We start from the raw sequence: 57671 nt of genomic DNA on the forward strand, positions 1-57671 counted from the left end.
GGCGCCCGCCGCCACGGCGATCAGGCCGTCGGCACCCTTGTCGATGGCCTTGCGTGCGAACGTGTTGTTGATGACATCGTGCAGCACGATGCCGCCGTACGAATGCACGGCTTCATTGACTTCCGCGCGCGCGCCCAGCGAGGTGATGACGATGGGCACCTTGTAGCGCACGCACATTTCCAGGTCATGTTCGAGCCGGTCGTTGGAGCGGTGCACGATCTGGTTCACCGCGAACGGTGCGGCCGGCCGCTCAGGATGCTTGTCGTTGTGCTCGCCCAGTTCGGTCGTGATGCGGTCCAGCCATTCCGCGAGCTTTTCCACGGGCCGCGCATTGAGCGCCGGGAACGAACCCACCACGCCCGCCTTGCATTGCGCAATGACCAGGTCCGGGTTGGAAATGATGAACAGCGGCGAACAGACAGCAGGCAGCGCCAGTTTTTGCAGCAATGCGGGAATGGCCATGACGGTTCTCTCGGGTCAGTGGAGGTTCGGTGTTGCCGAGGGCGGCAAGCCGGGACTCGATCTATGCAACCAGTTGCATGATGAGGTGCAAGGTACCATGCCTGCCGTCTCGTGTGCAACGGGTTGCAAAACCATTTTTGTCGAGATCCGCGTCTGTGCCAGTGGCGCATTGTCTACAATGAGCGCATTGCCCTACATGCCAAGCGGGAGAGTTAGTGGCTACTCACACCATGTCAGACGGCAGCCTCGTTGACGGGGCGAAGCCGGAGTCCGATGAGCTGTTCGATGCCGATCTGGCCGCCTGGTACCGTACGCCCGAGCGCGCCTTTGATGGATGGCTGGCGCAGCACGGCTTTCGGCCCGGCACGGCCGGGGTGTATCGCGCCATGTGGGGCAAGCTGTTGCGGTGGTCCGGCGAGCAGGGTTTGCCGCCTTTGAAATGGTCGGCCGCGCAGATCGGCGCATTCCTCGATGCCCAGAACCTGCACAAGCGTCATCGCTACCGGTATGCGCGCCTGATCGAGCGCATCTTCCATCATTTGTCCACCTTGCAGCAGAACCTGCACAATCCAGCCAGCCAGGCCGTCAAGGCCCATCTTGCAGAAGGTGAGAACGACCCGACGGCATTCCTGTTGCCGGGCGAGCGCGATTTGCTGGTGGCGCGGATCCTGGCGCCGGCGCTGGACATCATTCCGGAGCATGGCAACAAGGCGACGGCGCCAGCCATTTCGCCGACGCAATGGAAACGCGCGCGCGACGTGGCAATGCTGGCCGTGCTGCTCGGTGGTGGCCTGAAAGTGGCGGAAGTGCGCACACTGCGCATCGATGCCCTGGAAGGTATCGACGATGGTGCGCTGGCGCTCCGTATGACGCGTCAGGACAATGGCCGCACTCATATGGTGCCGCTGTTTGGCTTTGCCCACGCGCCTTTGCGGCATTGGCTGGCCGTGCGGCATGCGGCGGATTCGCTCGGCGACCTGGTATTCCCGGCCATGGCGAATGGCCGGCCCATGCACGCCGCGTCGATCTACCGCCGCATCGAGATCCTGCTCGATGAGGCGGGCGTGCTTGCCGGTCGCAGTGAGCGGGCTTCCCCACAGACGTTGCGCAATACGTGTGGTGCCATGCATTTCGATGCGGGTACGACGCCTGCGGCCGTAGCGCAATTGCTAGGCATGCGTGACCTGGAATCAGGTTGGCGTTTGCACGCGGCCTATGAGGCATGGCAAGCGCGTGCCGGGCTTCCGGTGATGGCCAGGCCGGCAGCGCGCGTGGCCGTGGACCGCTGAATTACGCATGACAATTGAGCGCGCAGACGTAATGCGGGCCGGTTATGATGGCAACCCGATCGGCGATCGGCCCTTTGAAACGAATTTTGTACCTGAAATATCTCCATGGCTGAAACCTTACTGCTGACAGGCGCCACCGGCTATATCGCATCGCACACGTGGGTAGCATTGCACGAGGCGGGCTACCAGGTGATCGGACTCGATAATCTGTGCAATAGTAACCGCGAGGTCGTGAGCCGCCTTGCCAGGATTACTGGGTCCACACCGCAATTCGTGGAAGGCGACGTGCGTGATCGCGCGTTGCTGGACCGCCTGTTTGCCGAACACAAGATTACGGGAGCAATCCATTTTGCCGCCCTGAAGGCAGTTGGCGAATCCGTGAGCAAGCCGCTCGAGTATTACGGAAACAACCTCCAGGGCATGATCACGCTGTGCAGCGCAATGCAGTCCGCGGGCGTCAAACAACTGGTCTTCAGTTCGTCGGCAACGGTATATGGCAATCCACATACGGTGCCGATTCTTGAAGATTTTCCGTTGTCGGCCACCAATCCGTATGGCCAGACCAAGCTGATGGGTGAGCAAATCCTGCGTGATCTCGAAATCTCGGATCCCGAGTGGCGCATCGCATTTCTACGTTATTTCAATCCTGTGGGTGCCCACGAAAGCGGTCTGATTGGCGAGGATCCCGGTGGTATTCCCAACAACCTGATGCCGTATGTGGCACAGGTGGCCGGCGGCCGGCGCGAAAAGCTCAGTGTCTATGGCGGCGACTATCCGACCGTCGATGGTACCGGCGTGCGCGACTACATCCATGTCTGTGACCTGGCCGATGGGCATGTCGCGGCACTGAATTACCTGCGTAATCATCCGCGCGGCATGACGGTCAACCTCGGTACTGGCCGTGGATACAGCGTTCTGGAGGTAGTAAAGGCATACGAACGTGCCAGCGGGCGTCCGGTGCCATATCAGATCGTTGCGCGCCGCCCGGGCGACATTGCATCTTGCTATGCCGATCCGGCGCTTGCGCAAGAGCTTCTTGGCTGGCGTGCCCGCCACGATATCGACCGGATGTGCGAGGACTCCTGGCGCTGGCAGTCGATGAATCCTTTAGGGTTCGCGGACTGACGACCAGTGACTGGTGGCCAGGGGCCATCGGCCAAATAAAAAACCGGGCTTGTTGCCCGGTTTTTTATTGTGGGTACATGAATCAAGCACCCGTACTACTGGATCGCCGCTTAGCGAATCAGGAAGTCTTCCATTGCCTTGCCATTGGCCAGCGCCTGCGTCAGCCAGCCGGGACGCTTGCCGCGACCGGTCCAGGTATTACCAGCGCTATCGCGATAGCGGACCGGCACCTTGCGTGCGGCGGTGGCCTTCTTGCTGGCAACAGCCTTGCCGCCAAATCCGAGATCTTCTGCGGTCAGGCCAAACTGTTCGATTTTCTCGCGAATCTCGGCGATCACGGTGGCCTGTTCGCGCGCTTTGATCTCTTCGGCCTGCTTCTGGAGTTCGTTGATTTTCTGAACGATTTCCTGATATGTCGCCATTTGTATCCCTCTATTTACTGGTGGGTCCGTGAATTGACGAAAAGCATTATAACCACTGTCCGCATCGCTGCAAATCCCTTTGCGGATAAATGATCAAAATTGCGAAGATTCTCAATTAGGAAATATTACTGAACTTACAACGATAGCAATGGTCGATGCCCGTCGCGATTCACCGTTGCCGGCAAACGCCAGAAAGCGCGGGGCGGCGCGGATCTCGGGGACAGCTGACGTGCGGGGAAATTCAATTCCGCGAATCCTTACTTAATCGTGGGCGGGTGCGCTGCCGGGCCATTCAGCAAACGCTGAAATCAAGCGCACGGCGGAAGATTTTCATTTGCCGCGCCTGTTGCAGCATATTTCGCAGGCCGCTTCATGTGCCTCAGTCGCCATACTCGAAATGCATTTGATGCGCAACTCAAGGATGGTTGGCTGGCGACCGTTATGCAGTCCTGAGCAGGCCGTACGGGGTGTCGGTCTGCCGGACCGAAGCAAGGGAGTGGCTTCGGGTTATCTCCTAATGATCAGCACATCATGTCCTTTCACCAGAATATTCAGATCAAGACCCTATTACGGGGCGCCATGGCATTGCTTGCCGCGATCTTGCTGCTTGTCGGGGGCGCTGGCCTGCGCGGCATCTCGCAGACCAATGATGCGCTGAAGGAGACGTATTCGAACCAGCTGGCATCGTCGCAGGCGCTGGCCGAGGCGATGGTCGGCACCACGCGCATGCGCCTGGCCCTGGACCGTGGCGTGATGCCCGGCAGCGAAGGCGATGACCTGAAGAAACACGTGGACCGTTCGATGGTATTCGTGGAGTCGTCGGAGCGCGGCTGGAAGCGCTATATGGCGCTGCCGCAGAATGACGAGGAGAAGGCGCTGGCCACTGCGCTGGCTGCCAAGCGCCAGGAGTTCTTCGACAAGGGCGTGATGCCCTGGCAAAAGGCACTGAGCAGCGGCAATCGCGAAGAAGCCTTGCGGATCGGGCGTGACGTGATGCCCGAGCTGCAACGCGGCATGTCCAGCGCGCACGAAAAGCTCGAGAGCTTCCAGATGGAAACCGGCAAGGCGAATTTTGAAAGCGCGCAGGCGCGCTTTGAAACGATTCGTACGATGTCGATCCTGCTGATCCTGTTCGGCATTGCGATCGCGATTGTCGCCACCGTCATGCTGCATCGCGCGATCGTGCGTCCGGTGGAAGAGGCGTTGTCGGTGTTCGAGCGCATGGCGGGCGGCGACCTGACATCGCGCATCACGAGCATGTCGAAGAACGAAGTCGGTCGCATGATGCAGGCGCTGGCGAAGATGCAGGACAGCCTGTCGGGCATCGTGCATGAAGTGCGCGGTGGCACCGATTCGATTGCCTCGGCCACCCAGCAGATTTCGGCGGGCAACACCGATCTGTCGCAACGTACCGAAGAGCAGGCCGCATCGCTGGAACAGACCGCGGCCAGCATGGAAGAACTGACCACCGTGGTGCGTCAGAACGCCGACAATGCGCGCCAGGCCGGCGTGCTGGCTGGCGAGGCCTCGCAGATCGCGCTCAAGGGCGGCGATGTGGTGGGGCGTGTGGTGGACACCATGAACGAGATCAACGGCGCCTCGCGCAAGGTGGTCGAGATCATCGGCGTGATTGAAGGGATCGCTTTCCAGACCAACATCCTGGCGCTGAATGCCGCGGTGGAAGCGGCCCGTGCCGGCGAGCAGGGCCGCGGCTTTGCCGTGGTGGCTGGCGAGGTGCGCAGCCTGGCGCAGCGCAGCGCCAATGCTGCCAAGGAAATCGAATCGTTGATCAGTGAGTCGGGCCAGCGCGTGGAAAGCGGCACGAAGCTCGTGGCCGAAGCCGGACACACCATGGGCGAAATCGTCCAGGCCGTGCGTCGCGTGACTGACATCATGAACGAGATCAGTGCCGCGTCGCAGGAACAGACCACCGGCATCGAACAGGTCAACCAGGCCGTGGCACAGATGGACCAGGTTACCCAGCAGAACGCGGCGCTGGTGGAAGAGGCTGCCGCCGCGGCCGGTGCGCTGGAGGAACAGGCCCAGAAGCTGAAGAGCGTGGTCTCGGTGTTTTCATTGGCCGATGATGGTGGCGTGCAGCAGCACGCCGTCGCGCCTGCGCTGCCACTGGTGACGCCGCACGCCACGCCGGCAAAGGCAGCACCCGCGCTGGCACGTACGACCGAGCGGGCTCCGGCACGACCGGCTTCCCGACGTCCGCCGATCGTGCGCACGGGACGCGAACCGAAGCTGTTGCGTCCAGCGCTGAACCAGCCGGCCGCGAGTGCCCCAGGTGCGGCGGCAGACGACAACTGGGCCGCATTCTGAGTTTTCAAGACTGATACATACAAGGAAACATTCAACAACACGCCCAACCAGGCGTCCAACGAGGTTCACACGACGCGCGCGAGATGCCATGATGCGGGCTTTTGTTTGCCCCATATCCTGGTGTTTCCCGCGCACTCGCTGTTCTTCTTCGCGCAGCCCCAATGATTGCCACGATTTCCATCCTATCGCTGCTTGCAGCCCTGCTCGGCGTTCTGGCCGCGCGGAGCTTTCGCGCGGCCAAAACGGAAGGCGAGCAGGGGCGCAAGGTTGTCCGGTCACTGGCGTGGTCGGCAGCCCTGATGTCACAAGTCACGCTGGGCATGCCGCTCTGGGTGACGCTGGCCTCCGGTACCCTGACCGCTGCCAACGATGGCACCAAGCTGGCCGCCACCCTTGCCGCGACGCTTGCCGCCAGCGTGGTCGTATCCCATGTGTCGACGCCGGTCCTGCAATGGTTGCGGCATGGCGGGCGCGGCTGGCACCTGGCCATCGTTGCGGCCATGCTTGCCGGCGGCGGCCTGGTTGCGGTAGCTGGCGCGCGCCTGGGCCGGGCATGCGGTAGCGCATCGCTGACGGCGCGCGCCTGCATCGACGGCGCCGGCCATGGTCCCGTGTGGCTTGCGGGTGGGCTCGCGCTGCTGTGTTCGGCGTTGTACGCCATGCATTGGATGCAGTCGCGCAAATGGGCTGCCTCGCTTGCCGACTCGAACGTTGCCGACGAAGCGGACGATTTCCCGTCCGGCGTACGGCCTGGCGAGTCACGCCTGGTCCGCCGTGGCTCGGGTCGTCTGGCGAAACTGACCGTACGGCCGTCGGGACGCGACCAGCCACCGGTTGGCGAGTACAGCGTGAGCACCGACCTGCCCGACCGCACCGCCTTTGCGCGGTGGCTTGACCAGACCATTGCGCACGCGAGGCTGTCCGAAACCAGCTGCGCGGTGTTGCTGATTCACATAGCCGATTTCCGCGAGGTGGACGAGGTCTTCGAAGTACGTGCCGACGACATTCTCGCGCAGGACGCCGGCGCGCTGGCGCAGGCGGCCCTGGAGCCCCATCATTTCCTGGCGCGACTGGCGCGCGACGAGTTCGCGGTTGGCGTCCCCGAGCTGGTGCAGCATAGCCGTGCCCATGACCTTGGTGCGCGTGTGCTGGGATCATTGTCCGAATTCGTGGCCGCGCGAGGCCTGCAGATGCAGATCGGCGTGAACATCGGCATCGCCATCTATCCGCGCGATGCGGCAACGTCGGAATCGCTGATGCAGGCGGCGCGTGTCAGCCTGTCGGAGGCGCGTGAAAGCGGGTCGAACCAGATGCGGGTGTTCAACTCCGCCGCGGGCGAACGCGCGCGCCGCATGCGCGTGATCCGGCGCGATCTGTGGCCGGCCATCCAGGACGATGCGCTGTCGCTGGTGTACCAGCCCAAGTACGACGTGAAGACGCGCGGCGTGGTGGGTGCCGAAGCACTATGCCGGTGGCGCCATCCTACGCTTGGCGCGATCAATCCGGCCGAGTTCATCATGGTGGCCGAGCAGTCCGGACAGATCGACAAGCTCGACGACTGGGTGATCTCGCAGGTTTGCGCGCAGGTACGTGCGTGGCAGGACTCGGGGCTGCCGGTGGTGCCGGTGGCGATCAACGTGTCCGGCCTGCGTTTTGCCAGCCGCAACTTTGCCCAGTACCTGCTTGAACAGATCCATCAGCATGACATTCCGCCGTCGGCCATCACGCTCGAAATTACCGAGACCGCGGCGATGAAGGACATCGGCAAGTCGATGGAAACGCTGGCCGACCTGCAGTCGCTCGGTATCCACGTGGCGTTGGACGATTTCGGCAGCGGCTATTCGAGCCTGGGTTACCTGAAGCGGTTGCGCGTGGGCACGCTCAAGATCGACCGCACGCTGATCGGCGGGCTCGATGCCGACCTTCAGGGCCGGGCCATCGTTGGATCGATGGTGGCGCTGGCGCACGAATTGCGCATGAAGGTGGTGGCGGAGGGCGTGGAATCGGCCTCGCAGCTCGATATCCTGCATTCCATGGGCTGTGACGAAGTGCAGGGCTACCTGATGGCGATGCCGCTCGACGTCCCGGCCTTTGTCGATCTGCTGCACAGCGCGCGGCCGCTGCGCGCGTAGGTCCCGGACGTTCGTCGGAAAAAATTTGTGGGCGGCAACTCTAAAGCGTGCGCGCCAGGTGTCGATATGACAGAGGCAGGGCACCGGCACATGCGGGCAATCGCACGGGCCAGCCGCTGGCCCGTCCGTCGCCGGCCGCTATGCCTTGCCACTGGCGGACCAACCTTCCACGAAAGTCCCCGATGTCCCTTCCGCACATCCTTGTTGTCGACGATTCGCCATCGTTGCGCCGCATGACCGGCGCCTGCCTGCGGGCGGGCGGATTCACGGTGACCGAAGCCTCCGACGGCAAGGAGGCGCATGAGGTGGCCCTGGAAGGCCAGTTCGGCATGCTGGTCACGGACCAGGTCATGCCTGGCATGGATGGGCTGTCGCTGATTCGCGCGTTGCGCGCCACACCCGCCTACGCGGCGATCCCGATCCTTATGCTGTCGACCGAGCACGACGACCGCATCCTGAGCCAGGCGCGCGAAGCCGGCGCATCGGGCTTCCTGGCCAAGCCGTTCGATCCCGACGAGCTGATGGCGTCGGTTCACGCGTTGCTGACCCCTCCCACGGAGGGGTAAATCCGCCCCCAAGTCGGTCTTAATTCACCCCGCATTACGCCGTTATTGCTGGAGGGCCATAGCAGGAGGTCCGGCCGCGTTCCGGGCCGGTCACTGCCTCGGGTCGCCAGCAGCCAGGGGCAGAGCTACCCCGGCCACGACCAACCATGCCAGCGGGGGCAACCATGAACACGAGTAACAACCGTGCTGACGGCGCGGGAGAAGAATTCCTGGCCTTCCGGCTCGGTCGCGAAGAGTACGGCATCGACATCCTCAAGGTCCAGGAGATCCGTGGCTACGAAACGGTCACGCAGATCGCCAATGCGCCCGCCTATCTGAAGGGCGTGGTCAATCTGCGCGGCATCATCGTCCCGATCATCGACCTGCGCATCAAGTTCCAGCAGGCCGAGATCAGCTATGACCAGTACACCGTGGTGATCATCGTTGACATCAATCAACGTACCACGGGCATCGTGGTTGACGGCGTTTCCGATGTGCTCACGCTGACCCCTGCGCAGATCAAGCCGGCACCGGCACTGTCGGGCGGTGTGGAAACCGATTACATCCGCGGACTCGGTTCACTCGAAGGTCGCATGCTGATCCTCGCCGATATCGAGAAGCTGATGAATGTCGACGACCTCGCGGCGCTGGACGCTGCCGCCGGCGCCATCTGAAGTCCATTTCCTGTAAGCCGTCCGTCGCGCCCGCGCGAGATGCGTTACGCACGGACCGGAAGCATTCAACGCAAGTCCATCATTCATGCGTAACAACCAGCCCGTCACCCAGCGCGAGCATGCGCTTTCGCCGAACGACTACCTGATCTCGCGAACCGATCTCAAGGGGCGGATCACGTTCGCGAACCGGGCGTTCGTCGAGATCAGCGGCTTCTCCGCCGACGAGTTGCTGGGGGCGCCACACAACCTCGTGCGTCATCCGGACATGCCGCCGGAAGCGTTTGCCGACCTCTGGGCGTCGATCGAGGCTGGCAGGTCGTGGGTGGGCATCGTCAAGAACCGTCGCAAGGATGGCGACCACTACTGGGTGCAGGCCACGGTGACGCCGACACGCGTCGACGGCCGCACCATTGGCTATACGTCGGTGCGCTCGATGGCCACACGGGACCAGATCGACGCTGCCGAAGCCGCGTACCGGCGTTTCCGGGAAAACCGTGCCGCGGGTCTGGCGATCCGCGACGGCGCCGTGGTGCGAACCGGCGTGGCGGGTTTCATCGGACGTCTTGCCCGCATCAATCTCAGGCGCCGCATTCTCTGGGCGCAACTGGCCGGGCTGGTGTGGTTCCTGGTGGCACTGGCCGGCGTGCACTGGATGTCGCCGGAAGCCGCCGTGCAACTGTGGCCGTGGTTGTGGGGCGCGTTTGCGCTGGCCGTGATTTCTTCGTTTGCCGCGGGGGCGCTGCTGGTGTCGCGTGTGGAGCGCCCGGTTGGCGAGATGCTGGATTTTGCGCTGCGCATGGGTGCCGGCGACCTGACCACGACGTTCGAACACAAGTCTGCCGACGAGGTGGGCGCACTCGCGCGTGCCATGCGCACGATGCAGCGTAGCCTGCTTTCGGTGGTGCATGACATCCAGGAAGGCATGGCCAGCATTTCCACGGCCACGCATCAGGTGGCGGCGGGCAACAACGACCTCTCGCAACGCACCGGTCAGCAGGCAGCTTCGCTCGAGGAAACCGCGTCGAGCATGGAGCAGCTGACCGGCACCGTGCGCCAGAACGCCGACAACGCACGCCAGGCCAGTGGCCTGGCGGTCAATGCATCGGATACCGCCGTGCGTGGTGGCGAGGCCGTGGGCCGTGTGGTGCAGACGATGGACGAGATCAACGAAGCATCGCGCAAGATCGTCGACATCGTGGGCGTGATCGAGGGCATCGCGTTCCAGACCAACATCCTGGCGCTCAATGCCGCCGTGGAAGCCGCGCGCGCCGGGGAACAAGGCCGTGGCTTTGCGGTAGTGGCGGGCGAAGTGCGCAGCCTGGCGCAACGCAGCGCCAACGCGGCCAAGGAAATCAAGAACCTGATCGGTAATACCGTATCGCGCGTGGAAAACGGCTCCGCCCTGGTCAGCGAGGCCGGCGCGACGATGGACGAGATCGTGCAGGCCGTAAAGCGCGTCACCGACATCATGGGCGATATCAGCTCCGCTTCGGTGGAGCAGAGCGCGGGTATCGAGCAGGTGAACGAGGCCGTGGCGCAGATGGATGAAGTCACGCAGCAGAACGCAGCATTGGTGGAGCAGGCCGCAGCCGCGGCCGGCTCGCTGGAGGAACAGGCCGACCGCTTGCGCGAGTCGATCTCCACGTTCCGCGTGAGCACGCAGGCCGAAGCCAGGCCCGCACGCAAGCGCCAGATGGAGACGGCAGTGGAAGCAGTCGGCTGAAGTGGGGAGCGGGCCCGCGTCCACATGGACAAGGGCCGCACAGCGCCGCGCCAGAAGCGTGGCATCAGGAACGGGGCAAAGCGGCCGCCCAAGCAGGCGGCAGCGACAACAACTCGGGACGGTGCATCGCAGGCCATCCCGGTCTTTTCTGACAGAAGAAGGGGGTAGTTCTATGCAGTGGTTCAATCAACTACGCGTTACAACCAGGCTGATTGCCGGCTTCCTGGTTGTATCCGTGATCGGTGCCATCATCGGCCTGCTGGGCGTGGTCAACATGGGGCGAATGGCGGAATGGACCGGCAAGATCTACAACACCGACCTGCAGGCTCTGAAGGCCGTGCAGGACGGCAATATCAACCTGGTCTACGCCAGCCGCGCACAGATTGCGCTGCTGTCGGCGTCGACCATGGGCGAGCGCGCGACCGAGAAGGAAGAGATCCAGAAATCGCTGACCGCGATGGAGGCACGTGTAAAAACTGCCAAGGAATCCTTCACCCAGCCTGAGGGCCAGGCGCTGTTCAAGCAGTACGAGACGCTGGTGCCGCCGTTCCGTGACCGCATGCTCAAGTATGTGGAACTGGTCAGCAAGCAGCCGCTCGATACCTCGCAGTTCGAAAGCACCGTGTTCACGGAGAGCGCGGATCTGCTCAAGGAAAGCCGCGCGCTGGAAGAAGTGTTGTTCAAGATGGTCAAGCGCCGCGATGAGCGCGCGAAGTCCAACATGGAAGAATCGACCAGCGTCTACAACAGCTCGCGTGTGCTGATGCTGCTGCTGGTGCTGGGCGGCGGGGTGGTGTCGGTACTGCTGGGCTGGTTCCTGGCTCGGCAGTTGTCGCGCCAGCTTGGCGGCGAGCCGGGCTATGCGGCGTCGATCGCGGCGCGTATCGCCGACGGCGATTTCTCGGACAAGGTCGACCTGCGCGCCAATGACCAGAACAGCCTGCTGCACGCAATGAGCCAGATGCAGCAGCAGTTGTCGGGTATGGTGCGCGATTTCAAGGAGTCGGCCGAATCGATCGGTACGGCTTCGCGTGAGATCGCGGCCGGCAACAACGACCTGTCGCAGCGTACCGAGCAACAGGCCGCCTCGCTCGAGGAAACCGCGTCGAGCATGGAGCAACTGACCAGCACCGTGCGCCAGAATGCCGACAACGCGCGTCAGGCCAGCGGCCTGGCAGCCAACGCATCGGAAACGGCCGTGCGTGGTGGCGAGGTGGTGGGCCAGGTGGTGCAGACCATGGGCGAGATCAACGGCGCATCGCGCAAGATCGTCGACATCATCGGCGTGATCGAAGGCATTGCGTTCCAGACCAACATCCTGGCGCTGAACGCCGCCGTGGAAGCGGCGCGTGCCGGCGAACAGGGCCGTGGCTTTGCGGTGGTGGCCGGCGAGGTGCGCAGCCTGGCGCAACGCAGCGCCAATGCGGCCAAGGAAATCAAGACGCTGATCGACAACTCGGTGGCGCAGGTCGATACCGGCGCCGCACTGGTCAGCCAGGCCGGCACCACGATGGACGAGATCGTGCAGGCCGTGAAGCGCGTGACCGACATCATGGGCGAGATCAGCGCCGCTTCGGCCGAGCAGAGCTCGGGCATCGAGCAGGTCAACCAGGCCGTGGCGCAGATGGATGAAGTGACGCAGCAGAACGCGGCACTGGTGGAACAGGCCGCGGCGGCTGCAGGATCGCTGCAGGACCAGGCGGGCCGCCTGATGGAGTCGGTGTCTGGCTTCCGCCTGTCGCACGACGATGCCGTGACGTCGACGCCGATGCTCGCCGCACCAGTCGCACCGGCTGCTCGTCCAAACGTGCGTTCGACGGTCCGCCCGGGTACGAAGCCCGTCGTGGCACGCACCACGAAGGGTCGCAAGCCGGGCAAGCCGGCTGGTACCGCACTGGTGGCCGCTGCCGCGGCGTCGGCCATGACTGAAGTTGCCGACGAAGATGCCGATAGCCAGAAGAAGCGCCCCGCGCTCACGGCAGCATCGACGGGCAGCAGCGCGTCCGACAACGGTGACTGGAGCGCCTTCTGAACGTCATGTAAAGCTCGCATGAGCAGAGCATGAACGCCATCGGATAGTGATGGCGCGCGCCCCGGCACCAGCTTTGTAAAAGTTGCGCCGGGGCGCTTACTCGTCTGAACAACATCATGAATACCGACATCAGCCTGTCCCTGTCGGCCGAAGCTACGGCAAGGCTGCGCGCGGACTTCGATGCATTTGTAAAAGTTTCCACCGGACTCGACGCGCAATTCATTCCGCCTGCGTTTGACGACTTCCTGCGCGCGCGCCTGATGCAGCAGGATGGCCCGCTGACCGAGCGCGCCGTGATGCGGCTATTGGCCAGCGGCGAGTACGGTTGGGCCAGGAAGGTCTTCGACAAGCAACTGCCAAACGCGCTGGCTGCATTGATGCGCGATGCCGAGCGCTTTGGCTTTGGCCTGGCCGTGCAGCCCGAGTGGACAACGCAGCAGCGCGTGGAACACGCGCGCGAATGGGCCACGAACATCCTGTCCGAGGCGGGCGCCGATGCGGCCTTCACGGAAGCGCTGGCGGCGCAGATCGCGTCGTCGGCCATCGATATCCGCACGCTTGAAGAGCGGATGCGCACGCCGGCATGGCGCATTGCCGACAGCCTGCGCCAACGCGCGTACGACGTCATGTACGCGTTGCAGACCGAGCCAAGCGAGGCGCTGGGGCGCAGCAAGGTAGGCGAACTGCGTGCGTTGCTGGGGCTTGCGCTGGAATACGGCTCGGTCAGCGCTGACGAGGCCTCGCGCGTGCTCGAGCAAGTGGAACGTGCACGTCCTCATCTGTTTCGCGAGGCGCCCGACGATGTGTTTGCACGGCTTGCCGCGTGGTTGCGGCGCGTGTTTAACCAAGGCGCGCTCGTTCGTCAATAGTGGATTCCGGCAACCCCGTTTTCTGCTGTGACGTGTGCACCGCAACGAAGGCGTGTCCGTTCAGTACGCTAACTGTTACGCCTTTGATGTAAATCAGAAGACAGTCGTGGGGTCTGTTACAAAATTCGCGACCTATGTCTTTTCTGTACGACATTTGCCAATGCCCAACGTAAGTAGGGATTGGCATTTCAGGCGAATTGCCGATATAAACGTAACAGTTTCACTTACACTCTGTAACATCTGTAACGTTTAAGAGTTAAGGTGTAACCGGGCGCAGTTCCTTTCGTAGTACGTTGTACCCACTCGAACACGCACCAAACGATCTGGTCGCCGGCCTAGCCGGTAAGCGCTGGACAAGCGGTCGAGGGGTTTTTTGGTAGCGGGGAAAAATTGGAAAGCAGTGAAGTTCTCCAGGAGATCAGGGAGGTCAATCTTGCCTATCTCCTGCTCGCGCAACGACTCGTGCGCGAAAATCAGGTGGAAGCCATGTTCAGGCTTGGTGTCAGCAAGGAAATTGCTGAGATCCTTGCCAAGCTGACCTCGGCGCAACTCGTCAAGCTGGCCGCATCGAATATGGTGCTGTGCCGTTTCCGCTTCGACGATCACGCGCTGCTGTCCACGCTCACCCACACGGCCAAGAACCATGATATGCAGCAGATCCACGCTGCTATCCTGCTGGCCCGGCAACCTGTGGAGTCGCTCAATTGACAGCGCTCCTCCAGGCCCAGCCGGCCCGCAGCTTCACGGCCACTCCCGTCCCCAACCGCAAGAGCGTCCTGCAGGACGCCAACCAGACCCAGCTCGCCATCGAGCTGATCGGCCTGGGTGCACGCCTGCAGGTGCTTGAAGCCGAGACCACGCTCTCGCGCGACCGGTTGATCCGCCTCTACAAGGAGCTGCGGGGCGCGTCGCCGCCCAAGGGCATGCTCCCGTTCTCGACAGACTGGTTCACGACCTGGCTGCCGAATATCCATTCGTCGCTGTTCTTCTCGGCGTACCAGTTCATGGTGCAGGAAGGCGAGACGTCGGGCATTCGCGCGGTAGTGGCCGCTTATCGTCTGTACCTCGAACACGTTTCGCTGCTTGGCGGCGAAATCGTCTTAAGTTTCACCCGTGCCTGGACGTTAGTACGGTTTTTCGAGAGCAACATGCTGCAGCTTTCCACGTGCACCTGTTGCGGCGGCCAGTTCGTGACGCATGCCTATGAGCCGCACGCGAACTTTGTCTGCAGCCTGTGCCGTCCGCCTTCGCGCGCCGGAAAGGTAAAGAAGCTCTCGAAAGACGCCGCAGCCGCGCAGACCCAAGCCTGATTCCATCCGGCCTGACGTCCGCGTAGCAGGTGGGCCCCGGTACCGGTGGGTGGTGACCCCGCTCGTCCGTACCGGACGCCCTGATGCGTGCCTGACGCGTGTTTTTCAGACGGGGATCCGATCGTGCTAGTAGTTATTGGCTATGTCGTCGTAGTCGTGGCGGTGCTGGGTGGTTACGCCCTCACCGGCGGCCATATGGGCGCGCTGTATCAACCGGCGGAGCTCATCATCATCGGCGGTGCAGCCGTTGGCGCATTCATCAGCTCCAACAGCGGCAAGGCCATCAAGGCCACGATGAAGGCCATGCCCTCGCTGTTCAAGGGCTCCAAGTACAAGAAGGACCTGTACCTGGACGTGATGGCCTTGCTGTACGTGCTGCTGTCCAAGGCCCGCCGCGAGGGCATCCTGTTCCTCGAAAAGGAAATTGCCGATCCCGCATCCAGCAGTGTCTTCAGTCAGTACCCGCGTATCCTGGCCGACGCCAAGATGATGGAGTTCCTGACCGACTACCTGCGCATGATGGTCAACGGCAACATGAACGCGTTCGAGATCGAGGCGCTCATGGACCACGAAATCGAAACGTTCCGCCACGAGGCCGAGATTCCCGCCCATGCGCTGTCACGCGTCGGCGACGGCCTGCCCGCGTTCGGTATCGTGGCCGCCGTGATGGGCGTGGTGCATGCGCTGGCCTCGGCCGACCTGCCGCCGGCCGAACTGGGCGCCCTGATCGCCCACGCCATGGTGGGAACGTTCCTGGGCATTCTGCTGGCTTACGGTTTCGTGTCGCCGCTGGCGTCGCGAATTGAACACCAGGTGTCCGAGAGCATCAAGATGTACGAGTGCATCAAGGTCACCCTGCTGGCTTCGCTCAATGGGTATGCACCGCTGGTGGCGGTGGAATTCGGCCGCAAGGTGCTGTACTCCACGGTACGTCCGTCGTTCCTCGAGCTCGACGACCACGTCCGTGAAGTCAAGAGCCTGACCTGACGGGAGAGCAGCCATGAGCAGCGCCCAGGACCTGCGTCCGATCATTATCAAGAAGGCGAAGTCGCACGCCAAACCGCACGGCAACCATAGCTGGAAGATCGCCTACGCCGACTTCATGACGGCCATGATGGCGCTTTTCCTGGTGCTGTGGCTGTTGAGCTCGGCTTCCCCGAAGACGCTGGTCGGCGTGGCCGATTATTTCAAGACGCCGCTCAAGGTGGCCATGGCCGGTGGCGACAAGAGCAGCTTGTCGAAGAGCGTGATTCCGGGCGGCGGCAAGGACCCGATGGCCAAGGACGGCGAAGTCATGAAGGCCATGACCAATGACCCGTCCGACGCCCAACGCCGCCGCGATCAGCTCGACAGCGAGCGCCTGCGCGCGCTGAAGGGCCGCCTCGAGCAGATCATCGAGAACAACCCGACGCTGCGCCAGTTCCGTCCGCAGTTGCTGCTGGACATCACCAGCGAGGGGCTGCGCATCCAGATCCTGGATACGCAGAATCGCCCGATGTTCCGTACCGGAAGCGCGGCGGTGGAGCCCTACATGCGCACGATCCTGCGTGAGATCGGGCCGGTACTCAACGAGATGCCGAACAAGGTCAGCCTCTCGGGCCATACCGATTCGGCCACGTACATGATGGGCGAACGCGCCTACAGCAACTGGGAACTGTCCGCCGATCGTGCCAATGCCTCGCGCCAGGAACTGATCGCGGGCGGCATGCAGGAAGGCAAGGTGCTGCGTGTGCTGGGCCTGGCGGACACCATGCCGCTGGAGAAGAACGATCCGCTGGCGGCCGTCAACCGGCGCATCAGCATCGTGGTGCTCAACAAGCGCGCGCAAGCCCAGTTCGAAACGGAGAATGCCAGCGCCGCCGAAGTTTCGGTGCAGGTCCAGAAGGGCCGTGCCGCGGAAGAAATGCAGGCGCAGCTGGAGGCAGCGTCTGCGGCCGGGGCAAAGCCGGCCACGCAGCCCAAGGGCAAGTAGGAATGAGATGCGCCGTCGCGGTGAACGGCGCGTCTTCCAGAGCAATCTAGCGAGCCAGGACGATCATGTCTGTCGATATCGATATCACGCAGTTCTACCAGACCTTCTTCGAAGAGGCAGAGGAACTGCTCGTAGAAATGGAGCAGCTGCTGCTCGAGGTGGACCTGGAGTCCCCCGACGCCGAGGCGCTCAACGCGATTTTCCGTGCCGCGCACTCGATCAAGGGCGGTGCCGCCACGTTCGGCTTTACGGCCCTGACCGAGACCACGCACATCTTTGAGAACCTGCTCGACCGTACGCGTCGGCGGGAACTGGCCCTGACACGGGTCATCATCGATACCTTTCTGGAAACCAAGGACGTGTTGCAAGACCAGCTCAACGCCTATCGCAACGGCACCGAACCCGATCCGGAAACGTTCGCGCGCATCTGCGCCGTCCTGCAGCAGCTGGCCCAGGAAGCCGGCGGCGATGCGGCGCATGCCCCGGCACCGGCTCCCGCTCCCGTTGCGGCCCCTGTCGTCGCCGCCGCTGCAGCCGCACCGGCCGGTGGCAATCTCAAGGTCCGCCTGATCAAGGTTTCGGCAGCCGACCAGGCGCTGCTGCGCGAGGAACTGGCCAACCTTGGCGAGATTACCGGGCAGGAAGAGGCCGATGGCGACCTGACCATCTGGCTGAACAGCCAGTGCGGTACCGATGACATCATCGCGGTCTGCTGCTTCGTGATCGACGAGAAGCAGATCACGGTGGAAGCTGTGGCGGCCGGCGAGGCACCCGCCGCGGCCGCCGCACCGGCACCCGTGGCCGCGCCGGCTCCGGTAGCCGCCGCACCCGCAACTGCACCCGCAGCTGCACCGGCCGCGAAGGAGAAGGAAAAGGAAAAAGCCAAGCCAGCCGCAGCGGCTGCGCATGCACCCGATTCCGGCTCGATCCGCGTGCCGACCGAAAAGGTCGACCAGATCATCAACCTGGTGGGCGAGCTCGTGATCACGCAGTCGATGCTGGCCCAGACCGCATCGTCGCTGGACCCGGTACTGTTCGACCGCCTGTTCTCCGGCATGGGGCAGCTCGAGCGCAATGCGCGCGATCTGCAGGAAGCGGTGATGTCGATCCGCATGATGCCGATGGACTATGTGTTCTCGCGCTTCCCGCGCCTGGTGCGCGACCTGGCCAGCAAGCTCGGCAAGCAGATCGACCTGGTCACGTTCGGCAAGGCGACCGAACTCGACAAGAGCCTGATCGAACGCATCATCGATCCGCTGACGCACCTGGTGCGCAACAGTTTGGATCATGGCATCGAGACCGCCGAGAAGCGCGTGGCCGCGGGCAAGGAGCCTACCGGCCAGCTGATCCTGTCCGCACAGCACGCGGGCGGCAACATCGTTATCGAAGTGAGCGACGACGGTGGCGGCCTGAACCGCGAACGCATCTTGTCCAAGGCGATCCAGAACGGTTTGCCCGGGGCATCGGAAAGCATGACCGACGACGAAGTCTGGCAGTTGATCTTCGCGCCGGGCTTCTCCACGGCTGAAGTCGTGACCGACGTGTCGGGCCGTGGCGTGGGCATGGACGTGGTGAAGCGGAACATCCAGGAGATGGGCGGTCACGTCGAAATCAGCTCGCGACCGGGGCTGGGTACCACCACGCGCATCGTGCTGCCGCTGACGCTGGCGATCCTGGATGGCATGTCGGTGCGTACTGGTGAAGAAACGTTCATCCTGCCGCTGAACTGCGTGATGGAGTCGCTGCAGCCGAAGGCCGAGGATGTGCACACCGCCGCCAACGGCGAGCGCGTGATGAATGTCCGCGGCGAGTACCTGCCGCTGCTGGAACTGCACAAGGTCTTCAACGTGGCCAATGCGGTGCAGGAGCCCACGCAGGGCATCGCCGTGATCCTGGCCGCCGAAGGCAAGCGCTTCGCGCTGCTGGTGGACCAGCTGATTGGTCAGCACCAGGTGGTCCTGAAGAACCTCGAAACCAACTATCGCAAGGTGCCGTGCATCTCTGCGGCGACGATCCTGGGCGACGGCAGCGTCGCGCTGATCGTGGACGTCGGCGCGCTGCAGCGTACCGGCGTGCGCCGCCAGGACCCGGTGTCCGTACAGTAATCGACAGCAAGGAGAACAGACATGGCCGGCATCGGACACATCGATACCCAGGGCAGTGAAGCCTCTGGCCAGGAATACCTGGTCTTCACGCTGGGCACCGAGGAATATGGCATCGACATCCTCAAGGTGCAGGAGATCCGTAGCTACGAGACGGTGACCCGCATTGCCAATGCACCCGATTTCATCAAGGGCGTGACGAACCTGCGCGGCGTAATCGTGCCGATCGTCGACCTGCGCCTCAAGTTCGACCTTGGCAACGTCCGTTATGACCACCAGACCGTGGTGATCATCCTGAACGTGGCGGGTCGCGTGGTGGGCATCGTCGTCGATGGCGTGTCGGACGTGCTTACGCTGACCGGCGACGACATCAAGCCGGCACCGGAGTTCGGCGTCTCGGTATCCAACGAACACCTGACTGGTCTCGGTTCGGTGGAAGGCCGGATGCTGATCCTGATCGACATCGAACGCATGATGACCAGCTCCGAGATGGAACTGATCGAAGCCGAGCTTGCCTGAACCGGCAAGCCGCGTCGTCCCCAAATCCGTATCGCCGTTGATCGGCAACCCTGACGAAATACACACATGACGCCGCTCCGTTCTTCCTCCAGCGCTACCGGGAAGCCAGGCGCGGCCGCCAATCCGGCTGCGCCGGTGCTGGCGCCGCTGCGCGACGACATGCGTGACTTCCTGCTGACCGAGCGTGACTTCGAGAAGGTCCGCGCGCTGATTCACAAGCGTGCGGGCATCTCGCTGGGCAGCCACAAGCGCGAGATGGTCTACAGCCGCCTGGCGCGGCGCCTGCGGTCGCTGCAGTTGAGCGACTTCGGCTCGTACCTGGAACTGCTCGAAGCCGATGACCGGTCGGACGAGTGGGAATACTTCACCAACGCGCTGACCACGAACCTGACGTCGTTCTTCCGGGAGGCGCACCATTTCCCGTTGCTGGCCGAGCACGCCAGGAAGGTTGGCCGCCCATACAGCGTATGGTGTGCCGCTGCGTCGACCGGCGAAGAACCGTACTCGATCGCCATCACATTGGCCGAGGCGCTTGGTGACCGTGCCGGTACCGTACTGGCCACCGATATCGATACCCAGGTCCTGGCCAAGGCACGGGCCGGGGTCTATACCTCCGAGCAGGTGGCACGCCTGTCGCAGGAACGGCTCAAGCGCTTCTTTCTCAAAGGCACCGGTGCGCGTGCCGGTGCGGTGAAGGTAAAGCCGGACCTGGCGTCGACCATCAGTTTCGAACCACTGAACCTGTTGGCGCCTGACTGGGGCATTCGCGAGAAATTCGACGCGATCTTCTGCCGCAACGTGATGATCTATTTCGACAAGCCGACCCAGGGCCGCATCCTGGAACGGTTTGCCCCGTTGCTGAAGCCGAACGGCCTGCTATTTGCCGGACATTCGGAGAATTTTTCGTATGTCACGCGTGCGTTCCAGTTGCGCGGACAGACCGTGTATGAACTGGCAGGCAAGGGCGGAGGTGCATGATGCGCGGCACCCCACAGATGCCCGAGGCCATCGCCACGCGCAAGTACTTCGACCGTGAATTTGGCAAGCAGGCCATCAAGCTTCTGCCTAACGAGTACTACGTGACCGGCGACGACGTGGTGCTGACCACGGTACTGGGCTCGTGCGTGGCCGCCTGCATTCGCGACGAAGTGGCCGGTGTCGGCGGCATGAACCACTTCATGCTGCCCGACGACGAGAACGCCGGCGCGGATCGCATGCTGTCCGCATCGATGCGCTACGGATGCTATGCGCTGGAAGTGCTGATCAATGAACTGCTGAAGATGGGTGCACGGCGCGAACGCCTGGAAGCCAAGGTTTTCGGTGGTGGCGCGGTACTGGCGAACATGACGACCCTCAATATTGGGGACCGGAATGCCGATTTCGTATTGAAGTACCTGCGCACCGAAGAGATTCGCGTGGCCGCGCAGGACCTGCGTGGCCCGCATGCGCGACGCGTCAGCTACTTCCCGCATACGGGCCTGGCGCTGGTGCGCCGGCTGACACGCCAGGACGATACGGTAGGCGTGGAACGCGAAGAGCGCGCGCTGGCACGCGTGCTGTCCACCTCCACGAAGGCACCCGCGCGTGGTGCCGTGGAATTGTTTACGCGGCAGGTATCGGCCAGGACGCCGACCTGAAACCTTAAGACGTAGAGACGAACATGACTGCCGCGAAGATCAAGGTGTTGTGCGTGGATGATTCCGCGCTGATCCGCAGCCTGATGACCGAGATCATCAACAGCCAGCCGGACATGGAAGTGGTGGGTACCGCGCCGGACCCACTGGTGGCGCGTGACATGATCAAGCGCCTGAACCCGGACGTGCTGACGCTGGACGTGGAAATGCCACGCATGGACGGGCTCGATTTCCTCGAGCGCCTGATGCGCTTGCGGCCGATGCCGGTGCTGATGGTGTCGTCGCTGACCGAGCGCGGGTCGGAAATCACGATGCGTGCGCTGGAACTTGGTGCGGTGGATTTCGTGACCAAGCCCAAGCTCGGCATTCGTGACGGGCTGATCGAGTACACCGACACGATCGCCGACAAGCTGCGCGCCGCCTCGCGCGCCCGCGTGAAGGCGCGGCCCGAAGCAGCGGCCGGTGCGGTGCCGGCTGCGCCGATCCTGCGTGCGCCGCTGCTGTCGACCGAAAAGCTGATCATCGTCGGCGCGTCGACCGGTGGTACCGAGGCTATCAAGGAGTTCCTGATGCCGCTGCCGCCCGATTCGCCGGCGGTCATGATCGTGCAGCATATGCCGGCCGGCTTCACCAAGTCGTTTGCGCAGCGTCTGAACGGCCTGTGCCGCATTACCGTCAAGGAAGCCGAGCACGGCGAACGCGTGCTGCCCGGCTACGCATACATTGCTCCGGGCGATTCGCACCTGTTGCTGGCGCGTAGCGGTGCCAACTACGTGGCGCACCTGTCGCAGGAAGCGCCCGTGAACCGCCATCGCCCGTCGGTGGATGTGCTGTTCGATTCCGCCGCCATCCACGGCGGCAAGAACGTGACCGGTGTGATCCTGACCGGCATGGGCAAGGACGGCGCGCGCGGCATGCTGCGCATGCGCGAGGCCGGATCGTACAACCTGGCGCAGGACGAACAGTCCTGCATCGTGTTTGGCATGCCGAAGGAGGCGATCGCCACTGGCGGCGTGCATGAAGTGGTGCCTTTGCACCAGATGAGCCAGCGCGTCATGGCGCACCTGGCGACGTTTGGTGCGCGGGCGCAGCGCGTGTAGTGCGGAACGACGCGCGAAGGTCAGATCAGAAACATCAACCGGATGACACCGTCATCCGCAACCGTATTGGAGCCGTATAGTGGACAAGAACATCAAGATCCTCGTGGTCGACGACTTCCCGACCATGCGTCGGATCATTCGTAACCTGCTCAAGGAGCTCGGGTTCACCAACGTCGAGGAAGCCGAAGACGGCGCCGCCGGCCTGGAGAAGGCCAAGGACGGCAGCTTCCAGTTCGTGGTGTCGGACTGGAACATGCCGAACATGGACGGCCTGACCATGCTGCAGTCGATCCGCGCGATTCCCGCGATCGCCAAGATTCCGGTGCTGATGGTGACCGCCGAAGCCAAGAAGGAAAACATCATTGCCGCCGCACAGGCCGGTGCCAACGGCTATGTGGTCAAGCCGTTTACCGCCGCCACGCTGGACGAGAAGATCACCAAGATCTTCGAGAAGATGGGTCAATAACAAGAGGTACGCGACATGTCGACGACTCCGACTTTCAGCCAAGAATCGGCCGAGCAGATCATCCATCGCATAGGCAACCTGACGCGGATGCTGCGCGACAACATGCGGGAGCTGGGGCTCGACAAGGAAATCGAGAAGGCCGCCCTGGCGATTCCCGATGCGCGGGACCGCCTGAACTACATCGCCGCCATGACCGAGCAGGCCGCCGAGCGCACGCTCACGGCCGTGGAACTGGCGCAGCCGCTGCAGGAAGACCTGGAAAGCAAGGCCACGGCGCTGGACAAGCGCTGGGACGAGTGGTTCGCACAACCGGTGGAGCTCGGCGACGCGCGCTCGCTGGTGCTCGATACCCGTGAGTTCCTGGCCGAAGTCCCGCAGAAGGCCAAGACTACCGGCAGTCATCTGCTGGAGATCATGATGGCCCAGGACTTCCAGGACCTGACCGGGCAGGTGATCAAGAAGATGATGGACATGATCCGTACCCTGGAGCAGGAACTGCTGCAGGTGCTGATCGACAACGTGCCGGCCGAGCGTCGCGTGGAAGCACCTGCCACGCTGATGAACGGTCCGCAGATCAGCCCGGAGGGGAAGGCCGACGTGGTGGCCGACCAGTCGCAGGTGGACGACCTGCTGGCCAGCCTGGGCTTCTGACGCCTACGGTCGCGTTCCTTGCGAACCTGCCTGCCTCTCTTGCCGTGCAACTTGCCGTAACTTGCCGTGTGAGAGAGGCAACCGCCTTTTTCTACTGCCTCTCGTCTTTCTCTTCCTTTTCCTCCTCCGCTTCCGCGCGGGACCAGCGCTCGACCAGTTCGGCCGGGATAGCCTGGAATACCTCTGAGAATGGCTTGCCGAGCAGATACTCTGCTTGCCGCAGCAGCAGGGCAACCGGACTGCTGGGCTCGTGGGTTTCGAGCCATTGCCGCACGCCATGGATCTGGCATCGCGCGGCATGACGATCTGACGCTCCAGCCAGCGAACTCGCGGGTAGCACGGTGGGTGCACTCGCTACCGCCCGGGCTCCGGGCTCGTCGAGCGACGCAACCGCGGCGTGGCCAGGATGGCTGACCAGGCGCAGCAGGCGCACCAGCGGGTCCAGGTCTGGCGCGTGGCCTGGCATGGTGTCCACGCACCAGCGCTGTATCGCCATTACCTGCGCGCAAGCGTCGTCGATTGCAGCCAATGATGCGGCATGCCGGTCGCGCAGCGCATCGAGCCGCAACTGCACCGTTGCTGGGGCCATGGTGTCCACTGGCAGTGGTACGGACCATGCGCGCTCGATTTCCCGCATCGACACGCGCAACGCTCTATCGCCAAACGTCAACGCGCGGATCTCCGACATCAGGCCGGCTGGATCCGCGAGCGCGGCCAGTGCGTTGGCACGGACCGCGGGATCGTACTCGCCATCCACCTGGAGTTGTGGATGCACCTCAGTCGGGAAGGTGGCAAGCAGCGCATACAGCGAGTGCAGTCCGTTGCGCAGGCCACGAGCGCCCGCCGACCGGCAGTGGCATCGAATCAGCAATACAACCAGGCGGATATCGCGTGACCGTGCCAGCAGGCCCATGCAATCGCGTTCCACCTCCGTCCAGTTCGTGGGCTCGGGCGATGCATGAAAGCCACCGTACTGCGCATCACTCCGCGGCGATACCCTGGCCTGCAGTAGCATGAATGCAGGGTCGTATTCGAGATCCGTGCCGCATGGAAGCTCGGCCGATAGCGACGAGAGCAATCCTGGCCACGACGTTTCGGACATCGACACGTTTTCGATCCTGTCTACGTGACAGCAGCCGTCTGTACCCATTCAATGCCTCGCGTATCGTTCCGGCTCGAACACCATGCCTGTGATGGCCTGCCTGCCCGGCGACCCACCAAGCCATGTCGACCAGCCCAGCCGTCCAGGCCCGCCCAGGACGGGAGCGGCGGTGCTTGCGGCGTCGACCAGCAGGGCCAACTCCCATGCCAGCCCGTAACCAACAAATGCCCGGATCCATTCGATCAGTGTCGGCAGGTCGCGGCCACCCGGTGTGAAGTTCAGATACTGTCCCAGCGATAACGGCCCAAGTACCAGCCGGAACTTGTGCTGGCGGTCCGGGACCATGGTGCCCAGCAGCGCGCCATGCCCCATGACGCTTGCGGGTCCCGGCTGACCCAGCCGGCATGCCTCGGCGGGTTCCAGCGGAATCCAGTGCACGACAAACTCTTGCAGGCGTACCTGCACGCCGAAGTAGTGGGACAGCGTTGCGGAAATGCCATCGGGATTGCGCGCCTGGCACACGAAATGAGCACTGGCGGCCAGCCGCGCATGCGCCGGCAGCGGCCCCTGCGCGATTTCTTCAGGATCATTGCCCGACAACCAGCAGACGTAGCGCGAGAATACCTCGTCGCTGGCCCGATCGAGCCCGGCAGTCGCCTGCGCACGCCCCCATGCCTGGTAAAACTGCGTGAGCGCGCGGTGGTGGAACATGTTCAGGAAATCGGCCGTGGTCGTGTCCTGATTACCCTCGCTGCGAGTGCGCACGATTTCCGTGATATGGAGCGGCAGCGGGCCATTGGGCCCGAGCATGCCAAGGCCATACACCTCGATGTGCAGGGCCTTTTTCGCAAGCTCGACCTGTGCGATTTCCCTGGGCGCAAAGGCTAGCGATGCACGCTGGCCGATCCGGAAGGCCTCGTTTTGCGGACGGGTGGCATAGCCGATGCCGGGAAGCTCCGGATGCTGTGCGCCGAGCTGACGCAGGAGTCCTAGGAAGCTCATTTTCCACGGTGGCTGGCTGAAGGCAGGTTTCATCCGCTACACGACGCTTCGCGCGCCCATCCGTGCGTCCCACCGATGCACGAGCCCGCGCTGAATAGAGGTTAGTTCGGTCTCGGTGAACGTGTTCACCGAGACATGGAACGCCAGGAAATGCTCGAGCACCACACCGAACAGATAGGGACTGACGCCGGAAAAGCCCGATTCGTCGATCGTCAGTCGACACTGGACGCCACGGCCATGAATGATCGGTCCCTTGCCAGGCAGGCGCCGCGTGATGGGACTCACGTGTGTACCTGCCAGGCTCTGGATCTGGCGCTGCTGTGCGGCGTCGTCGCCGGCCACGAACAGGCTCAGCATTTCGCGCAATCCCTGACCGCCCTGCCGCTGGTCAAGATCCGCGAGAGACAGGTAATTGAAACCGAGCTGCCGGATCAGTCGCCATGCCAGTTCACCTTCGGCAAATGGTGGACGTGGTGTGGACGGTGCGCGTATCAGGCCGATCCGGGCCACGGGTATCGAGTCGGAAGCCCGCAGGTCGTCGCGCCCATTGCGGGGTACCAAAGTGGGCAAGTCACGATTGGTGACCAATGCCTCCACTGAAAGATGCCGCAATGCATCGGGGTAAGGGGCCTCGTGCTGATCCACCAGTGACAGAAAGACTTCGCTACCAATGTAGTCGGTCCGGCTACCGTACTTGCGCAGGTTCGCCGAGGCCAGCCGACGCTCGCGGCGCACGGAGAAATAGCGGCCGTGGTTGCCCGTGTCGCTGTTCAGGGTTGAGAACAGCGGACGGAATTCCAGAGGATCACCATGCCCTGCACGCTGCGCGACGAGCTTGCTCACGGTGTGGATCTCGTAGTCCAGCGGATGTGCGCGATCCGCGACCATATGGAACTCGGTACATCGCGGATGAATCTCCAGGCGATCGGTCCGTCTCGGAAACAGATTGATCGCGGGGGTACAGAAGAGTGCGAACTGCCCGGCGTCGACGTGCGGGGCCAGGTGGGCGGTTGGCTTGGACAGCAGCAGGACGATCTCGGCTTCGCGACCACGAATGGCCGACAGGCCCGGCCCCAGTCCATTCAGGCGGAAAAAATAGAAGCGTTGCGGACACGCGAAGTACTCATGCACAAGGTTGTGCCCATGAAACTGGTTCCACGCGAGCGGTAGCGCTGTGTTGGCCGGGTCGAAACCTACCAGCGAGACGGCATTGCGGCCCGCCGTCGGGACACTGTGCTCCATGGCGCCAGGCTGGCCGACCAGCGATGCGATGCCCGCACTGTGAACCAGTTCGAACAGATGACTCGCAATCTGGTCATCCCCAGCGAGATAGAGGGTCAGGTCGTCAACGTTTGCCAACTGGGCGAAGGTGACCTGGCGTGAGAGGCGCAGTCGGATGCGCAGCGCGCCTTGCACGGACACGTGTGCCGGGGCGTAGCGTTCCAGTCCGGGAATATCCGGTGGTGCCGGGGTGAGCCGTGCTTCGGCGATGTCGAATGGCCAGAGCGTGACCGGCTGCGTGGTACGGAACTCACATGCGGTGGCTTCGCCATTGGCAAGGGCGGCCTTCAACGCGGTATCGCGCGGAACTGGCAAGCCGCGCGTGAAGTCGCCTTGCAGGTCGCTGGGATGCAGGCGTGCGATGGCTATCGAAGGCGTTGGCGCGACGTAGTTCGGATAGATGACCTCCAGCAGGCGTTGCGCGAAGCGCGGGAACTCGGCGTCCAGCTTGATCTGCGTGCGCGCGGCAAGAAAGCAGAAGCCTTCCATCAGGCGCTCTACATAGGGATCTGCCACCTCGATGCCGTGCATGCCGAGCCGGCGGGCAACTTTCGGGTGCCGGTGGGCAAACTCCCCACCCATTTCGCGCAGATACGTCAACTCCCGGTTGTAGTAGTCGAGAAGCTTCGGATCCACGCTTCAATCAGCTCGCATGAGAAGTCTTGACGCTGAAGGTGCAGCTTTCCAGGTCCAGCGAGCTCTGCGAGGTAAAGGCCAACGGATAGGGAACCATGTGAACCATGCCACTGATTTCGAAATGCAGCAGGTTGTGGGTCTGATGTGCCGCGCCTTCAGGCAGTGGCGCAACCAGAAGACTGCCGGGAATCAGTCGCGGCTCGAAGTCTTCTATCGCGCGTTTGATGATGCCGACGATTTCGTCCCATCTGCGATCGGACGCATGCCCTCCCGCGATGGGCGGTACACCATAGTTCAGCGTGGAACTGGCTACCTCCGGATACCGCTCCCGTGCAATCTCGTGCTCGCGGTTCGTGGTGTTGAGCAGATAGCCAAGATCGCGCTCGATGATTTCACGCATCCGCGTGCGGTTCACCGCATACACATCGGCGGATTCAACCTGCTGGCCAGGGGCATCGTCACGCAAGCGGTCGAATAGCGTCGGCATGAGCTGGTGCTCCGGGCGCAGTGGCGGACGGCGGCGAGCGAGTTGAGCGAGTTGAGCGAGTTGAGCGAGTTGAAATGGAGCGCGATCCCGGTTCACGGACTTTACCTCGACATACTTGAATTGTCGCGGATGATATCCACCGATCCGCACGGCTTGAATCATATAAATTCCAATCGTTGGATATAAATAAATATGGATGAATTGTGAATCGTTTGCATGGACAGCAAGATAACTATTTGTCCAGGTTTATGGTTTAAATGGAGATCGATAATTTGTAGCAAAAGATCCAATGACGCTTACAGGTGAGGCGCTGGCGTGGGAAAGAACGTCGAAATGATCGACATCAATGTTTTCGGGTTCGTTCATCAAGTACTGTGAAAAAACTCGCCAGCGCCCGGATGTCGACATCGCCCGCTCGTTTGCCATTGCCGAAGCGGCGTGAAGCGCGGCGTAAATTTTCCATTTGCCCGGAATCGTCACCTCTTTCTTCCGTCATGAATAGTTCGCAGAAGTTCATCGCCAGAAGCCGGCCTCCGCGCGTACAGATCGAATATGACGTCGAGATCTATGGTGCGGAAAAACGTATCGAATTGCCGTTTGTCATGGGCGTCATGTCCGACTTGTCCGGCATGCCGGCAGAGCCGCTTCCTCCCGTGGCGGAACGCAAGTTTCTTGAGGTGGATATCGACAACTTCGACGAACGCATGAAAGCGATGAAACCTCGCGTAGCCATGCCGGTTGCCAATACGCTGGCTGGTGAGGGACAGCTCATGGTGGATATGACGTTCGAGAGCATCGAGGATTTTTCTCCGGCAGCCGTGGCCGCGAAGGTCGATGCCTTGCGAAGGCTACTTGAAGCGCGAACGCAGTTGGCCAACCTGCAAACCTATATGGATGGCAAGTCTGGAGCGGAGTCGCTGATCAACCGGTTGTTGCAGGATCCGGCGCTCATGAGCGCGCTGGTCGGGTCGCCGAAGCCGTTGGCCGTGGCGGCGCCGGTCAACGAATCACCTGATGAAAGAGTCTGAAAGCATCGCCCTTCCGATGTGCATTCTTACGCGAGAACCCTATGTCCTTTGAACAACTGGAGCAGCCATCCGCTACCGCGACGATGGAAGGGGCTGATTTCGCCATTCTGCTCAGCCGGGAGTTCTCTCCAAAGACGACCCAGGCGCGCGAGGCCGTGGATCTCGCGGTCAGGACGCTGGCGGAACAGGCGCTGATGCATTCGACCACCCTGAGTGACGATGCATACCGAAGCATCGAAGCCATCATTGGTGCGATCGATCACAAGCTGTCCGAGCAGATCAACCTGATCCTGCACCATCCGGAGTTCCAGCGACTGGAAGCTGCCTGGCGCGGGCTGCATCACCTGGTGTCCAACACGGAGACCGACAAGAAGCTGCGCATTCGCGTCATGGACCTTTCCAAGGATGAATTGCGCCGTACATTGCGTCGGCACAAGGGCATCGGATGGGATCAGAGTCCAATGTTCAAGCGCATCTACGAGGAAGAGTACGGCCAACTGGGCGGCGAGCCCTATGGCTGCCTGGTGGCGGACTACCATTTCGACCACACACCGCCCGATGTGGAGTTGCTCGGCGCCATGGCCAAGGTCGCGGCAGCAGCGCATGCGCCTTTCATTGCGGGAGCCTCGCCGGCCGTACTGCAGATGGATTCCTGGCAAGAACTTGCCAACCCGCGTGATATCACGAAGATCTTCCAGAACGTCGAGTACGCACCGTGGAACAGCCTGCGCAATTCGGAGGACGCCCGCTACGTCGCGCTGGTGATGCCACGCTTTCTTGCACGACTTCCATACGGCATTCGCACCAATCCGGTCGACGCCTTCAACTTCGAAGAGGACACCGATGGTGCGGATCATCGCAACTACGTGTGGAGTAACGCGGCCTACGCAATGGCCGTCAATATCAACCGGTCATTCAAGGACCATGGCTGGTGTTCGATGATTCGCGGAGTCGAAAGCGGAGGCGTGGTGGAAAGCCTGCCGTGCCACACGTTCCCGACGGATGATGGTGGCGTCGACATGAAGTGTCCCACCGAGATAGCCATATCCGATCGCCGCGAGGCGGAGTTGTCCAGGAATGGCTTTATCCCGCTCATTCATCGGAAGAACACTGACCATGCGGCATTCATCGGTGCCCAGTCCTTGCAGAAGCCCGCGGAGTATGCGGACTCGACCGCCACGGCCAACGCCAGTCTCTCGGCACGCCTGCCCTACATGTTTGCCTGTTCGCGCTTTGCGCACTACCTGAAATGCATCGTCCGGGACAAGGTCGGATCGTTTCAGGGTCGCACGGACATGCAGCGCTGGTTGAATGAGTGGGTGATGAACTACGTGGATGGCGATCCCGTCAACTCGTCGCAGGCAACCAAGGCGCGTCGTCCGCTGTCTGCCGCGGAGGTGTACGTGGATGAAGTCGAAGGCAATCCCGGCTACTACAACGCGAGATTCTTTCTACGCCCTCATTTCCAGCTGGAAGGCCTCACGGTTTCGTTGAGACTGGTGGTACGGCTTCCGTCCGTCAAGGACGCCGGCTGAGTTGCTGCAACCATAAGTCTGCAGGTGGCCGGATCACGGACGGACCAGGACTACCTGTCAATTTTCAAACCGGGGCTAACTGAACTGAAGCAGGAAAGGAATTTCTGGAGCGGCCATGGACATTTTTCTGAAGCTCACCAATATCAAGGGCGAGTCGCGAGACGAGAAGCACAAGGACGAGATCTCGGTGCTGGGTTGGGGCTGGTCAATGAACCAGCCGACGAACATGCATATGGATGGTGGTGGGGGCGCGGGCAAAGCCTGGGTGGGGGACTTGACGTTTCAACACTATGTGGACCGTGCCTCACCGACCTTGATGCTGAAATGCCTGACGGGGGAGCACATCAAGGAAGGTGTGCTGGTGATACGCAAGGCGGGTGGTGCGGAGGCGCTCGAGTACCTGAAGATAAAAATGACGGATGTGATGGTTTCCAGCGTGAGTCCGTATGGTGAAGGTGCCGAGTCCATGGCAATGGAGACAGTGGCGCTCTCGTTCTCGGAAGTCGATGTCGAGTACACGGAGCAGACCGAGACAGGTGGCGCGGGTGCCAGGGTAGCGACTGGCTACAGCATGAAGACCAACAAGCCGAAGTAAGCGGGCATCCCGGGATCGACCTCATGAGCAATCCAATTCATGCTGGCGCCGCCACGTCACGCACCGTCAGCGTGAAGGGAGCCGGCCTTGCCGAACTGATGGGGGATACCGGATACAGTGTCGCGCGCATTCACGGCACCGATGCCTTCTGCGATCTCTTCGAGTACGAAGTCACGCTACGGACGCCCGATGCGCACAACCCCGTGCCCGGTCCCCTCGGCAATCTCGACAAGCAGGCGCTGGAAGGGCGCGAACTGACGATCGAGATCGAACTCGATGGCGGAAACGGTGTGCGCAAGCGCGAGATCACTGGTGTGGTGACACGCGTTTCCGGGCCAGTACTGGACGGGCGGCACTACACCTATGGCCTGGTATTGCGGCCGTGGCTCTGGCTTGCTACCTGTACCTCCGACTACAGGATCTTCCAGGACAAGAACGTCATCGAGGTTCTGGACGAACTGCTTGCGGACTACAACTTCCCGATGGACAAGCGGTTGAATCCAGCCGGCTATCCGCCCAGGGCATTTCAGGTTCAATACGGTGAAACCGACTTTGCCTTCTTCCAGCGCCTGACGCAGGAATGGGGCATTACATGGTACTTCGAGCACGCCAACGGCCATCATCGTCTGGTCCTGGCAGACGGCAACGGTGCATACAAGCGCTTTCCCAACAGCATGTACCAGTCCCTCGACTGGCGCGAGCCCAGTGATTCCCAGAGTTCCGGTGGGGAATCGCTTCACGCATTCAACATTGTCGATCAACTGGTGCCGGGAAGATGGCGGGGCAATGACCATGATTTCTCCAGGCCCGGGGCGGATCTGACCGTCCGCGCCGAAGCGCCGCGCGAAACCAGCCATCGCAACCACGAGATCCATGAATGGCCGGCCGGCCATGCGCAACCGGGAACGGACAACGATCCGTTGGGGGAAGGTGCATTGATTGCCCGGATTCGCATGGAAGAGCTGCGGCAGTATGGACGACGTGCGCAGGGCAGCGGCAATCTGCGTGGCATGGTGCCGGGCTGCACCTTTGCACTGACACGGCATCCCGATACCGCCGCCAATGCCGACTACGTGATATGTACGACAACGCTGAAGCTGGAAGCGGTGGCCGAAGTGTCCGGCCAGCCTGGTGGCTGGCATTGCGCCGTGAACTTCGAGGCTCAGCCGGTGGCGGAAACATACCGCCCAGCGCGTACCCAACGTGGGCCGCGCACAATGGGCCCGCAGACCGCCACGGTTGCGGGACCGGCCGGCCACGATGTGTGGACCGATCAGTTCGGCCGGGTGCGCATCCAGTTTCACTGGAACATGGCGGGCAAGCGCGACGAACATGGTTCGTGCTGGGTACGCGTTGCTTCGCCCTGGCATGGTGAGGAGTATGGGGCCGTTCATACGCCCCGCATCGGCCAGGAGGTGATCGTCGATTTCCTGCACGGTAATCCAGATCTGCCAATCATCGTTGGCTGTGTGCCAAACCGTTCGAACATGCCACCGTGGAGCTTGCCCGGGCAGCAGGCGCTGTCAGGCTTCCGCTCAAGGGAGATCGGCGGAGAGCGTCACAACCAGCTCGTCATGGACGATACGCAAGGCGAGATCCAGGCCCAGCTGTCGTGCGGACATCTGCTGTCACAGCTGAACCTCGGGCGGATTACCCGCATTCCCGATACCGGTGGAAGACAGGACCAGCGCGGCGAAGGCGCGGAGCTGCGCACCGATGGACACATGCTGCTGCGTTCCGGACGCGGCACGCTGCTGAGTTCCGAGGCGCGCAGCGACGCAGACGGTCACGCCGTGGACATGCGTGAAGCCATCGCGCGGCTCCAGCAAGCGCTTGAACTTGCCAACGCGCTTCAGGAAGTCTCGGTGAGTGCCCAGGCCCAGACTGATGAGCAGCGCAGCGTGGCCGAGTCGATCGCGCGGCAGAATGACGAGATACGAGGAAACGGGTCGGAACGGGGTGGCCTGATCGCCCCGCATGTCGTCTTGTCGAGTGCCGCGGGTATTGCGGCTAGCAGCGAGGAAAGCACGCATTTGCATAGCGGTCGCCATACTTCACTGACAACCGGTGGACATTTGTCATTCAATGTCGGCAGGCGCTGGGTGGCCAGCGTCACGGAGCTGGTTTCAATCTGTGCGCACAAGCTTGGCATGCGTCTGATCGCGAGCCGTGGTCCAGTGGAGATCCAGGCGCAGAACGATGCATTGAGCCTGCTGTCCAGGCTTGGCCTCAGCATCGTCAGCACCGAGGCCAGCATTCGCATTCAGGCGAACAAGGAACTGCTGATTGGTGCGGCGGGAAGTTTCACCCGCTACGACGCTTCGGGGATCACGCACCTCACCGACGGGACATACACCGCACACGCCAGCATGCATGCGTGGCCTGGCAAGAAGTCATTGAGCCTGCCGTTGCCGAAGACACTCCAGGACGCATGAGACCGTGGCTTTTTCGGATCTCGTTGCGCTGGCCGCTCAACGTCATGGACGGGTGAAGACCATGCCGCGCAAGCTGATCACGCTCGGCGATATCACCACGCATGGAGGTGCCGTGATTTCCGGGTCGGCGAAGCACCTTCTCAATGGCCGGCCAATTGCGCGAAAGGGAGATCGGGTGGCGTGCCCGATGCTGTATCCCGATGGACGGCCGCATGGCGTCAACACCATTGTCGAAGGCGACAGCGGCTTTCTGGTTGACGGCACGCCCGCCGCACTTGAAGGGCATCGGACCGAATGCGGATGCCAGCTGATCGGCAGCTTGCCGGCCATGGTGGGAGACTAAGCCGTGAAGGCATTGTCAATAGGTGCGGTGTGCGTGATGCGTGTACTAACGCTGTCCGGTTGTCACGCATTGTGGGTCTTGGCAGGTTGTGCGGGTACGCAGGCCGAACCGGAGCGCATGGCGCTGGAAATGACGATCGAGGCCAAGGGCGCGCTCAACCCCGACGGCAAGGGCCGCGCCGCGCCGGTGATGGTGCGCATCTACGAGTTAGGGACCGAGGCGCTCTTCGTCAGCGCGGACTACTTCCTGCTGGAGAAATCGGATAAAGCCGCGTTGGGGCAAGATCTTCTGGCGCGCGACGAGTTCATCTTGCGGCCAGGAGAAAAACGCGTGATGACGCGCAAGCTCCACGCGGAAAGTCGCGCGCTGGGAATTCTGGTCGGCTACCGCGATCTGGGCAAGGCCCGTTGGCGCGAAGTGTACCGGCTGCCGCCCGCGCCCGAGCGCGCGTGGTATCGCGCCGTGCTGCCCGCGCGCAAGATCAACCTGCATGTGCTGCTGGACCAGCAGGACATCACCGTTTCGAACCCCGATTGATGTCATGAGCTGGTACAACAAGGTTGTCTGGAGTGAAGGGCTGTTCCTGCGCCCGCAGCTATTTCAGCAGCAGGAACGCTACCTGGAGCACTACGCCCATAAACGTGCGGCGGCGCTGGGCCCTTTCTTCTGGGGCTTTCATCACTACACGATCGATACCGACGCGCTTGCGCTTGGCAAGCTGGTACTGTCCGCTGCCAATGGACTGTTCCAGGATGGCACGCCGTTCGATGTGCCAGGCCACACCACGCCACCAGCGCCGCTTGCCATCGGGCCCGCGCATCTGAACGAGGTGATTTGTCTTGCGGTGCCCATGCGGGCACCACATGCGGAGGAAACAAATTTCGAGGACGCCGATGCGTCGCTGGCCCGCTATCGTGTCTTCGAGGCCGAGCTGCCCGATGCCAACTCGATTGCGCAGGGACCCACGCTTGTGCAGTTGTCGAACCTGCGTATCCGGCTAGTCCCGGAGAGCGAGATGACTTCATCGTGGCTTGGCTTGCCACTGGCCCGGGTGATGGATATCCGTGCGGACGGCAGCGTGCGACTCGACCCTACACATATCCCGCCCGTCAACGTGCTCTGCGCAAGCCATCAGTTGCGCAACTGGCTCATCGAGATCCATGGCTTGCTACATCTGCGCGCGGATGCCGTGGCGCAGGCGCTGCTCCGCGGCGGCGGACGCGACGCGGATACCGCGGAGACTGCCGAGTACCTGATTCTTTTGCTGCTGAATCGGCATGAGCCGGCGCTCAAACACCTGAGCGACACCGGTTCCGCATCGCCGGAAACGTTGTACACCACATTCGCCACGCTGGCTGGCGAACTGTCGACCTTCTTGCGCACGGATACACGCCGTCCGACGACTTATCCTGCGTACCGCCATGGCGAACCGCACGCCTGTATCCGGCCGCTGGTCGATGATTTGCGCTATCTGCTCAACGTGGTACGCGAACGCGGTGCGCAGAGTATCGAACTGCGCGAGGAACGCCATGGTCTGCATATGGCGGTAATCGACCCGGTGGAGATTCTACGGTTCGCAAGATTCGTACTGGCGATTTCCGCTCAGATGCCGCCCGATACGCTGGTGCAACAGTTTTCCGCGCAGACCAAGCTGGGGTCCTCGCCAGGCATCGCCGATCTTATCCGCTCACATCTTCCCGGCCTGCCATTGCGAACGCTGCCTGTTCCACCGCGCCAGATTCCATTCCACGCGGGCCATGTCTACTTCGAGATCTCCCAGGCTCCGCCTTTGTGGGACCAGGTGCTGAAGTCTGGCGGCCTGGTTCTGCATGTCGCCGGCACCTTTCCCGGTCTGCGTATGGAGCTGTGGGGAGTGCGTGAGTGAACCCTGAAACCGGGATCGCGGCATCGCCGGAACATGCTGACCCGGCTCCCAGGTTTCCGGCGCGGAAGGCCGCGCTGCGTTGTGATCCGTGGCAATGGCGTTTGCCTGACACGCGCGAGCAGCAGATCCTGCGAGTATCCACGGCGCGTAATCCGCTGCTGGAAGCCGCTCGAACGCTCTTGCGCGCGCTGGCCGAGATGCCGGTGCAACTACCTGGCACCGCGCCGCCAGAGTGCAAGTGCGACGCTCAGCCGGATGCCGCGCAGGTGGCGAGCATTGCCTTGGCATTGCGCCATCTGTTGATCGACGAGGTCGAGCGCTTCCAGCAACTGTGTGACCGCGCCAATATTCGCCAGTCGCACGCTGCGGCAGCCAGCTACCTGCTTTGCACCGCACTGGACGAAGCTGCGCACGGAAGACCGTGGGGCCAGGATGGCTGGCCTCAGTACGGTTTGCTGGTCAGCCTGCACCAGGACACGGCCGGCGGCGCCAGGTGCTTTCAGTTGCTGGACCGCTTGCTGGCCAGCGCAGTCGAGCATCATGACCTGATCGAGGTGTTCTACCAGGTCCTGTCGTTGGGCTTTGCCGGCAAGTATGCCGGAGTGGCGGATGGCCATCGCGAGCTCGATGCCACCCTGCGCCGTCTGCTTGGATTGCTTGCCGGCCGGCACGGCGATATCCCGCGTGAACTGTCACCTCACTGGCGCGGTGAGGCAACGCGCAAGCCGGCCGTGTTTCGCACCATTCCAATATGGATGATGGCGGCAGTGCTGGGTTTTGTCGCGGCTGCGTTGTTTGGCTGGTTCAAGTATCAGCTGCTGGAAGCTACCGCCGACACGGAACAGCAGGTCCTGTCCATCGGCAACCTGAACCCTCCGGGGCGGCCCATGGCGCCAGGCTTGCGCGAATGGCTCGCGGCCGATATCGACGGTGGTGTTGTCAGTGTTCAGGACGACGAAGTCCGCAGCGTGATCACGTTCCGCGGCGACGACATGTTCGCAAGCGGCCGCAGCGATATTCGCAGCCATGTGCTGCCGCTGCTTGGGAGGGTGGCGGGCGGCCTCTCCAGAGTGCCGGGGCAGGTCACCGTGGTGGGTCACAGTGACAACATTCCCGTTCGCGGCGCCCGCTTTTCCTCTAACCAGACCTTATCTGAAGCGCGAGCATTAACCGTCGGCGAGTATCTCGCCAGCCACGGTGTCACCGCCGGACGACTGCAGGCCATGGGCAAGGGGGATACCGAGCCGCTTGCATCCAACCGCACCATGGCGGACCGGGCGCGAAACCGGCGCGTGGAGATCATCGTGACATATGGCGCGCGGACTGGCTCATGACAGACATTCCGGCACAAAAGAGGGAGGACGATGCGGCTGCCATGCAGATAGTGCGCGATGACGGTGCACAGATAACGCAGGCCGTGCTGGGCGCCTTGGACCGGTTGAAATGCATGCGCAAGAGCCGTGGCATTCGCGGTCTCCTGGACCGCATCAACTACCGATATGCGCTTCCCTGGTATCTGGTAATGGGGGCAACCGGAGCGGGCAAGACCACCGCGTTGTTCAATGCCGGTGTTGCGTTTCCGATCGCGGCACAGATGGCGGACGCCGCGCGCATGCCCGATGCCACAGCCAATGTGCATTGCTGGATGACTGACGACGCGGTACTGGTCGATACAGCGGGTCGCTACACGGAACAGGACACACTACGGGATTCGGAAGAAGAGCAGACCGCAACCGGCAGCCGGGCCGAGTGGAGCACGCTGCTGGCGCAGCTGCGCAAGCATCGGCCACGCGCACCTGTAAATGGCGCAATCCTCGCCATCAGTTGCACGGACCTTCTGGCGCTACCGCCAGAAGCGTTACGCGTCCAGGCTGCGTCGCTGCGCAAGCGGCTGCTGGAATTGCGTCAAGAGTTGGGCGTGCAGTTTCCAGTCTATGTGCTGGTCACCAAGCTCGACCGGATTGCCGGTTTTGTCGAGCACTTCCAGTTCCTCTCCAGTGAAGGCCGTGCACAGCCGTGGGGTTTCACGCTGCCGCTTGGCGAGCAGCGCTGCACGCGGGGATCGGTGCTGCCGGCCCTGGCGCAGCAGTGTCGCGCCGAAATGACATTGCTGTTCGCGCGGTTGCGCGATGGATGGCACGTTCGGCAGCATGAGATGTCTGACCCAATCGGACGCAAGCGGATGCAGGGATTTTGCGATGACCTGCAATGCATGGTGGTGCCGCTGCTCGATATGCTGGAGCAGGTCTTCCTCGATTCACGCTATGACAATACGGAATCGCAGCCGATGTTCCGTGGTGTCTATTTCACCAGTGCGATCCAGAGTGGACCATCGGTGATGGGCGATCCGCATACGGTGATGCAGATCCTGGCACGTACTGCGGCAAGCACCTCGCCACAAGGGGATATGGCCCACGGCGGCGATGACGAGAACCTGGCTGGCACAAGCAAGGCCGCAACGCATCGCGGCTATTTCATGCGCGACGTCTTTCGGCGAATCATTGTTCCTGAAGCGGGGCTGGTCAGGCCAAACCTGTATCGTGCCTTGCAATTCCGGCTGGTGCGGATCATTGCGCATTGCGCGTGCCTGGCACTGTTCGCGTGGGTTGCCTACGGGCTGCGTGTCAGCTTCGATCACAACCGCGCTTACCTCGATGATGTCACGCGGAAGTCGCGCGAAGTGGCGGAGTGCATCACGGCGTTCCATGCCGGGCAGCGGCCCGGCGCCGCGCCAGAGTTGCTTGCGATGGCGGAAAACCTGCCCAAAATACCCGGCAATGGGCTGCAAACGCGCGGGCTCGACTGGCGCTTCGGCCTGTATGTGGTGCCACGGATCGCAGACGCCACCGCCATCACGCATCGATCATTGCAGGACGGCATCCTTGTCCCCTACCTCGTGCAGCGCGTGGAAGCTGCCTTGTCGGCAGCAGTCGAGACGCGGGATAGGCGCCGGACCTACGATGCGTTGCGTGTCTACCTGATGCTGCATGATGCGAAGCGATTCGATGTGGCGGACGTACGCGACTGGATGCGTAATGACTGGGCCACCGGTAATGCCGCCGCGGATTTCGGCGGTCGAATCACAGCGTTTGATACATTCGACAGCCTGCTCGACGGTCGCCGCGTGTTGCGGTCGCTTTCCGCGCGCAACGACACATTGGTGCAGGCGTCGCGAGCGTTTCTGGATGGCAGTTCGTCGGTCGAGCGTCTCTATGACCGTGCCAGGGACGCAATGCTGGACGATGCACCTCCCGACTTCACGCTGGCGCGCGCAGTTGGGCCCCAGGCCGGTGCGGTATTGACTCGCGCCAGCGGCGCGTCGGTGGAGCAAGGGGTGCCAGGGCTGTTCACCCATGACGGCTATCACCGTCTTTTCAACAAGCGACTGGCCGAGTTTGTCGATCACGCGCAAGCCATGGATGCATGGGTGATGGGGCGAGCCCCCGTTGGCACCATCGACCAGAAAACCGGCGATGATCGGTTGCATCGTGAGGTCCGTGGCCTCTACCTGGCCGAGTACGTGCGCCACTGGGAGAGCTTTCTGGCCGATATTCGGGTCGTGAGTGGCGACAGTCTGGCGTTCGATCTCGAGGTCCTGCGCCAGCTGGCCGCAGCCGATTCGCCGCTGCTACGGCTGGGTCGCGCCGTGATGCACGAGACAACGCTGGGCCAGGGCGTCGATGCGCAGGACGCAGGCGGCCAGGAGCGGGAACTGGTCGACAAGCACTTTGCCGCATTGCGCGAGGTCGTTTTGGGGAGGGCCGAGGTCACTTCGGCGAATGCACCGGGTGTTCCAGGCTCGCCGAGGCTCGATGCGATGGCGAGCATGCTCAACGCCTACTACACCACGCTGGTGGTCGCCAACAACGTGCTGAATACACGCAACCTGCCGCCAGCCGCCGATGCAGGGAACCAGTTGCGCATGGAGGCCGCCCGGCTGCCGGCGCCATTCAAGGCAGTGCTTTCCGATCTGGTGGCCCAGGGTACGCGCGGCGTCAACCAGGGCATTGGCCAGGTTCTCGTGGCCAAGCTCGACGCCGCGGTCGGCGAACAGTGCCGCAGCGCAATCGATGGCAAGTACCCGTTCACGCCAACCTCGGCACAGGATGTGGATGCAGCCGATTTCTTGCGCATCTTCGCGGCCGGGGGCCTGCTCGATGAATTTTTCCAGCAGGTGCTGGCTCCGCATGTGGACACCACCATCTCCCCTTGGCGCTACCGCTTGACCGCCCCCGACGTACCACCCGTGACAGGACCCAGCCTGGTACCGTTCCAGCGCGCCCGCGCGATCCGCGAGGCGTTCTTCCGCGAACCGGCCGCGAAGCAGTTGGCCTTGACGTTGGAGTTGAAGGTGGCCGATGTCGATCCCGAGATTGTGTCGTTGCAGATCGATATCGACGGACAGGCCCAGCGCTACGTACATGGCCCCGTGGCGCCGTTGCGAATCGCATGGCCAGGGCCCGATGGTGGTCAGCGGGCGGAGCTCACCGCCTATCCCCGGGTCCGGCCCGAGACTTCGACGATCTCGGTCAACGGACCGTGGGCATTGATGAGATTGTTCGATCGGGCGCGCATTGCGTCCTCGGCAACGGCTGGCAGGTTGCAGGCAGAGTTCGATTTCGACGGGCGCAAGGCCAGCTTCGACGTCCACGTGGGCAGCCTGCCCAATCCATGGACCTCGGATCTGCTGCGAGGGTTTCGATGTCCGGATCGATTGGGCCGGGTTGATCCAGCGAACTGAAACACGCGTGCGAGCCCGTTCGCTGGCACAATCCACGAACGCCCCGATGACCAAGAGGTGTGGCCTCGCATCGGGCCATTCACTACGCTTTCGCAGGATCACGCCCCCATGCTCCACGCGCATTCCCGTTACCTCGCAGCTTGCACCGTTGCCACGTTGGCATTCACCGGCATCGCCCAGGCCCAGACCTTGCCCGTTCCGCAGGTGTCATCGAGCGTCGATGGCGCCTACGCAAGGTTGGAGGCTGCGCCGATGTACAAGAAGCTGATGGCCGACGTGCGTGCCGACGATGCTCGCGCGCTGGCCGAGCTCAAGACGCTGACCGAGATTCCGGCGCCACCATTCAAGGAAAAGGCGCGCGCCGAGTATTTTGTTTCCCGACTCAAGGCACTGGGCCTCGATGACGCCCACATTGATGCCGAAGGCAATGCGATCGGGATTCGCAAAGGTACCGGCAACGGACCAAAGCTGCTGGTTTCGGCCCATCTGGATACCGTATTTCCGGAGGGCACCGACGTTACCGTGAAAGCGCGCGACGGCAAGCTCTATGCCCCCGGGATTGGCGACGATACGCGCGGGCTGACGGTATTGCTCTCGTGGCTCAAGGTGCTCAACGAGAACCAGGTACGTACCGTGGGAGACCTGGTATTCGTCGGCAACGTGGGCGAGGAGGAACTGGGCAATCTGCGCGGCATGAAGGCCGTGTTCCGCGATCATCCGGACATCGATGGCATGGTCGGTATCGAGCCCGGTACGGGCGACCGCGTGTTGACGCAAGGTACCGGCAGCCACCGCTACGAGGTGGTGTTCAAAGGACCGGGGGGCCACAGCTTTGGCGCATTCGGACTGCCGAGCGCAATTCATGCGATGGGTCGCGCGGTCGGTAAGATCAGTGACGTGCGTACGCCCACCGATCCCAAGACCACGTTTACGGTCGGCACCGTCGGTGGTGGTACCTCGGTGAATGCGATTGCGGGCGATGCGCGCATGGCGATCGATATCCGTTCCAACGGCACCCCGTCGCTGCTGGAAACCGAGAAACACATCATGGACGCGATTGCCGCTGGCGTGGCGGAGGAGAATGCCCGCTGGACGCCGGCCAAGGGTCAGGAGATCACGTTCCAGACTCGCCAGATCGGCGACCGCCCTGCCGGCATCACGCCCACCGATTCGGTGATCGTGCAGTCGGCAGTGCGCGTGATCAAGGCCAACAGCAAGGCTGCGCCGTCACTGCGCGGTGGCAGCACCGACGCCAACGTGCCGATGGCATTGGGCATTCCGGCCATCATTATCGGCAGCGGCGGCAAATCGGGTGGATCGCATTCGCGTGACGAGTGGTTCGACCCCACGAACGCCTGGGAAGGCGCGCAATGGGGTCTGACCACGGTGCTGGGGCTGGTTGGCGTGGAAGGCGTTGGGCAGCCGCTGCTTGCGCGTCGGCCGGCCAAGGCCGCTGTCACGCGCTGAGCGGAAAGCTCCTGTCGAACGTGGCGGCCACGTCGAGCCGCTGTTTCAGCAGTCCCGACTTCAGATAGAAGTCGGCGGTCTGCTGTTGCACCGCGATCAACTCTGCATCGATGGGCTGCCACTGTGTACGGCGCCGCTCGAACTGCAACCTTGCGGCTTCGGGCGAGATGCCGATGATGCGCGCCAGCGCAGCCGAGAACTCGGGCGCGTGCTGATATGACCATACCTGTGCCCGCCCGACGCGCTGCAGGAAGTCGGCGAGCACCGCACGCTTGCTGGCCAGCGCCGTGTCGGTGGCGGCCAGGTAGCTCAGCCCTGACCACAAGCCGCGGCCACTTACCAGGACGCGTGCGTGGCCGCTGGTTTCGGCCATGGCCGTGTAGGGTTCCCAGGTGGCCCAGGCATCGACCGAGCCATTGGTCAGCGCCAGCTTTGCATCGGCTGGCGGCAAAAAACGGATGTCGGCATCTTCGGGCTTCAGTCCAGCCGATGCCAGCGCCTTGAGCGTGACGAAGTGACCAATCGAGCCGCGGTTGGTGCCAATGCGCTTGCCTTTCAGGTCGGCGGCCGTCTTGAGCGGGGAATCGGGGCGTACCAGCACTGCCGTGCCATAGGGGTCGGAGCGATTGGCACCAATCAGCTTGATGCGCGTGCCGGCCGCCAGCGCAAAGATGGCAGGGGCATCGCCAATCGGGCCGCTATCCACCGCCCCGGCGTTGAGCGCCTCGGCCAGCGGCGCGGCCGCCGGGAACTCGGTCCACTGGATATCGTAGGCGAGGCCCTTGAGCGCATCGGCCGATTCGAGCAGCGCGCGCAGGCCGCCTTTCTGGTCGCCCGCCTTCAGGACCTGGCGTGATTGCGCATGGACGGGAGAAAGCATGGCGAGCGCGGTGCCGGTGCTGGCGACACGCAGGAAGCGGCGACGGGAGATGGTCATGCGAGGGAACTTTCCGGATCGGTCAAGCCCCGACCGTACGTGGCTCCGGCGCGAAGGCCAACGAATGTTTTCGCAATTCCTTATACCTGTCGCTGTTGCATCGGCGCGGCCCTTGCGCTTCAATGGGCGCGTTGCCAACCTGCCCGAGATCACCGATGGACCAGACTCCCGTTACACCGCCCCGTCCCGCACTGCGCGTGCTTACCCCGCTGGAGGGACGCGTCGTGGCGGTCCTGCTGGAAAAGCAGTACACCGTGCCCGATACCTACCCGCTGTCGCTCAATGCACTCGCATCCGGATGCAACCAGAAGACCGCACGTCTGCCGGTAATGAGCGTGAGCGAGGACGAGATCCTGACCGCCATCGACGGCCTGAAAACGCTGAGCCTGGTGTTCGAAGGCAGCAGCAGCCGCGTGCCGCGCTTCGAGCAGAACCTGGGCAAGGTCCTCGGGGTGCCAAGCCAGTCGGCGGCGTTGTTGTCGACATTGCTGCTGCGTGGACCGCAGACCGCTGCCGAACTGCGGCTGAATACGGCACGGCTGCATGCGTTCGCCGACATCTCCTCGGTGGAAGGCTTCCTTGATGAACTGGCCGAGCGGACTCCAGCCCTGGTCGTGAAGCTGCCACGCTCGCCCGGCGAGCGCGAGCACAGGTGGATGCATCTGCTGTGCGGCGAGGTCAGCGTTGCCGAATTTGCGGGTTCAACACGCAGCGCCACCGACGCGGCCGCCTCGCCGTCGGAGTTCGAAGCGTTGCGCATCAGCCATCGCGCGCTGGAAGACAAGGTGGCGCGACTGCAAGCGCTGGTGGAGGAGATGGCCGGGCAGTTAGGCATAGAAATCGAGCCCGGGCGGCTTGAGTGAGTGGTTGTTTGAGAGAGTTCTGAAAGTAGGCTGCCGAGTGTGCGCATCGGCTCCAAAGTGCAGGACGCGATGCTAATCTGGCCCGCATCTGAACATTGATGGAGGCCGCAATGGAAGTGCGAAACCTTGGATCCGCCAGGATGCGCGTCCCGGAATCCGGCGTCGTGGCGGACGACTTCGAGCACTCTGGCCTGCCACTCAATGAGCGCATCGATCCGGCGCTCCTGCTGCTTGTCGCGAGCGCTCGGGAAACGCTCAAGGCTCGACAGAAAAAGCATCGGACAGATGAGGCCTTTGCCAAGATCCGGCAATGGAAGAGCGAGGGTGTCTACCCGTTTGTCGGGGCCTCCGAAGATGCTATCGAGGAGGCCCGTCGTGAGATGTTCGACATCTGTGCGCTCAGCATCCACGAACACGTCGATGTATTCAGGACCGGCACCCGGCAAGACCGGCGCTTCACGCTGCAAATGCTCAAGGCAACACTGGAGGACAGCCCGGCGACTTTGCGGCGCATTCTGACCGAGGTGCTCAATCTTCCTGAGGAGCGGGCAAATGGGCTTACCAATCTTTTCCAGCTGACTTCGCTTTCGTCAATCATCGAAGCCAGCAAGATGGTAACGGATCGACTCCAGTTTCTCTCTGGCCTGCAGGCGCTGCTATTCGAATCCGGTAGCAAACACAGCTTCAGGGAGCGTGACCAGTTACATCGGATGCTTGCCAACGAGACCTGGATTTTCGGTGAAGAGTTCCAGTTGACCAGTAGCGACGAGAACCTGACCACCGTGTTGCACAAGCATATCGGCAAGCTCGACGGTGGCCATGCGAGCCTTCGGAACGCCGTTCTCAGGGACAACGGACGCGAGGGCGTCGTGGACCTCGTGCTGGGGCGGGAATTGCCAGCGTACGCAAACCTGCGCCGCGAGTTCCTTGTGGTGGAGTTGAAGCGGCCGTCCAGAAAGATTGATCTCGCGGCCAAGGCGCAGCTCGAAAGCTATGCGATGGCGGTTGCCTCGGACGAACGCTTCGATACAGCCAGCACGCATTGGACTTTTTTGGCTGTGTCGAATGACATCACACCCGAAGCTTCCCGCATGCTCGGCTATTCGAACGGGACCTTCGGATGTACGCACCAGGATCGCACCCTGCGGATTGGTCTGTCGACATGGGGAGGCATTCTTAATGCTGCGCGCGTGCGCATGGAAGCGTTCAGGAGCAAGCTCAATTGCACGATCACACGCGATGATGGCATGGCTTGGCTCAGGCAGCGCTACGACGAATACCTGCCGGATTCAGTTCGGTCTACAGTTCCCTGAGTCAAGTTATTGGCAACTTATAGTTGTGAGAAAGGCAAACAAGATCACCATTGTTTGCCAACCAATGCCTACCTACCATGGGTCTCAACGGCGCCGCTGCCAGACCAGACAAAGGCAAACGGACCCGGAATGCAATTCCTACCCGTCAGATCCATGGAGTCAGTCATGTCCCAATCCTCGCAATCGATTCAAACTCAACCCCAGGCCAAGGTCTGGTTTGTCACCGGCGCCTCGCGTGGCTTCGGTACGCTGATCGTCCGCGCCGCATTGCAACGCGGCGACAATGTGATTGCTACCGCACGCAATCCGCAGCAAGTCATTGATGTATTTGGTGAGCAGCCAAACCTGCTGGCTGTAAAGGTCGATGTCACACGGGAAGAAGATGCCGTAGAAGCGGTACGCCAAGGCGTCGAGCGCTTCGGTCGCATCGACGTGCTCGTCAACAATGCCGGTTACGGCGTGCTGGGTGCCGTCGAGGAAACGAGCGTAGCCGAAGCGAAGGCTAACTTCGACACCAATGTCTTTGGCCTGCTGGCCGTGTCGCGTGCGGTCCTGCCGCAGATGCGCAAGCAACGCAGCGGCCATGTCGTCAATATCTCTTCGCTCGGCGGTTACTCCGCGTATCACGGCTGGGGCGTCTACGGGGCTTCGAAGTTCGCGGTGGAAGGCCTGACCGAAGCGATGTCGCAAGAGCTTGCGCCGCTGGGCATCAAGGTGACGGTCGTGGAGCCGGGCTTCTTCCGTACGGACTTCCTCAACGACAACTCGCTGGTCTCGACCAAGGCCATCATTGATGACTATGCCGAGACGGTCGGCAAGATGCGCGTCTTTGCCGAGGGTGCCAACCACGCTCAGCCGGGCGATCCGCGCAAGCTGGTCGTGGCTGTGCTGGGCCTGGTCGATAGCGACAATCCGCCGCTGCGCCTGCCGCTGGGCTCGGACGCCGTGGCCCGGATCGAACAGAAGCACAAGGCCGTGGAGGCGGAGTTGACCGCGTGGCGTGAAGTAGCGATGTCGACCGACCACGACGACGTGGTGCGGTAAATGATGGTGGTCTCCCCTCTCCCGCCTGGCGGGAGAGGGGAGCCAAACACAATTTGACGATCTGGCTATAAAGATCGCGACCCCCGGGGCCGTTATTTCCGCTGCCCCCCTCATTCCTGAAACAGGCACCTGTTTCCCCGCCTTTTCCTCCCAATGCTTTCCAATCCGGGATTTGATAATCCTCGGTGACGAAGTGCCGTCCGTGCGCTTCGCATTGGAGCGTCCATGTCCGAGGAAAGCGATCTCGAGAAAACCGAACCCGCCTCACCCCGGCGCCTTGAAAAGGCGCGCGAGGAGGGGCAGGTGGTGCGTTCGCGCGAGCTCGGCACGTTCGTGATGCTGATGACGGGCGTGCTTGGCCTATGGATCATGGGCGGCACGCTGGGTCGCAAGCTCAATGCGGTCATGCATGCGAGCCTGGCATTTGAACCGGCCACGGCCTTCGATACGAACCGGATGTTGTCGCAGTTCGCCATGGCGGTCTGGGACAGCCTGCTGGCCTTCATGCCGCTACTGCTGATGTTTGGCGTCGCGGCGCTGGTGGCGCCGCTGGCGCTGGGCGGATGGATTTTCTCTACCAAGTCGTTCTCGCCCGATTTCACCCGCTTGTCGCCACTGGCAGGCCTTGGGCGGATGTTCTCGTCGCATGCGCTGGTGGAACTGGTCAAGGCCATCGCCAAGTCATTGCTGGTGGGTGGCGTGGGTGCCTGGATGGTCTGGCGCGAACTGCCGGAAGCCATCGCGCTGATGAACGCGCCGGTCCAGGAAGCACTGCAGCACATGATGGACATGGTGCTCTATGTGTGCGGCATGGTGGCCGGATCGTTGCTGCTGGTAGCGGCACTGGACGTTCCCTGGCAGTTGTGGACGTTCTACAAGAAGCTGCGCATGACCAAGGAAGAGGTCAAGCAGGAAATGAAGGAAAGCGATGGCGACCCGCACATCAAGGCCAAGATCCGCCAGCAGCAGCGGGCCATGGCGCGTCGCCGCATGATGGCCGAAGTGCCCAAGGCGGACGTGGTGGTGACCAACCCCACCCACTTCGCCGTGGCACTGCGCTACGACGAAAGCGCGCGCTGGAATGCGCCGCGCGTGGTGGCCAAGGGTAGCGACGAGGTGGCCGCACGCATTCGCGAGCTGGCCGCCGAGCATCGCGTGCCGGTGTTGTCGGCGCCGCCGCTGGCGCGCGCGCTGCACCGTCACGTGGAACTGGGACACGAGATCCCGGCGGGCCTGTATACCGCCGTGGCCGAAATCCTGGCCTGGGTGTTTCAACTGAAGAACTGGCATTACAGCTACGGCCCGCAGCCTGATGCGCCGTCGGAGCTGCTGGTGCCGGATGAACTTGCCGTACCGGAAAGCCGCGCATGAACGCACTGACCAATCTTTTCAACATGCCCGCACTGCGGGGTGGCGCCCAGATGAAGGCGCTGGCCGGCCCGCTGCTGATCGTCATGATCCTCGGCATGATGATCCTGCCGTTGCCGGCGTTCATCCTGGACCTGCTGTTCACCTTCAATATCGCACTGTCGATCATGGTGCTGCTGGTCGGCATGTACACGCAGCGTCCGCTGGACTTTGCCGCGTTTCCGGCCGTGCTGCTGTTCTCCACGCTGCTGCGCCTGTCCCTGAACGTGGCTTCCACGCGCGTGGTGCTGCTCGAAGGCCATACCGGCCCAGACGCCGCAGGCAAGGTGATCGAGGCCTTCGGTCACTTCCTGGTGGGCGGCAACTTTGCCGTCGGTATCGTGGTGTTCGCGATCCTGGTGGTGATCAACTTCATGGTCATCACCAAGGGTGCCGGCCGTATCGCCGAAGTTGGCGCGCGCTTCATGCTCGATGCCATGCCAGGCAAGCAGATGGCAATCGATGCCGATCTGAACGCCGGGCTGATCAATGAAGACGGTGCCCGCAAGCGCCGCGCCGAAGTGTCGCAGGAGTCGGATTTCTACGGTGCCATGGACGGTGCGTCGAAGTTCGTGCGCGGTGACGCGATTGCCGGCCTGCTGATCATGTTCATCAACGTGGCGGCCGGCATGGTGGTCGGCATGGTGCAGCACGACCTGGACTTCGGTACGGCCGTGCACAACTACACGCTGCTGACCATCGGCGATGGCCTCGTGGCACAGATTCCAGCACTGGTGATCTCCACGGCGGCCGGTGTGATCGTGTCGCGCGTGTCGAACGAGCAGGACGTTGGCCAGCAGCTGACCGGCCAGCTGTTCTCGAATCCGCGCGTGATGTTCATTACCGCCGCCATCATCGGCACGATGGGCCTGATCCCGGGCATGCCGCATTTCGCGTTCCTGCTGCTGGCCGGCGGCCTAGGCTGGTTTGGCCGCTACCTGTTGCAGCGCGAGGCGAAGGCCACCGAGACCAAGACCAAGGAAGAGCGCGCCCCCGCCGTGCCGGCCGAATCGGCGGAAGCCACCTGGGAAGACGTCACGATGGTGGACCCGCTCGGCATGGAAGTGGGTTACCGCCTGATCACGCTCGTGGATCGCGCGCAGAACGGCGAACTGCTGGGCCGCATCAAGAGCATCCGCAAGAAGATTGCCCAGGATATCGGCTTCCTGGTGCCGGTAGTCCATATTCGCGACAACCTCGAGCTGAAGCCCACCGCCTATCGGATCACGCTCAAGGGCGTGGAAGTTGGCAGTGGCGAAGCCAACCCGGGCCAATGGATGGCCATCAACCCGGGACAGGTTACCGGCACGCTGCCTGGTGCGGTCACGCGCGATCCCGCCTTTGGCCTGCCGGCGGTGTGGATCGATGCCAGCCTCAAGGAACAGGCCCAGGCCTACGGCTACACGGTGGTGGATGCCAGCACCGTGGTGGCCACCCACCTGAACCATGTGATCCAGATGCACGCGTCCGAACTGCTGGGTCGCCAGGAAGTGCAGGCGCTGCTGGACCGCATTGCCAAGGAAGCACCGAAGCTGACCGAGGACCTGGTGCCGAAGACCATCTCGCTGACGGGTTTGCAGAAGGTACTGCAGAACCTGCTCGACGAAGGCGTGGCGATCCGCGACATGCGCACGATCCTCGATGTGGTGGCCGAGAATGCGCCCAAGATCAACGACCCTGCCGAACTGACCACGCTGGTCCGCGTGGCACTGGGCCGCGCCATCACCCAGCAACTGTTCCCGAACAATGCCGACATGCAGGTCATCGGCCTCGATGCCGGACTGGAACGGGTGCTGACACAGGCCATGACTAATGGTGGCGGCATCGAGCCGGGCCTGGCCGATGCGCTGCTGCAGCAGGCGCAGAACGCGGTGATGCGCCAGGAACAACTGGGTCTGGATCCGGTGCTGCTGGTGCCGGCGCCAATGCGGCCGCTGATGGCGCGCTTCCTGCGCCGCACGTTGCCCCAGCTGAAAGTGCTGTCGCATGCCGAAGTACCGGACAACCGCAATATCCGCATTACCGCCATGATCGGCGGCGCAGCGTGAGGACTGAACAATGAGCGTGGCAAAGTTTGTGGCGGCCAATGGCCGCGAAGCGATGCGCAAGGTGCGTGAGGCCATGGGCCCCGACGCCGTGGTGCTCTCGAACCGCTCCATCGACGGCGGCGTGGAAATCGTGGCGATGCGCGATACCGATCTTGGCGCCGTGAGTGCCGGCGCGCAGATGTACGAACCACCGGCCGCGGCACTGCCTTCGCCGCTGCCGATGCTGCAGGCGCTGCACGACATGCAGGCACCTGCCGCAGACGCGTTCCCGCCGATGACGGCCATGGCTACTGCCAGTGCCCTCACCGCAACGGCTCCTGTTGCCGCTGCGCAGGACGACGCCGCATTGGGCGATCTGCGCGGTGAGCTGGCTTCGATGCGTTCGATGCTCGAGCGCCAGTTCGCCGGCCTGTCGAGCGGCGCGTCCGGTGTGGCCGTTGGCGACCCGCTGCGTGAATCGCTGTTCGAATGGCTGGTCAACGCAGGTTTCTCGGGGCAGTTGTCGCGCACGCTGCTGTCGCGCCTGCCGGTGGGCACCGATCGCCCGGCTGCCATGGCCTGGATCCGGCAGGAACTTGCCAAGAAGGTACCGGTGCTGTCCGACGAGGATGCCCTGTTCGCCCAAGGCGGCGTGCTGGCACTGATTGGACCGACCGGTGTCGGCAAGACCACCACTACCGCCAAGCTGGCCGCACGCTTTGTACTGCGCCATGGTCCGCAAAGCCTGGCGCTGCTGACCACCGACCGCTTCCGGATCGGTGCGCACGAACAACTGCGCATCTACGGCGACATTCTTGGCGTGCCGGTGCATGCGGTGAAGGATGCCGCCGACCTGCGTTTCGCGCTGTCGGCCATGAAGGACAAGCACCTCGTCATTATCGACACGGTGGGCATGAGCCAGCGTGACCGCAGTCTCTCCGACCAGATCGCCATGCTGGCCGGTGTGCAGACACCGATGCAGCGGGTGCTGCTGCTCAATGGCGCGGCCCACGGCGATACGCTCAACGAAGTCGTGCACGCCTATCGCAACGATGCAGCCGGTGCCGCAGGTGGTATCGACGGCTGCATCATCAGCAAGCTCGATGAAGCCACGCACCTGGGCTCGGTGCTCGACGTGGTGATCCGCCACCGTCTGCCGGTGTTCTACGCCTCGACCGGCCAGCGCGTGCCCGAACATCTGGAACTGGCCCAGGCTGGCGCACTGGTGGAACGTGCGTTCCTGACGCCGCGGCGCGGTTCGCTGTTCAATGACGCCGATGTGGCCCGCCGTCAGGCCGGTGCCGTGGAAGCCGTGGCCTCACGCCAGGCAGAGCGCAGCGGCGCTGACGACATGCTGCGTTCGCTGACCGACAGCGCCAATGCCGTTGGCGTCTGCGTGCAGGAACTGAACGACGCCCGCTACGGATTCGACCTGGCGCGCCAGCTGTGGCAACAGCGCGCGGCCGGTGTGTCCGCGCTGCGTCCGATGGCGCAGCAGGTGCGCCTGACCATGTGCCGGGAAGCTAGCCGTGCTTGCGATCGCTTTGTGCTGGCCGTCACGCAGAACGTGGCGCAGCCGGTGCAAGGCCGTCGCGCGCCGCAGATGATGCAGCACACGCTCTGGCTGGCCGACCGCGACGGCATGCCGCTGGCCAGCACCGTGGTGCCAGCGGGCCGTGCGCGCCAGTCGATGACCGAAGCCGAGGCCGATGCGGAGGCAGCCACGGTGCGCGCCACGCTGGCGGCGGCGCGGACCGTGGTGAACCTGAACACGTCGCTGCCGACCTCGGCCACGCTGGCACGCTGGCAGCAACTGGGTGAACGCTGGGTTGCCGGTACGCGCAAGACCACGCGTGCGATTGCCGATGGCCTGGCCAACAAGCTCGATACGATCGCCGACACGCTGACGTTCCATGCGATTGGCGACGTTAGCTGCCGCGACCGCGATGCCGTGCACTGGCTTGCGCACTGCCTCGTGCGTATTCCGGACAGCCAGGTCCGTACCGCGGCACGCGCGCGCGCCAACAACGGTGCCGAATCCGGCATCGAAGCATGCCTGGTGGTATCGCGCATGGTGGATCAGGAATCCGGCGACACGCTGTCGGTGGAATACGTGCTGTGCGACCCTGCACTGGCCAACGACGCCGCACAGGTTGCGCGCTGGTCGCAGTGGACGCTCTCCGCGGAGGAGCAGTTCCGCACGCTGCGCCACGCCATGGAACACTTTGCGCAGGAAGGCGATGAAGACCAGGCGCTGTGCGCCAATATGGTGTCGCTGCAGCTGGGTCTGACCGCACTGCGTCTGCAACATCTGCCAACGGCGACAGCGCCGGCCTTCCTGTCCCGTCTGGCCGGGCGCGCATCGGCGCGTGTCGATGCGCCGGTAGCGGGAACGGTATTGAACGAGGGCATGGGTCGCCTGCTCGCGCTGCTGGACGTGCTGGAAAACTATCCGGGCCGCAGCGTGACGCCGACTCTGGCGGCCGGCGACGCACCGGAACCGGCCACGGCTGCGCTGCAGGCGATGGCTGCCATGGACGCCATGCCGCAGCTCGCGGCCGCCGGGGAGTAGATCGTGAACCTGATGGGCTCCGATCAGGCTGAAAGCCTGCGCCGCTTGCTGGCACCGCGCGTGACACGGCGGATTGCCGTGGTGGGCGCGGACTCCGGCGCCGGTACGACCACGGTTGCACTGGGTTTGGCCAATGCGCTGTCGATGCAGGGTGAACGCGTGCTGCTGGTCGATGAAGACCAGCATGGCGCCCGTGCCATGCGGCTCGCCGGCGCTACGCCGACTGCCACGCTGGCCGATGTGCTGGGTGGCCGCGTGCCATTCGGCGCGGCGCTCGGCACGCGTCCGGCCAGCGGCATTGCCGTGCTGCCGGCAGGACAAGCGCCTGCCGGTGCCATGCCCGACGAGCGTGCGCTGACCACGCTGCTGCCAGACATGCGCTCGGTGCTGATCGACGCGCGCCGTGACAAGAGCGGCGCGCTGTCGCCGCTCGCGGGCACCGCACACAATTTTGTGATCGTCATGCGCCCAGAGGCCACGTCGATCACCGCAGCCTATGCCTGTATCAAGCGGCTGCACCACGAATACGCATGCCGTCAGTTCCAGCTGGTCGTCAACATGGCGGTCGCGGAGGGCACGGTAACGGCGCTCGCGCGCAACCTGGCCCGCACCGCGAGCCAGTACCTGGGCGTGGAGGCTGGACTGGCAGGTTACCTGCCGATGGATCCGCTGGTGGCGCGTGCGCTCCAGCTGGGGCGCTGCGTGGTGGAGGCGTATCCCGCCGCCGCCGCCACCGGTGCCTTGCGGCATATCGCGAGCCGTATTGGCGCGTGGCCGTTGCGACACGAAGCATCGCCCCTGGGAGCGGCTTCGGCCGTTCCCGCATGACGTAAAGAACAAGAAGTCTCGACAAGACCGGAAACTCAGCCAGCCAGTTGCCGATTTCAGCCTCTCCGGCGCTGGCCCAAACAGATAGCATTCACCGAGAATTCCACCATGTACACGATTCAGGGAAAGCTCGAGCAGGCGGACGTGGTCAAGTCACACGCATCGCTGGTGCGGCGCATCGCGCTGCAACTGGCGGCCAAGTTGCCCGCCAGCGTACAGATCGATGACCTGATCCAGGCCGGCATGATCGGTCTGCTCGACGCCGCCAAGCGCTATGAAGACAATCACGGCGCCCGGTTCGAGACTTACGCAAGCCAGCGCATTCGTGGCGCGATGCTCGACGAGGTGCGCGCCAACGACTGGCAGTCGCGCAGCCTGCGCCAGTTCACGCGCAAGATCGAGCGTACCCAACGCCAGCTGGAACAGAAGCTTGGCCGCACGCCGATCGATTCGGAAGTGGCCAAGGAACTGGACATGGCGCTCGACGAATACCAGGAGCTGCTCAACGAGGTCTATGGGTGCCAGCTGTTGCACTATGAAGACTTCGAGCGCTCTGGCGAAGAGGATTTTCTCGATCGCCACCTGGGCGTGACCGACGACGGCAATCCGTTGACGGTGCTGATGGAATCGGGCATGCGCGACGCGCTGATCCGCGCCATCGACAAGCTGCCCGAGCGCGAGAAACTGGTGCTGTCGCTGTGCTACGACCAGGAACTGAACCTGCGCGAAATCGGCGCGGTACTCGAGGTCACGGAATCACGCGTTTGCCAGATCCGCAGCCAGGCCATTACGCGACTGCGTAACCAGCTGCGCGGAATGCTGTAATGCGGCGCGCCCTGGTCGTTGCCATGTGCTGCGCGATGGGACCCGCCTGGACCGGCGCGCAGACACCCGCGCCGGTGTTCACGCGAGCGACCTACGAGCTCACGGGTTCGCGTTATGCATGGACGGCATCGGCCGCGGCACCGCAGATCGCCAATCGTGGCCAGCGCACGCTATCGTTGCCGGTCATGCCGCTGGCGACGATGCCCCAGGCCATGGGCAGGATCACTTCGGTGCGCTGGCGCTACAGCTTTACGCGCACCCCGCCAATCGACCTGCAGGCGTATCTGTGCAATGCGGATCGCTGCGTGCTGTTGTCGGGTGCCGAGGGCAAGACCGACGCATTCGTCGGCGACGACGCGACCAAGGGCTTTGTGTTCGCCTACCGGCTGCCAGGCCAGGGCGGTATGACCCCACTGCTGCAAGGCCGCAGCAACGAAGTCACTGTCAGCTACCGCTGAACCGGCTCAACCCACTGAGCCGGGCTACCGGTAATGCCAGCGGCCCGCGCCGGTGGCACGCTTCCTGCGCCGCTTCCGCCAAGCAACGTGCGGCAAGCGCGACATTCTCCTCACAGCCAGATTTCTGTTGGCCCGACGCCGGCCTTGTGCGGCATCGCCATGTAATTCCTGCGTGCAAGTCTCGCCACGTTGCCATCCCTCTGACCTTCAGAAAGGATCCAACGACATGGAAGCCAAAGCCTCAAGCGACCTCAAGCTTTCGCGGCGGGAATTCGTCATGGTGAGTGCGGCGTCGGTCACGGCGGCAGCCGCGCCAGCCGGTGCCGCCGCGCCATCTGCCGTTCACCCACCGTCCCAATCTCCGGCCGCGCTCAAGCCGGTGGCGTCGAAGGTGGCATTTATCGTCAATGGCCAGCCGCGCGCGCTGGAGCTCGATACGCGCACCACGCTGCTCGATGCGCTGCGCGAACACCTGCAACTGACCGGTACCAAGAAGGGCTGCGATCACGGGCAGTGTGGTGCCTGCACGGTGATCGTCGACGGCCGCCGTATCAATTCGTGCCTGACGCTGGCGGTCATGCACGAAGGCGCGAAGATCACCACGGTCGAAGGCCTTGGTACGCCCAACCGCATGCACCCGATGCAGGTGGCATTCGTCAGGCATGACGGCTACCAGTGCGGCTATTGCACGCCGGGCCAGATCTGCTCGGCCGTGGCCATGCTCGATGAAATCCGCGCTGGCATTCCAAGTCACGTGAGCCCTGACCTCAATGCGCGTCCGCACCTGTCTCCGGGTGAGATCCGGGAACGGATGAGCGGCAATATCTGTCGCTGCGGCGCCTACTCGAACATCCTTGACGCGATCAGCGAGGTTGCCGGGAGCCAGACATGAACCCATTCACCTATGAGCGGGCAGCGTCGCCCGCCGAGGCAGCCGCGGCCACCTTGCAAACGCCCGGCGCCCGCTTCATCGCGGGCGGTACGAACCTGCTCGATCTGATGAAGCTCGGTATCGAGGCGCCCACCCACCTGGTCGATGTAAACGGGCTCGCGCTCGATCAGATCGAAGCGGCGCCGCAAGGCGGCCTGCGCATTGGCGCCCTGGTGCGCAATACAGACCTGGCAGCGGATCCGCGCGTGCGGCGCGACTATGGCGTGCTGTCGCGCGCGTTGCTGGCCGGTGCGTCCGGTCAGCTGCGCAACCGCGCCACCACGGCGGGTAACCTGCTGCAGCGTACACGTTGTCCCTATTTCTATGACACCGACCAGCCATGCAACAAGCGCGTGCCGGGCAGCGGTTGTGCGGCGATCGGTGGCGTGACGCGACAGCTGGCCGTGATTGGCGGCAGCAATGCTTGCATCGCCACGCATCCGAGCGATATGGCCGTGGCCATGCGTGTGCTCGATGCCAGTGTGGAGACCGTGCGTCCGAATGGGGCCCGCCGTGTGATCCCGATCGCGGATTTCCATCGGCTACCCGGCAATACACCTCACATCGACACGGTGCTGGAGCGCGGGGAACTGATTACGGCGGTCACCCTGCCGGCTCCCATTGGTGGCGTGCAGATCTATCGCAAGGTACGGGACCGGGCATCGTATGCGTTTGCACTGGTTTCAGTAGCGGCCATCATCCAGCGCGACGGCACCGGGCGCGTGGCGCTGGGTGGCGTGGCACCCAGGCCATGGCGTGTTGAGGCGGCCGAAGGCGAGATGCCGCATGGTCCCACCGCGATGACGCAGCGGCTGCTGGACGGCGCCACGCCCACGCAGGACAACGCTTTCAAGATCCAGCTCGTGCGGCGTACGCTGGCTGCGGCAATGCTTCAGGCAAAGGGGTGAAGCCATGAAATTCGACACACCCGCCACCACCAATCCGATCGACCAGGGACGCGTGATTGGCCAGGCAGTGGACCGTATCGACGGTGCCCGAAAAACGACCGGCACCGCACCGTACGCCTACGAACGCCATGATGTGGCACCGAACCAGGCCTATGGCTATGTGGTGGGCGCCGGTATTGCCAAGGGTCGTATCCAGGCGATGCATCTCGACGAAGCGCGCCGTGCGCCAGGCGTGCTGGCAATCGTCACTGCAGCCAATGCGGGAAAGCTTGGCAAGGGGCAGCGCAATACAGCCAAGCTGCTGGGCGGCCCCGAAATCCAGCACTACCATCAGGCGGTTGCGCTGGTGGTGGCGGAAACGTTTGAGCAGGCGCGTGCCGCGGCGTTGCAGATTCGCGTGGACTACGTTCAGGAGAAGGGTCGCTTCGACCTCGAAGATGCATGCTGCTGGGCCGAAAAACCCAAGAAGGATTCGAAACCCGATACCGAAGTCGGTAACTTCGCAGGCGCGTTTGCCGCTGCGCCGGTTCAGCTCGATGCGCGCTACACCACTCCTGACCAGTCTCACGCGATGATGGAGCCGCATGCGTCGATTGCGGCGTGGGACGGCGACAAGCTTACCGTGTGGACCGCGAACCAGATGATTGCGTGGGGTCGCGACGACCTGGCCCGTACGCTCGGACTGCCCAAGGAGAAAGTGCGGATCGTCTCGCCATTTATTGGCGGCGGCTTTGGCGGCAAGCTGTTTATTCGTGCCGAAGCGCTATTGGCCGCGCTTGGCGCCCGAGCTGCGAAGCGTCCGGTCAAGGTGGCACTGACCCGTCCGCTGATGATCAACAACACGACGCATCGGCCTGCCACGATCCAGCGTATCCGCATCGGCGCCACGCAAGACGGCAAAATCACCGCGATCGGTCACGAGAGCTGGTCTGGTGACCTCGAAGGCGGTCAGCCCGAAACGGCTGTGATGCAGACGCGCTTGCTCTATGCGGGCGCCAACCGCATGACCTCGATGCAACTGGCTACGCTCGACCTGCCTGAAGGCAATGCGATGCGGGCCCCCGGGGAAGCGCCCGGACTGATGGCACTGGAAATCGCCATAGATGAGATGGCCGAGAAAGTGGGCATGGACCCGGTGCAGTTCCGCATTCTCAACGATACGCAGGTCGATCCGGAGAAGCCGCAGCGGCCGTTCTCCCAGCGCCGGTTTGTAGAGTGCCTGCGCCTGGGTGCCGAGCGGTTCGGCTGGAATCGACGCAATGCGAAGCCTGCGTCGATGCGCGAAGGGCGCTGGATGATTGGCATGGGCGTGGCTTCGGCATTCCGCAATAACCTGGTCATGAAATCGGGCGCGCGCGTTGCCATCGACGCAAATGGCATGGTGGTCGTGGAAACCGACATGACCGATATCGGCACCGGCAGCTATACGGTCATTGCGCAGACCGCAGCCGAAATGATGGGGGTGCCACTGGATCGCGTCACTGTGCGGCTTGGCGATTCGGCCTATCCGGTATCGGCGGGGTCGGGCGGGCAGTGGGGCGGCAACAGTTCGACGTCGGGTGTCTATGCGGCCTGCGTGAAGCTGCGCAAGACGCTGGTGGAGCGCGCGGGACTGAATGCGGCCGAAGCGGTGTTCGATGGTGGCCAGATCCGCGCGGGCGGCCGC

At 63.0% G+C, this 57671-nt stretch carries 49 protein-coding genes (2 of these 49 only partly in view); 42 read left to right on the forward strand and 7 right to left on the reverse strand.

Features of this window, described 5'->3' with window-relative positions:
• On the reverse strand, positions 1-462 hold the 5' portion of the coding sequence (locus ACO550_RS08810; RefSeq protein ID WP_315595924.1) for a nitronate monooxygenase. It extends 531 nt beyond the left edge of the window; the window shows 462 of its 993 coding nt (coding positions 1-462); its start codon is at positions 460-462; the stop codon falls past the left edge of the window.
• Between the two features lie 230 nt (positions 463-692).
• Here ACO550_RS08810 and ACO550_RS08815 point away from each other — a divergent pair, with 230 nt between their 5' ends.
• Both ACO550_RS08815 and galE read left to right on the forward strand, forming a co-directional pair.
• Entirely contained in the window at positions 693-1751 is a 1059-nt protein-coding gene (locus tag ACO550_RS08815) for a tyrosine-type recombinase/integrase (protein ID WP_315595925.1), read from the forward strand.
• 105 nt (positions 1752-1856) lie between these two features.
• Positions 1857-2876 carry a UDP-glucose 4-epimerase GalE gene (gene galE, locus ACO550_RS08820; protein WP_315595926.1) on the forward strand — a complete coding sequence of 340 codons (1020 nt, stop codon included), beginning with the start codon at positions 1857-1859 and terminating at the stop codon, positions 2874-2876.
• 110 nt (positions 2877-2986) lie between these two features.
• Here galE and ACO550_RS08825 read toward each other — a convergent pair whose 3' ends face one another.
• Positions 2987-3298 carry an H-NS family nucleoid-associated regulatory protein gene (locus tag ACO550_RS08825; protein WP_315595927.1) on the reverse strand — a complete coding sequence of 104 codons (312 nt, stop codon included), beginning with the start codon at positions 3296-3298 and terminating at the stop codon, positions 2987-2989.
• A gap of 531 nt (positions 3299-3829) precedes the next feature.
• On the opposite strand from ACO550_RS08825, the gene ACO550_RS08830 reads away from it, so the two are divergent.
• The 18 genes from ACO550_RS08830 to cheZ all read left to right on the forward strand — a co-directional run bounded on the left by ACO550_RS08830 (position 3830) and on the right by cheZ (position 23355).
• On the forward strand, positions 3830-5626 hold the full coding sequence (locus ACO550_RS08830) for a methyl-accepting chemotaxis protein (RefSeq protein WP_315595928.1): 1797 nt from the start codon (positions 3830-3832) through the stop codon (positions 5624-5626).
• 161 nt (positions 5627-5787) lie between these two features.
• Positions 5788-7758 (forward strand): bifunctional diguanylate cyclase/phosphodiesterase, encoded by a 1971-nt coding sequence (locus ACO550_RS08835; RefSeq protein WP_315595929.1) that lies wholly within the window; start codon positions 5788-5790, stop codon positions 7756-7758.
• Between the two features lie 182 nt (positions 7759-7940).
• A complete protein-coding gene (locus ACO550_RS08840; protein WP_315595930.1) occupies positions 7941-8324 on the forward strand; it encodes a response regulator in 384 nt (127 codons plus the stop codon).
• 164 nt (positions 8325-8488) lie between these two features.
• On the forward strand, positions 8489-8977 hold the full coding sequence (locus ACO550_RS08845; RefSeq protein WP_315595931.1) for a chemotaxis protein CheW: 489 nt from the start codon (positions 8489-8491) through the stop codon (positions 8975-8977).
• A gap of 85 nt (positions 8978-9062) precedes the next feature.
• Entirely contained in the window at positions 9063-10700 is a 1638-nt protein-coding gene (locus ACO550_RS08850) for a methyl-accepting chemotaxis protein (RefSeq protein ID WP_315595932.1), read from the forward strand.
• Between the two features lie 172 nt (positions 10701-10872).
• Entirely contained in the window at positions 10873-12732 is a 1860-nt protein-coding gene (locus ACO550_RS08855; protein ID WP_315595933.1) for a methyl-accepting chemotaxis protein, read from the forward strand.
• A 116-nt stretch (positions 12733-12848) separates the two neighbouring features.
• Positions 12849-13601: a DUF4088 domain-containing protein gene (locus ACO550_RS08860; protein ID WP_315595934.1), complete on the forward strand. Its 753-nt coding sequence runs from the start codon at positions 12849-12851 to the stop codon at positions 13599-13601.
• Positions 13602-13991: 390 nt separating this feature from the next.
• Positions 13992-14309: a flagellar transcriptional regulator FlhD gene (flhD, locus tag ACO550_RS08865; RefSeq protein WP_315595935.1), complete on the forward strand. Its 318-nt coding sequence runs from the start codon at positions 13992-13994 to the stop codon at positions 14307-14309.
• Positions 14306-14911 (forward strand): flagellar transcriptional regulator FlhC, encoded by a 606-nt coding sequence (gene flhC / locus ACO550_RS08870; protein ID WP_315595936.1) that lies wholly within the window; start codon positions 14306-14308, stop codon positions 14909-14911. Before flhD ends, flhC begins: the two co-directional genes overlap by 4 nt.
• A 123-nt stretch (positions 14912-15034) precedes the next feature.
• Entirely contained in the window at positions 15035-15898 is an 864-nt protein-coding gene (motA, locus tag ACO550_RS08875; protein WP_315595937.1) for a flagellar motor stator protein MotA, read from the forward strand.
• A gap of 13 nt (positions 15899-15911) precedes the next feature.
• Positions 15912-16883, forward strand: coding sequence for a flagellar motor protein MotB (motB, locus tag ACO550_RS08880; RefSeq protein ID WP_315595938.1), 972 nt, complete (start codon positions 15912-15914; stop codon positions 16881-16883).
• 65 nt (positions 16884-16948) lie between these two features.
• The gene (cheA, locus tag ACO550_RS08885; protein WP_315595939.1) at positions 16949-18988 is read left to right on the forward strand and encodes a chemotaxis protein CheA; all 2040 of its coding nucleotides are present in this window, start codon (positions 16949-16951) and stop codon (positions 18986-18988) included.
• A gap of 21 nt (positions 18989-19009) precedes the next feature.
• Positions 19010-19504 (forward strand): chemotaxis protein CheW, encoded by a 495-nt coding sequence (locus tag ACO550_RS08890; protein WP_315595940.1) that lies wholly within the window; start codon positions 19010-19012, stop codon positions 19502-19504.
• A gap of 66 nt (positions 19505-19570) precedes the next feature.
• Positions 19571-20482 carry a CheR family methyltransferase gene (locus tag ACO550_RS08895; protein WP_315595941.1) on the forward strand — a complete coding sequence of 304 codons (912 nt, stop codon included), beginning with the start codon at positions 19571-19573 and terminating at the stop codon, positions 20480-20482.
• Positions 20479-21141, forward strand: coding sequence for a chemoreceptor glutamine deamidase CheD (cheD, locus tag ACO550_RS08900; RefSeq protein WP_485994631.1), 663 nt, complete (start codon positions 20479-20481; stop codon positions 21139-21141). The genes ACO550_RS08895 and cheD overlap by 4 nt, the downstream gene beginning before the upstream one ends.
• Before the next feature lie 23 nt (positions 21142-21164).
• Positions 21165-22238 (forward strand): chemotaxis-specific protein-glutamate methyltransferase CheB, encoded by a 1074-nt coding sequence (locus tag ACO550_RS08905; protein ID WP_315595942.1) that lies wholly within the window; start codon positions 21165-21167, stop codon positions 22236-22238.
• A gap of 79 nt (positions 22239-22317) precedes the next feature.
• Entirely contained in the window at positions 22318-22704 is a 387-nt protein-coding gene (gene cheY / locus ACO550_RS08910; RefSeq protein ID WP_315595943.1) for a chemotaxis response regulator CheY, read from the forward strand.
• Positions 22705-22719: 15 nt separating this feature from the next.
• On the forward strand, positions 22720-23355 hold the full coding sequence (gene cheZ / locus ACO550_RS08915) for a protein phosphatase CheZ (protein ID WP_315595944.1): 636 nt from the start codon (positions 22720-22722) through the stop codon (positions 23353-23355).
• Between the two features lie 91 nt (positions 23356-23446).
• Here cheZ and ACO550_RS08920 read toward each other — a convergent pair whose 3' ends face one another.
• From ACO550_RS08920 to tssE, 4 genes are read right to left on the reverse strand one after another with little or no spacing between them, the layout of a single operon-like run.
• Entirely contained in the window at positions 23447-24457 is a 1011-nt protein-coding gene (locus ACO550_RS08920; RefSeq protein WP_315595979.1) for a type VI secretion system protein TssA, read from the reverse strand.
• Positions 24458-24505: 48 nt separating this feature from the next.
• On the reverse strand, positions 24506-25492 hold the full coding sequence (tssG, locus tag ACO550_RS08925) for a type VI secretion system baseplate subunit TssG (RefSeq protein WP_315595945.1): 987 nt from the start codon (positions 25490-25492) through the stop codon (positions 24506-24508).
• A 3-nt stretch (positions 25493-25495) separates the two neighbouring features.
• Positions 25496-27376, reverse strand: a complete 1881-nt coding sequence (gene tssF / locus ACO550_RS08930; RefSeq protein WP_315595946.1) for a type VI secretion system baseplate subunit TssF — start codon at positions 27374-27376, stop codon at positions 25496-25498.
• A gap of 7 nt (positions 27377-27383) precedes the next feature.
• Entirely contained in the window at positions 27384-27863 is a 480-nt protein-coding gene (tssE, locus tag ACO550_RS08935; protein ID WP_315595947.1) for a type VI secretion system baseplate subunit TssE, read from the reverse strand.
• A 494-nt stretch (positions 27864-28357) separates the two neighbouring features.
• Here tssE and tssB point away from each other — a divergent pair, with 494 nt between their 5' ends.
• The 10 genes from tssB to ACO550_RS08985 all read left to right on the forward strand — a co-directional run bounded on the left by tssB (position 28358) and on the right by ACO550_RS08985 (position 41892).
• Entirely contained in the window at positions 28358-28891 is a 534-nt protein-coding gene (gene tssB / locus ACO550_RS08940) for a type VI secretion system contractile sheath small subunit (protein WP_315595980.1), read from the forward strand.
• A gap of 41 nt (positions 28892-28932) precedes the next feature.
• Entirely contained in the window at positions 28933-30426 is a 1494-nt protein-coding gene (gene tssC / locus ACO550_RS08945; protein ID WP_315595948.1) for a type VI secretion system contractile sheath large subunit, read from the forward strand.
• A 115-nt stretch (positions 30427-30541) separates the two neighbouring features.
• Positions 30542-31021, forward strand: coding sequence for a type VI secretion system tube protein Hcp (locus tag ACO550_RS08950; protein WP_315595949.1), 480 nt, complete (start codon positions 30542-30544; stop codon positions 31019-31021).
• A gap of 23 nt (positions 31022-31044) precedes the next feature.
• Positions 31045-33456, forward strand: a complete 2412-nt coding sequence (locus ACO550_RS08955; protein WP_315595950.1) for a type VI secretion system Vgr family protein — start codon at positions 31045-31047, stop codon at positions 33454-33456.
• Positions 33457-33460: 4 nt separating this feature from the next.
• Complete coding sequence (locus ACO550_RS08960) at positions 33461-33799, forward strand: PAAR domain-containing protein (protein WP_485994637.1); 339 nt, start codon at positions 33461-33463, stop codon at positions 33797-33799.
• Positions 33800-33835: 36 nt separating this feature from the next.
• The gene (gene tssJ / locus ACO550_RS08965; protein WP_315595981.1) at positions 33836-34336 is read left to right on the forward strand and encodes a type VI secretion system lipoprotein TssJ; all 501 of its coding nucleotides are present in this window, start codon (positions 33836-33838) and stop codon (positions 34334-34336) included.
• Between the two features lie 4 nt (positions 34337-34340).
• Positions 34341-35684 (forward strand): type VI secretion system baseplate subunit TssK, encoded by a 1344-nt coding sequence (gene tssK / locus ACO550_RS08970; protein ID WP_315595952.1) that lies wholly within the window; start codon positions 34341-34343, stop codon positions 35682-35684.
• The gene (gene tssL, locus ACO550_RS08975; RefSeq protein WP_315595953.1) at positions 35681-37018 is read left to right on the forward strand and encodes a type VI secretion system protein TssL, long form; all 1338 of its coding nucleotides are present in this window, start codon (positions 35681-35683) and stop codon (positions 37016-37018) included. Before tssK ends, tssL begins: the two co-directional genes overlap by 4 nt.
• On the forward strand, positions 37015-40425 hold the full coding sequence (tssM, locus tag ACO550_RS08980) for a type VI secretion system membrane subunit TssM (RefSeq protein WP_315595954.1): 3411 nt from the start codon (positions 37015-37017) through the stop codon (positions 40423-40425). Before tssL ends, tssM begins: the two co-directional genes overlap by 4 nt.
• Positions 40426-40533: 108 nt before the next feature.
• Positions 40534-41892, forward strand: a complete 1359-nt coding sequence (locus ACO550_RS08985) for a M20/M25/M40 family metallo-hydrolase (RefSeq protein ID WP_315595955.1) — start codon at positions 40534-40536, stop codon at positions 41890-41892.
• Here ACO550_RS08985 and ACO550_RS08990 read toward each other — a convergent pair.
• A complete protein-coding gene (locus tag ACO550_RS08990) occupies positions 41882-42829 on the reverse strand; it encodes an ABC transporter substrate-binding protein (RefSeq protein WP_485994640.1) in 948 nt (315 codons plus the stop codon). The two genes, ACO550_RS08985 and ACO550_RS08990, sit on opposite strands and share 11 nt — an antisense overlap.
• 155 nt (positions 42830-42984) lie before the next feature.
• On the opposite strand from ACO550_RS08990, the gene ACO550_RS08995 reads away from it, so the two are divergent.
• The 12 genes from ACO550_RS08995 to paoC all read left to right on the forward strand — a co-directional run.
• On the forward strand, positions 42985-43692 hold the full coding sequence (locus ACO550_RS08995; RefSeq protein WP_315595956.1) for a DUF480 domain-containing protein: 708 nt from the start codon (positions 42985-42987) through the stop codon (positions 43690-43692).
• A gap of 110 nt (positions 43693-43802) precedes the next feature.
• On the forward strand, positions 43803-45005 hold the full coding sequence (locus ACO550_RS09000; RefSeq protein ID WP_315595957.1) for a hypothetical protein: 1203 nt from the start codon (positions 43803-43805) through the stop codon (positions 45003-45005).
• Positions 45006-45170: 165 nt separating this feature from the next.
• Positions 45171-46049 carry an oxidoreductase gene (locus ACO550_RS09005; RefSeq protein WP_315595958.1) on the forward strand — a complete coding sequence of 293 codons (879 nt, stop codon included), beginning with the start codon at positions 45171-45173 and terminating at the stop codon, positions 46047-46049.
• A 225-nt stretch (positions 46050-46274) separates the two neighbouring features.
• Positions 46275-47420, forward strand: a complete 1146-nt coding sequence (gene flhB / locus ACO550_RS09010) for a flagellar biosynthesis protein FlhB (protein WP_315595959.1) — start codon at positions 46275-46277, stop codon at positions 47418-47420.
• Entirely contained in the window at positions 47417-49504 is a 2088-nt protein-coding gene (gene flhA, locus ACO550_RS09015) for a flagellar biosynthesis protein FlhA (RefSeq protein ID WP_315595960.1), read from the forward strand. Before flhB ends, flhA begins: the two co-directional genes overlap by 4 nt.
• Positions 49505-49514: 10 nt before the next feature.
• Positions 49515-52055, forward strand: a complete 2541-nt coding sequence (gene flhF, locus ACO550_RS09020; RefSeq protein WP_315595961.1) for a flagellar biosynthesis GTPase FlhF — start codon at positions 49515-49517, stop codon at positions 52053-52055.
• A gap of 12 nt (positions 52056-52067) precedes the next feature.
• Entirely contained in the window at positions 52068-52883 is an 816-nt protein-coding gene (locus ACO550_RS09025; RefSeq protein WP_315595983.1) for a MinD/ParA family ATP-binding protein, read from the forward strand.
• 108 nt (positions 52884-52991) lie between these two features.
• Positions 52992-53708 (forward strand): RNA polymerase sigma factor FliA, encoded by a 717-nt coding sequence (locus ACO550_RS09030; protein WP_315595962.1) that lies wholly within the window; start codon positions 52992-52994, stop codon positions 53706-53708.
• A complete protein-coding gene (locus ACO550_RS09035) occupies positions 53708-54166 on the forward strand; it encodes a flagellar protein FlhE (protein ID WP_315595963.1) in 459 nt (152 codons plus the stop codon). The genes ACO550_RS09030 and ACO550_RS09035 overlap by 1 nt, the downstream gene beginning before the upstream one ends.
• A gap of 226 nt (positions 54167-54392) precedes the next feature.
• The gene (paoA, locus tag ACO550_RS09040; protein WP_315595964.1) at positions 54393-55058 is read left to right on the forward strand and encodes an aldehyde dehydrogenase iron-sulfur subunit PaoA; all 666 of its coding nucleotides are present in this window, start codon (positions 54393-54395) and stop codon (positions 55056-55058) included.
• A complete protein-coding gene (locus tag ACO550_RS09045; RefSeq protein WP_315595965.1) occupies positions 55055-56005 on the forward strand; it encodes an FAD binding domain-containing protein in 951 nt (316 codons plus the stop codon). The genes paoA and ACO550_RS09045 overlap by 4 nt, the downstream gene beginning before the upstream one ends.
• A 4-nt stretch (positions 56006-56009) precedes the next feature.
• Positions 56010-57671, forward strand: the 5' portion of a protein-coding gene (gene paoC, locus ACO550_RS09050) for an aldehyde oxidoreductase molybdenum-binding subunit PaoC (RefSeq protein WP_315595966.1). The gene runs 531 nt beyond the window's last position; the window shows 1662 of its 2193 coding nt (coding positions 1-1662); its start codon is at positions 56010-56012; the stop codon falls past the right edge of the window.

Source organism: Cupriavidus sp. (assembly GCF_057315035.1).

Excerpts from the sequence above, each read along its gene's own strand:
- ACO550_RS08815 (WP_315595925.1), top strand. The coding sequence starts at position 693 with ATGTCAGACGGCAGCCTCGTTGACGGGGCGAAGCCGGAGTCCGATGAG.
- galE (WP_315595926.1), top strand. The coding sequence starts at position 1,857 with ATGGCTGAAACCTTACTGCTGACAGGCGCCACCGGCTATATCGCATCG.
- ACO550_RS08825 (WP_315595927.1), bottom strand. The coding sequence starts at position 3,298 with ATGGCGACATATCAGGAAATCGTTCAGAAAATCAACGAACTCCAGAAG.
- ACO550_RS08830 (WP_315595928.1), top strand. The coding sequence starts at position 3,830 with ATGTCCTTTCACCAGAATATTCAGATCAAGACCCTATTACGGGGCGCC.
- ACO550_RS08835 (WP_315595929.1), top strand. The coding sequence starts at position 5,788 with ATGATTGCCACGATTTCCATCCTATCGCTGCTTGCAGCCCTGCTCGGC.
- ACO550_RS08840 (WP_315595930.1), top strand. The coding sequence starts at position 7,941 with ATGTCCCTTCCGCACATCCTTGTTGTCGACGATTCGCCATCGTTGCGC.
- ACO550_RS08845 (WP_315595931.1), top strand. The coding sequence starts at position 8,489 with ATGAACACGAGTAACAACCGTGCTGACGGCGCGGGAGAAGAATTCCTG.
- ACO550_RS08850 (WP_315595932.1), top strand. The coding sequence starts at position 9,063 with ATGCGTAACAACCAGCCCGTCACCCAGCGCGAGCATGCGCTTTCGCCG.
- ACO550_RS08855 (WP_315595933.1), top strand. The coding sequence starts at position 10,873 with ATGCAGTGGTTCAATCAACTACGCGTTACAACCAGGCTGATTGCCGGC.
- ACO550_RS08860 (WP_315595934.1), top strand. The coding sequence starts at position 12,849 with ATGAATACCGACATCAGCCTGTCCCTGTCGGCCGAAGCTACGGCAAGG.
- motB (WP_315595938.1), top strand. The coding sequence starts at position 15,912 with ATGAGCAGCGCCCAGGACCTGCGTCCGATCATTATCAAGAAGGCGAAG.
- cheA (WP_315595939.1), top strand. The coding sequence starts at position 16,949 with ATGTCTGTCGATATCGATATCACGCAGTTCTACCAGACCTTCTTCGAA.
- ACO550_RS08890 (WP_315595940.1), top strand. The coding sequence starts at position 19,010 with ATGGCCGGCATCGGACACATCGATACCCAGGGCAGTGAAGCCTCTGGC.
- ACO550_RS08895 (WP_315595941.1), top strand. The coding sequence starts at position 19,571 with ATGACGCCGCTCCGTTCTTCCTCCAGCGCTACCGGGAAGCCAGGCGCG.
- cheD (WP_485994631.1), top strand. The coding sequence starts at position 20,479 with ATGATGCGCGGCACCCCACAGATGCCCGAGGCCATCGCCACGCGCAAG.
- ACO550_RS08905 (WP_315595942.1), top strand. The coding sequence starts at position 21,165 with ATGACTGCCGCGAAGATCAAGGTGTTGTGCGTGGATGATTCCGCGCTG.
- cheZ (WP_315595944.1), top strand. The coding sequence starts at position 22,720 with ATGTCGACGACTCCGACTTTCAGCCAAGAATCGGCCGAGCAGATCATC.
- ACO550_RS08920 (WP_315595979.1), bottom strand. The coding sequence starts at position 24,457 with ATGTCCGAAACGTCGTGGCCAGGATTGCTCTCGTCGCTATCGGCCGAG.
- tssG (WP_315595945.1), bottom strand. The coding sequence starts at position 25,492 with ATGAAACCTGCCTTCAGCCAGCCACCGTGGAAAATGAGCTTCCTAGGA.
- tssE (WP_315595947.1), bottom strand. The coding sequence starts at position 27,863 with ATGCCGACGCTATTCGACCGCTTGCGTGACGATGCCCCTGGCCAGCAG.
- tssB (WP_315595980.1), top strand. The coding sequence starts at position 28,358 with ATGAATAGTTCGCAGAAGTTCATCGCCAGAAGCCGGCCTCCGCGCGTA.
- tssC (WP_315595948.1), top strand. The coding sequence starts at position 28,933 with ATGTCCTTTGAACAACTGGAGCAGCCATCCGCTACCGCGACGATGGAA.
- ACO550_RS08950 (WP_315595949.1), top strand. The coding sequence starts at position 30,542 with ATGGACATTTTTCTGAAGCTCACCAATATCAAGGGCGAGTCGCGAGAC.
- ACO550_RS08955 (WP_315595950.1), top strand. The coding sequence starts at position 31,045 with ATGAGCAATCCAATTCATGCTGGCGCCGCCACGTCACGCACCGTCAGC.
- tssJ (WP_315595981.1), top strand. The coding sequence starts at position 33,836 with ATGCGTGTACTAACGCTGTCCGGTTGTCACGCATTGTGGGTCTTGGCA.
- tssK (WP_315595952.1), top strand. The coding sequence starts at position 34,341 with ATGAGCTGGTACAACAAGGTTGTCTGGAGTGAAGGGCTGTTCCTGCGC.
- tssM (WP_315595954.1), top strand. The coding sequence starts at position 37,015 with ATGACAGACATTCCGGCACAAAAGAGGGAGGACGATGCGGCTGCCATG.
- ACO550_RS08985 (WP_315595955.1), top strand. The coding sequence starts at position 40,534 with ATGCTCCACGCGCATTCCCGTTACCTCGCAGCTTGCACCGTTGCCACG.
- ACO550_RS08990 (WP_485994640.1), bottom strand. The coding sequence starts at position 42,829 with ATGACCATCTCCCGTCGCCGCTTCCTGCGTGTCGCCAGCACCGGCACC.
- ACO550_RS08995 (WP_315595956.1), top strand. The coding sequence starts at position 42,985 with ATGGACCAGACTCCCGTTACACCGCCCCGTCCCGCACTGCGCGTGCTT.
- ACO550_RS09000 (WP_315595957.1), top strand. The coding sequence starts at position 43,803 with ATGGAAGTGCGAAACCTTGGATCCGCCAGGATGCGCGTCCCGGAATCC.
- ACO550_RS09005 (WP_315595958.1), top strand. The coding sequence starts at position 45,171 with ATGTCCCAATCCTCGCAATCGATTCAAACTCAACCCCAGGCCAAGGTC.
- flhB (WP_315595959.1), top strand. The coding sequence starts at position 46,275 with ATGTCCGAGGAAAGCGATCTCGAGAAAACCGAACCCGCCTCACCCCGG.
- flhA (WP_315595960.1), top strand. The coding sequence starts at position 47,417 with ATGAACGCACTGACCAATCTTTTCAACATGCCCGCACTGCGGGGTGGC.
- flhF (WP_315595961.1), top strand. The coding sequence starts at position 49,515 with ATGAGCGTGGCAAAGTTTGTGGCGGCCAATGGCCGCGAAGCGATGCGC.
- ACO550_RS09025 (WP_315595983.1), top strand. The coding sequence starts at position 52,068 with ATGGGCTCCGATCAGGCTGAAAGCCTGCGCCGCTTGCTGGCACCGCGC.
- ACO550_RS09030 (WP_315595962.1), top strand. The coding sequence starts at position 52,992 with ATGTACACGATTCAGGGAAAGCTCGAGCAGGCGGACGTGGTCAAGTCA.
- ACO550_RS09035 (WP_315595963.1), top strand. The coding sequence starts at position 53,708 with ATGCGGCGCGCCCTGGTCGTTGCCATGTGCTGCGCGATGGGACCCGCC.
- paoA (WP_315595964.1), top strand. The coding sequence starts at position 54,393 with ATGGAAGCCAAAGCCTCAAGCGACCTCAAGCTTTCGCGGCGGGAATTC.
- ACO550_RS09045 (WP_315595965.1), top strand. The coding sequence starts at position 55,055 with ATGAACCCATTCACCTATGAGCGGGCAGCGTCGCCCGCCGAGGCAGCC.